The sequence below is a fragment of the Methylobacterium durans genome (genome assembly GCF_003173715.1).
GTDB classification, from domain to species: Bacteria; Pseudomonadota; Alphaproteobacteria; order Rhizobiales; family Beijerinckiaceae; genus Methylobacterium; species Methylobacterium durans.
The window spans coordinates 4,445,237-4,500,442 of sequence record NZ_CP029550.1 but is presented as its reverse complement, the minus strand read 5'-3'; the positions used below and the strand labels follow the sequence as shown (position 1 = coordinate 4,500,442).

Annotated in this window: 52 protein-coding genes and 5 pseudogenes (2 of these 57 only partly in view); 29 read left to right on the top strand and 28 right to left on the bottom strand. The window is 70.4% G+C overall.

Features of this window, described 5'->3' with window-relative positions:
- From mch to DK389_RS20645, 3 genes and pseudogenes are all read right to left on the bottom strand, one after another.
- On the bottom strand, window positions 1-350 hold the start of the coding sequence (gene mch, locus DK389_RS20655) for a methenyltetrahydromethanopterin cyclohydrolase (protein ID WP_109892374.1). The gene continues 625 nt to the left of window position 1, outside the view; the window shows 350 of its 975 coding nt (coding positions 1-350); the start codon lies at window positions 348-350; its stop codon lies beyond the left edge, outside the window.
- Window positions 295-1,487 (bottom strand): annotated as a pseudogene (locus DK389_RS20650) (ATP-grasp domain-containing protein). Before DK389_RS20650 ends, mch begins: the two are co-directional and overlap by 56 nt.
- 23 nt (window positions 1,488-1,510) lie before the next feature.
- Window positions 1,511-2,404 carry an NAD(P)-dependent methylenetetrahydromethanopterin dehydrogenase gene (locus tag DK389_RS20645; protein ID WP_109892372.1) on the bottom strand — a complete coding sequence of 298 codons (894 nt, stop codon included), beginning with the start codon at window positions 2,402-2,404 and terminating at the stop codon, window positions 1,511-1,513.
- Window positions 2,405-2,678: 274 nt separating this feature from the next.
- Here DK389_RS20645 and DK389_RS33480 point away from each other — a divergent pair, with 274 nt between their 5' ends.
- Complete coding sequence (locus DK389_RS33480) at window positions 2,679-2,816, top strand: hypothetical protein (protein ID WP_194075095.1); 138 nt, start codon at window positions 2,679-2,681, stop codon at window positions 2,814-2,816.
- Between the two features lie 191 nt (window positions 2,817-3,007).
- Here DK389_RS33480 and DK389_RS20640 read toward each other — a convergent pair whose 3' ends face one another.
- Complete coding sequence (locus DK389_RS20640) at window positions 3,008-3,970, bottom strand: beta-ribofuranosylaminobenzene 5'-phosphate synthase family protein (RefSeq protein WP_194075247.1); 963 nt, start codon at window positions 3,968-3,970, stop codon at window positions 3,008-3,010.
- Between the two features lie 352 nt (window positions 3,971-4,322).
- Here DK389_RS20640 and DK389_RS20635 point away from each other — a divergent pair, with 352 nt between their 5' ends.
- The 16 genes and pseudogenes from DK389_RS20635 to folK all read left to right on the top strand — a co-directional run bounded on the left by DK389_RS20635 (window position 4,323) and on the right by folK (window position 18,116).
- On the top strand, window positions 4,323-5,396 hold the full coding sequence (locus tag DK389_RS20635) for a molybdopterin-binding domain-containing protein (protein WP_109892368.1): 1,074 nt from the start codon (window positions 4,323-4,325) through the stop codon (window positions 5,394-5,396).
- Window positions 5,396-7,038 (top strand): annotated as a pseudogene (locus DK389_RS20630) (formylmethanofuran dehydrogenase subunit A). The gene DK389_RS20635 and the pseudogene DK389_RS20630 overlap by 1 nt, the downstream one beginning before the upstream one ends.
- Before the next feature lie 63 nt (window positions 7,039-7,101).
- Window positions 7,102-8,040 carry a formylmethanofuran--tetrahydromethanopterin N-formyltransferase gene (gene fhcD, locus DK389_RS20625; protein ID WP_109892366.1) on the top strand — a complete coding sequence of 313 codons (939 nt, stop codon included), beginning with the start codon at window positions 7,102-7,104 and terminating at the stop codon, window positions 8,038-8,040.
- Window positions 8,037-8,830: pseudogene (locus DK389_RS20620) on the top strand (formylmethanofuran dehydrogenase subunit C). Before fhcD ends, DK389_RS20620 begins: the two are co-directional and overlap by 4 nt.
- Before the next feature lie 130 nt (window positions 8,831-8,960).
- The gene (locus tag DK389_RS20615; RefSeq protein WP_109892364.1) at window positions 8,961-9,167 is read left to right on the top strand and encodes a hypothetical protein; all 207 of its coding nucleotides are present in this window, start codon (window positions 8,961-8,963) and stop codon (window positions 9,165-9,167) included.
- A 154-nt stretch (window positions 9,168-9,321) separates the two neighbouring features.
- A complete protein-coding gene (locus DK389_RS20610; RefSeq protein WP_109892362.1) occupies window positions 9,322-10,938 on the top strand; it encodes a sensor histidine kinase in 1,617 nt (538 codons plus the stop codon).
- The gene (locus DK389_RS20605) at window positions 10,935-11,639 is read left to right on the top strand and encodes a response regulator transcription factor (RefSeq protein ID WP_109892360.1); all 705 of its coding nucleotides are present in this window, start codon (window positions 10,935-10,937) and stop codon (window positions 11,637-11,639) included. The genes DK389_RS20610 and DK389_RS20605 overlap by 4 nt, the downstream gene beginning before the upstream one ends.
- Window positions 11,640-11,818: 179 nt before the next feature.
- Entirely contained in the window at window positions 11,819-11,908 is a 90-nt protein-coding gene (pqqA, locus tag DK389_RS20600) for a pyrroloquinoline quinone precursor peptide PqqA (protein ID WP_109896664.1), read from the top strand.
- 45 nt (window positions 11,909-11,953) lie between these two features.
- Entirely contained in the window at window positions 11,954-12,853 is a 900-nt protein-coding gene (pqqB, locus tag DK389_RS20595) for a pyrroloquinoline quinone biosynthesis protein PqqB (RefSeq protein ID WP_109892358.1), read from the top strand.
- Between the two features lie 158 nt (window positions 12,854-13,011).
- The gene (gene pqqC, locus DK389_RS20590) at window positions 13,012-14,094 is read left to right on the top strand and encodes a pyrroloquinoline-quinone synthase PqqC (protein WP_109892356.1); all 1,083 of its coding nucleotides are present in this window, start codon (window positions 13,012-13,014) and stop codon (window positions 14,092-14,094) included.
- Complete coding sequence (gene pqqE, locus DK389_RS20585) at window positions 14,091-15,236, top strand: pyrroloquinoline quinone biosynthesis protein PqqE (RefSeq protein WP_109892354.1); 1,146 nt, start codon at window positions 14,091-14,093, stop codon at window positions 15,234-15,236. Before pqqC ends, pqqE begins: the two co-directional genes overlap by 4 nt.
- Entirely contained in the window at window positions 15,233-15,943 is a 711-nt protein-coding gene (locus DK389_RS20580) for a hypothetical protein (RefSeq protein WP_109892352.1), read from the top strand. Before pqqE ends, DK389_RS20580 begins: the two co-directional genes overlap by 4 nt.
- A complete protein-coding gene (locus tag DK389_RS20575; protein ID WP_109892350.1) occupies window positions 15,924-16,292 on the top strand; it encodes a hypothetical protein in 369 nt (122 codons plus the stop codon). The genes DK389_RS20580 and DK389_RS20575 overlap by 20 nt, the downstream gene beginning before the upstream one ends.
- 203 nt (window positions 16,293-16,495) lie before the next feature.
- The gene (gene folP / locus DK389_RS20570) at window positions 16,496-17,272 is read left to right on the top strand and encodes a dihydropteroate synthase (protein ID WP_194075246.1); all 777 of its coding nucleotides are present in this window, start codon (window positions 16,496-16,498) and stop codon (window positions 17,270-17,272) included.
- The gene (gene folB / locus DK389_RS20565; protein ID WP_109892346.1) at window positions 17,272-17,643 is read left to right on the top strand and encodes a dihydroneopterin aldolase; all 372 of its coding nucleotides are present in this window, start codon (window positions 17,272-17,274) and stop codon (window positions 17,641-17,643) included. Before folP ends, folB begins: the two co-directional genes overlap by 1 nt.
- Window positions 17,640-18,116 carry a 2-amino-4-hydroxy-6-hydroxymethyldihydropteridine diphosphokinase gene (gene folK, locus DK389_RS20560; protein WP_109892344.1) on the top strand — a complete coding sequence of 159 codons (477 nt, stop codon included), beginning with the start codon at window positions 17,640-17,642 and terminating at the stop codon, window positions 18,114-18,116. Before folB ends, folK begins: the two co-directional genes overlap by 4 nt.
- A gap of 51 nt (window positions 18,117-18,167) precedes the next feature.
- Here folK and xoxJ read toward each other — a convergent pair whose 3' ends face one another.
- The 8 genes and pseudogenes from xoxJ to DK389_RS20520 form a co-directional block, all read right to left on the bottom strand.
- Window positions 18,168-19,022, bottom strand: a complete 855-nt coding sequence (gene xoxJ, locus DK389_RS20555; protein ID WP_109892342.1) for a rare earth element methanol dehydrogenase accessory protein XoxJ — start codon at window positions 19,020-19,022, stop codon at window positions 18,168-18,170.
- On the bottom strand, window positions 19,022-19,642 hold the full coding sequence (locus DK389_RS20550; protein WP_109892340.1) for a c-type cytochrome, methanol metabolism-related: 621 nt from the start codon (window positions 19,640-19,642) through the stop codon (window positions 19,022-19,024). The genes xoxJ and DK389_RS20550 overlap by 1 nt, the downstream gene beginning before the upstream one ends.
- A 140-nt stretch (window positions 19,643-19,782) precedes the next feature.
- Window positions 19,783-21,584 (bottom strand): annotated as a pseudogene (gene xoxF1 / locus DK389_RS20545) (lanthanide-dependent methanol dehydrogenase XoxF1).
- Window positions 21,585-22,269: 685 nt separating this feature from the next.
- Entirely contained in the window at window positions 22,270-24,474 is a 2,205-nt protein-coding gene (locus DK389_RS20540; protein ID WP_109892338.1) for a xanthine dehydrogenase family protein molybdopterin-binding subunit, read from the bottom strand.
- Between the two features lie 11 nt (window positions 24,475-24,485).
- Window positions 24,486-24,956: a (2Fe-2S)-binding protein gene (locus DK389_RS20535; protein ID WP_109892336.1), complete on the bottom strand. Its 471-nt coding sequence runs from the start codon at window positions 24,954-24,956 to the stop codon at window positions 24,486-24,488.
- A 172-nt stretch (window positions 24,957-25,128) separates the two neighbouring features.
- Window positions 25,129-25,416: a hypothetical protein gene (locus tag DK389_RS20530; RefSeq protein ID WP_109892334.1), complete on the bottom strand. Its 288-nt coding sequence runs from the start codon at window positions 25,414-25,416 to the stop codon at window positions 25,129-25,131.
- A 123-nt stretch (window positions 25,417-25,539) separates the two neighbouring features.
- Window positions 25,540-26,697, bottom strand: coding sequence for a ribonuclease D (rnd, locus tag DK389_RS20525; protein WP_109892332.1), 1,158 nt, complete (start codon window positions 26,695-26,697; stop codon window positions 25,540-25,542).
- A gap of 75 nt (window positions 26,698-26,772) precedes the next feature.
- A complete protein-coding gene (locus DK389_RS20520; protein ID WP_236960197.1) occupies window positions 26,773-27,198 on the bottom strand; it encodes a hypothetical protein in 426 nt (141 codons plus the stop codon).
- 143 nt (window positions 27,199-27,341) lie between these two features.
- On the opposite strand from DK389_RS20520, the gene aspS reads away from it, so the two are divergent.
- From aspS to DK389_RS20505, 3 genes and pseudogenes are all read left to right on the top strand, one after another.
- Window positions 27,342-29,156, top strand: coding sequence for an aspartate--tRNA ligase (gene aspS / locus DK389_RS20515; protein ID WP_109896660.1), 1,815 nt, complete (start codon window positions 27,342-27,344; stop codon window positions 29,154-29,156).
- 189 nt (window positions 29,157-29,345) lie between these two features.
- Window positions 29,346-30,214 (top strand): annotated as a pseudogene (locus tag DK389_RS20510) (glycosyltransferase family 2 protein).
- On the top strand, window positions 30,211-30,534 hold the full coding sequence (locus DK389_RS20505) for a hypothetical protein (RefSeq protein ID WP_109892330.1): 324 nt from the start codon (window positions 30,211-30,213) through the stop codon (window positions 30,532-30,534). Before DK389_RS20510 ends, DK389_RS20505 begins: the two are co-directional and overlap by 4 nt.
- On the opposite strand, the gene DK389_RS20500 is transcribed toward DK389_RS20505, so the two are convergent.
- Together DK389_RS20500 and DK389_RS20495 are read right to left on the bottom strand one after the other, a co-directional pair.
- The gene (locus DK389_RS20500; protein ID WP_109892328.1) at window positions 30,504-30,755 is read right to left on the bottom strand and encodes a DUF3297 family protein; all 252 of its coding nucleotides are present in this window, start codon (window positions 30,753-30,755) and stop codon (window positions 30,504-30,506) included. The two genes, DK389_RS20505 and DK389_RS20500, sit on opposite strands and share 31 nt — an antisense overlap.
- Window positions 30,756-30,798: 43 nt before the next feature.
- Window positions 30,799-31,407 carry a CatB-related O-acetyltransferase gene (locus DK389_RS20495; protein ID WP_109892326.1) on the bottom strand — a complete coding sequence of 203 codons (609 nt, stop codon included), beginning with the start codon at window positions 31,405-31,407 and terminating at the stop codon, window positions 30,799-30,801.
- A 78-nt stretch (window positions 31,408-31,485) separates the two neighbouring features.
- Between DK389_RS20495 and DK389_RS20490 the strand changes: the two genes are divergently transcribed.
- Window positions 31,486-33,819: an NADP-dependent malic enzyme gene (locus tag DK389_RS20490; protein ID WP_109892324.1), complete on the top strand. Its 2,334-nt coding sequence runs from the start codon at window positions 31,486-31,488 to the stop codon at window positions 33,817-33,819.
- Window positions 33,820-33,905: 86 nt separating this feature from the next.
- Here the strand turns inward: DK389_RS20490 and DK389_RS20485 are convergent, their stop codons facing one another.
- From DK389_RS20485 to DK389_RS20455, 7 genes are all read right to left on the bottom strand, one after another.
- Window positions 33,906-34,787, bottom strand: coding sequence for a PhnA-like protein (locus tag DK389_RS20485; RefSeq protein WP_236960195.1), 882 nt, complete (start codon window positions 34,785-34,787; stop codon window positions 33,906-33,908).
- 63 nt (window positions 34,788-34,850) lie between these two features.
- Window positions 34,851-35,192, bottom strand: coding sequence for a CsbD family protein (locus tag DK389_RS20480; protein ID WP_162560740.1), 342 nt, complete (start codon window positions 35,190-35,192; stop codon window positions 34,851-34,853).
- A 427-nt stretch (window positions 35,193-35,619) separates the two neighbouring features.
- Window positions 35,620-37,137: an exopolyphosphatase gene (ppx, locus tag DK389_RS20475; protein WP_109896658.1), complete on the bottom strand. Its 1,518-nt coding sequence runs from the start codon at window positions 37,135-37,137 to the stop codon at window positions 35,620-35,622.
- Between the two features lie 120 nt (window positions 37,138-37,257).
- The gene (locus tag DK389_RS20470) at window positions 37,258-39,690 is read right to left on the bottom strand and encodes an RNA degradosome polyphosphate kinase (protein WP_109892318.1); all 2,433 of its coding nucleotides are present in this window, start codon (window positions 39,688-39,690) and stop codon (window positions 37,258-37,260) included.
- A gap of 118 nt (window positions 39,691-39,808) precedes the next feature.
- The gene (locus DK389_RS20465; protein ID WP_109892316.1) at window positions 39,809-40,510 is read right to left on the bottom strand and encodes a P-loop NTPase family protein; all 702 of its coding nucleotides are present in this window, start codon (window positions 40,508-40,510) and stop codon (window positions 39,809-39,811) included.
- 7 nt (window positions 40,511-40,517) lie between these two features.
- Complete coding sequence (locus DK389_RS20460; RefSeq protein ID WP_109892314.1) at window positions 40,518-41,645, bottom strand: AI-2E family transporter; 1,128 nt, start codon at window positions 41,643-41,645, stop codon at window positions 40,518-40,520.
- Between the two features lie 56 nt (window positions 41,646-41,701).
- The gene (locus tag DK389_RS20455) at window positions 41,702-42,247 is read right to left on the bottom strand and encodes a CDP-alcohol phosphatidyltransferase family protein (protein ID WP_109892312.1); all 546 of its coding nucleotides are present in this window, start codon (window positions 42,245-42,247) and stop codon (window positions 41,702-41,704) included.
- Between the two features lie 172 nt (window positions 42,248-42,419).
- On the opposite strand from DK389_RS20455, the gene purM reads away from it, so the two are divergent.
- Together purM and purN are read left to right on the top strand one after the other, a co-directional pair.
- Window positions 42,420-43,478, top strand: a complete 1,059-nt coding sequence (purM, locus tag DK389_RS20450; protein ID WP_109892310.1) for a phosphoribosylformylglycinamidine cyclo-ligase — start codon at window positions 42,420-42,422, stop codon at window positions 43,476-43,478.
- Window positions 43,478-44,140, top strand: coding sequence for a phosphoribosylglycinamide formyltransferase (gene purN / locus DK389_RS20445; RefSeq protein WP_109892308.1), 663 nt, complete (start codon window positions 43,478-43,480; stop codon window positions 44,138-44,140). Before purM ends, purN begins: the two co-directional genes overlap by 1 nt.
- A 44-nt stretch (window positions 44,141-44,184) precedes the next feature.
- Here the strand turns inward: purN and DK389_RS20440 are convergent, their stop codons facing one another.
- Window positions 44,185-44,547, bottom strand: coding sequence for a hypothetical protein (locus DK389_RS20440; RefSeq protein ID WP_109892306.1), 363 nt, complete (start codon window positions 44,545-44,547; stop codon window positions 44,185-44,187).
- A gap of 179 nt (window positions 44,548-44,726) precedes the next feature.
- Window positions 44,727-45,149, bottom strand: a complete 423-nt coding sequence (ndk, locus tag DK389_RS20435) for a nucleoside-diphosphate kinase (protein ID WP_109892304.1) — start codon at window positions 45,147-45,149, stop codon at window positions 44,727-44,729.
- A 263-nt stretch (window positions 45,150-45,412) separates the two neighbouring features.
- Between ndk and DK389_RS20430 the strand changes: the two genes are divergently transcribed.
- Window positions 45,413-45,958, top strand: coding sequence for a DUF2147 domain-containing protein (locus DK389_RS20430; protein ID WP_109892302.1), 546 nt, complete (start codon window positions 45,413-45,415; stop codon window positions 45,956-45,958).
- A gap of 97 nt (window positions 45,959-46,055) precedes the next feature.
- Here the strand turns inward: DK389_RS20430 and DK389_RS20425 are convergent, their stop codons facing one another.
- Entirely contained in the window at window positions 46,056-46,691 is a 636-nt protein-coding gene (locus DK389_RS20425) for a glutathione S-transferase N-terminal domain-containing protein (RefSeq protein ID WP_109892300.1), read from the bottom strand.
- A 258-nt stretch (window positions 46,692-46,949) separates the two neighbouring features.
- Here DK389_RS20425 and DK389_RS20420 point away from each other — a divergent pair, with 258 nt between their 5' ends.
- From DK389_RS20420 to DK389_RS20400, 5 genes are all read left to right on the top strand, one after another.
- Window positions 46,950-47,219: a hypothetical protein gene (locus DK389_RS20420; RefSeq protein ID WP_109892298.1), complete on the top strand. Its 270-nt coding sequence runs from the start codon at window positions 46,950-46,952 to the stop codon at window positions 47,217-47,219.
- Window positions 47,220-47,292: 73 nt separating this feature from the next.
- Window positions 47,293-47,709, top strand: coding sequence for a DUF4345 domain-containing protein (locus DK389_RS20415; RefSeq protein ID WP_109892296.1), 417 nt, complete (start codon window positions 47,293-47,295; stop codon window positions 47,707-47,709).
- A gap of 145 nt (window positions 47,710-47,854) precedes the next feature.
- The gene (locus tag DK389_RS20410) at window positions 47,855-49,885 is read left to right on the top strand and encodes an FUSC family protein (RefSeq protein ID WP_109892294.1); all 2,031 of its coding nucleotides are present in this window, start codon (window positions 47,855-47,857) and stop codon (window positions 49,883-49,885) included.
- Between the two features lie 5 nt (window positions 49,886-49,890).
- The gene (locus tag DK389_RS20405) at window positions 49,891-50,088 is read left to right on the top strand and encodes a DUF1656 domain-containing protein (RefSeq protein ID WP_109892292.1); all 198 of its coding nucleotides are present in this window, start codon (window positions 49,891-49,893) and stop codon (window positions 50,086-50,088) included.
- The gene (locus DK389_RS20400) at window positions 50,085-51,122 is read left to right on the top strand and encodes an efflux RND transporter periplasmic adaptor subunit (protein WP_109892290.1); all 1,038 of its coding nucleotides are present in this window, start codon (window positions 50,085-50,087) and stop codon (window positions 51,120-51,122) included. The genes DK389_RS20405 and DK389_RS20400 overlap by 4 nt, the downstream gene beginning before the upstream one ends.
- Window positions 51,123-51,669: 547 nt before the next feature.
- Here DK389_RS20400 and gatB read toward each other — a convergent pair.
- The 4 genes from gatB to gatC form a co-directional block, all read right to left on the bottom strand.
- A complete protein-coding gene (gatB, locus tag DK389_RS20395) occupies window positions 51,670-53,142 on the bottom strand; it encodes an Asp-tRNA(Asn)/Glu-tRNA(Gln) amidotransferase subunit GatB (protein WP_109892288.1) in 1,473 nt (490 codons plus the stop codon).
- A 70-nt stretch (window positions 53,143-53,212) separates the two neighbouring features.
- Window positions 53,213-53,512, bottom strand: coding sequence for a hypothetical protein (locus tag DK389_RS20390; protein ID WP_109896656.1), 300 nt, complete (start codon window positions 53,510-53,512; stop codon window positions 53,213-53,215).
- On the bottom strand, window positions 53,509-54,990 hold the full coding sequence (gene gatA, locus DK389_RS20385) for an Asp-tRNA(Asn)/Glu-tRNA(Gln) amidotransferase subunit GatA (RefSeq protein WP_109892286.1): 1,482 nt from the start codon (window positions 54,988-54,990) through the stop codon (window positions 53,509-53,511). The genes DK389_RS20390 and gatA overlap by 4 nt, the downstream gene beginning before the upstream one ends.
- Before the next feature lie 101 nt (window positions 54,991-55,091).
- A protein-coding gene (gatC, locus tag DK389_RS20380) for an Asp-tRNA(Asn)/Glu-tRNA(Gln) amidotransferase subunit GatC (RefSeq protein ID WP_109892284.1) crosses the window boundary here: on the bottom strand, window positions 55,092-55,206 show its end. It continues 173 nt past the right edge of the window; only the last 115 of its 288 coding nucleotides appear in the window; its start codon lies off the right edge, out of view; it ends in the stop codon at window positions 55,092-55,094.

Below are 55,206 nucleotides of genomic sequence, written 5' to 3'. Positions count from 1 at the left end.
AGGGCGAAGAAGCCGGAATCGCCCGTCTCGTCGGCGAGGCTCCAGCCCGCGTACTGGCTGCCGAGGCAGGCGATGACGGGGTCGTTGGCGTGCACCACCACCGAGTAGGGCCAGGAGGAGACGGGGCCCGAGGGGCTGATCGTCACCGTGCCGAGGCCGCCGAGGCAAATCTCGGCCATGCGGCGGCCGGCCTCGATCGAGCCCCGCACGGAGGCGCCGGCATCCACCATCCGGGCGCCGCCGGGCTCCTGCGTCACCGCGAGCCGCAAGACCTCCGCGTCGGCGACGAGGCGCTCAACCAGCGGCGCCGTCAGCGCGTTGACGCTCGGATACTTCACACTCGTGCTCATCGGTTCCCTCCTGGTCGAGGAGGGCGTGCAGACGTGCCGCCCTCTCCCGCAATGCCGCCCGCGCCGCCGCCCCGTCCCGGCCCGTGGCGAGCAGGGTGCAGAGCGGCGCGTCCCGGGCCACGTCCGTACCGGCGCGGGGCCGGTCTCGGGCGTGATCGGGCCACGCGATCGGCGGCACCGGACGGTAATCCCGCGCCCCGTAACAGATCTCGGCGGCCGCCGCATCCACCGGCGGGGGGCGAGCGGCGGCAGGCGGCCCTCGGCGGCCGACACATGCGCCAGGAGCAGGCTGCCCCTGCGCCGGTCGAGGATGTCGAGGGTGGCGCCGGGGCGCGGGTTGATCTCGGTGAGCCACCAGCGCGCGCCGTCCGACAGGATGTCGGCGCTGGCCAGCCCGCGCAGGCCGGTGGCGGCGGCGAGCCGCGCGACCGCGCCCGTGATCTCTCCGACGAGGGCGGCCGGCAGCGGCAGCGCCTCCGCGGCGGCGCGCAGCACCGCCCCGCCGTATCGGTGAGGCCGCAGGAGCGTAAGCGCGCTCCACTGCTCGGTGAGCCCCACCACGGCGATATCGCGCCCGTCCGCGAGCACGGAGAGGCCGAAGGCCCGGCCCGGCACGCGGGCCTGGAAATAGGTGCCGGCCGGGGCGCGACCCCGCGTCGCCGGGCGGATGTGGCCGCCCCCCGAGCCGCCCGCCCGCTTCAGGAGCCAGCCGGCCGGATCGTCGAGGGCGTCCCGCGTCACCGCCGGGTGCGGGATGGAGAGCCGCCGGCAGAGGGCGGCGAAGCCGAGCGGTTCCTTGAGGGCCGCCACGGTCTCCGGGCCTGCCCCGATCAGCCGGTGGCGCCGGGCGATCTCCGCCATCAGGTCCGGCGCGCCCTCGAGGCCCGAGCCGAGCACCAATCCGAGGCAGCGCGGCCCGGCGCGCTCCGCCAGGGCGTCGAGGGCGCCGAGCAGCGCACCGCCGCCGAGGCGCCCGGTGCCGAAGCGGCCGGGGAGCGGCCGGTAATCCTCCGCGCGCTCGAGAGTGTCGGCATCACCGAACAGGTCGGCGACGAAGGGGCGAAGGCCCGCCCGCCGCGCGCTCTCGGCGAGCGCCCGCCCCGACTGGGCGGCGACGAGGATCGCCTCCCCGGCCACCGACGTGCCAGCCCGCTCCCGCGTCAGCCCGCGATCTCGACGGCGAGCGTGTAGGCGTCGCGGAAATCGAGGCAGAGGGGCTCGGAGGAATCGAGCATCCGGCGGAACAGCCGGCACTGGGTCTGGTACTTCACGTTGCCGACGGCCAGCGCCCCGATGCCGAGCCCCTTGCCGGTCGGCAGGGCGACATCGACGGCGTTGACGTCGATGCCGGCGATGCCCGCGGGCGGCACGGCATTGACGTCCGAGGCGACCAAGAGCTTCGGGGCGGATTCGAGATCCTCCGCCGACAGGATCGGGATGCCGGCGGGGCCGGCCGAGAGGATCACCTCGGCGTCATGGATCGCGGCACGGCGCGCCTCGACCGTCGAGCCGTCGACGGCGCCGACCTCGATGCCGAAGCGCCATTTCATCGTGAAGGCGATCTTCGAGACGCGCTCTTCGCCGTCGTGGCCCACGAGCACGGCCCTGGCGCCTTCGAGCGCGCCGATCACCGCCGCCACGTAGGCGACGACGCCGGCGCCCCCGAAGATCACGATGCGCTTGCCCTTGAGGTCGGTGCCGAACTTCGAGCGCAGCGCCCGGGCGACCTCGGCCACCATGGCGGCGCCGGTGGTGAAGGATCCGGCCGGGTCCGCGAAGACGTGGTTGGCGAAGGGCGGCACGAACGCCTTCTTCGCCCGGTCCACCATGTCGAGGGCGTCCTCGGCGTTCTTGCCGCCGATGAAGATGCCGGTCCGGGTGCCGTCCTGCGGTGCGCGGGAGAAGATCGAGTCCTGCGTCAGGGACACGACGTCGGCAAGGTCGACGCCGGTGTAGGTGACGATGGTCTCGAAGCCGGCATCGACGGCCATGTTCACGTCGAAGGGACTCATGTGCTTGAGGGGCGTGAGCATGTGCAGGATCGAGCGCGCCATGTTCGGTCTTCTCCTCCGCGATCGGCCGCCGCCTGACGCGCCGTGCCTCGCGACAGGTCAAAAGCCCTCCGGCAGGGCCGGGTCAAGCGCCTTGGCCCCGGAAATCGTGCGCGGAGGGCCGGCACCGGTCGATCGGCGGGCCGGGATGTTCCGGCAAGTGCCCTTTTGAAATATTCAAATTCCGTCGACTGATTTTCATGGGCGTTGCAAGAATGCACTATCTGGATGACGTCGTCTCGATAGGTTTGCCCACGGTCCAATTCTGGAGACGACCGTGACGACCTTTGCTCCCACCACGAAGCAGATCATCCTCGGCGCCATCGCCGCCGCCCTGGCGCTGGCCGCGACGGCCTGCGCGCCGAAGCCGCCGCCCGCCCCGGTCGAGCCCGCCCCGATCATCAAGAAGGGCTGACCGGCCCGGATCCACCTGTCCCGTCCGGGAAAGGTCGAGTCCGCGGGACGCGGACCGTGTGGGGCGTGCGGCCTTTCCGGAAGTCTCGCACCCCTCACCCCGACCCTCTCCCGAACGGGAGAGGGAGCCCGGTGCCGCTCTCAGGCCGCGTCCACGCTCAGGCCGCGTCCACGCTCAGGCCGCGTCCACGCTCAGGCCGCGTCCACGCTCGCGCCCGTGTTGCGGCCGCGCGCGATCACGAAGCGCAGGGGCCCCGGCCGCTCCAGGGACGCGACCAGGGCACGGGCCTCCGCCTCGGACGGCAGCAGCGCGAAGCCGGTCGGCCCCCAGGAACTCTGCCCGAAGCCCGCCACGCCCCGATCCGCGATGGAGGCGAGGGCCTCGGCGACGGCCGGGCTGGCGTAGCGCCCGCCCTGGTGGGGCGCGAAATGATCGCCGATCCGGCGCTGGATCGCGGTGATGCCCGCCCCGAAGGCGTCCGCATCCGCCACCACGGCGGCGGGCATGACCTGCATCAGAACGATGCGGCAGATCTCGGCGGCCTCGGCCTCGGGGAAGCGCGGCAGGTCGCGGAACGCCTCGATCTCGCGCTTGCCGTGCACGCCCGTCATGCCCGCGTCGAGGATCAGCACGACGCGCCACGCCTCCGGATAGGGCAGCCGCGCGATCACCGGCGGCGGGCTGCCGCCCGCGTCGCGCCCGCCGTCCACGATGAGGCCGCCCTCGGTGAAGGCGGCGAGACCGACGCCCGAGCGGTTGCCGCGGTCGAGGGCGTCGGCGAAATCCTGCGGGGCGAAGGGACGGCCGTGGAGCCGGGCGAGCGCGGCCGCCACGGCGAGGGCGAGCTGCGTGCCCGAGCCGAAGCCCGCATGGGCCGGGATCGCTTCCGTGACACGGAAGGCGCCGGCCTCCGGCACGCCGAGATGCCCGGCCGCGGCGCGGGCATAGGCGAGCAGGCGCTCCGCCTCCGGCCCCTCCGCCGTCAGGCCCTCGGCCGCCGCCGCGACGAGCTCCACCGCGGGCGCGTCGACGGCGAGGCCGATACTGCCGAAGCGCCGGCCGAGGCCGCCGTGGAGATCCAGGAAGCCGAAATGCAGGCGGGCCGGGGCGCGCACGCGCACCGACGCAGCCTCGGCCGGGCCGCTGTCGCCGATCTCGTCCTGCCTTGCATCAAGCGGCCGGTCCGGGGGTGCCGTCACCTCAGATCCTCTCCCGTCCGGGCGCCGCCCCGCCGCATCGTCCCAAATTCGCCCGGACTTTCTAGCGGAGCGCCCGTGCGGGGCAACCTCCGATCCCCAGGGTCCGATCCGCGACGCTCGATCCACACGGTGCGTCCCGCAGGCCCGCGGAAATCCGGCGGCGGCTCTTGCTTGCCGGCTTTGACCGATGCAAACGTGCGGCCCCGTGCATCGGCCGACGAGGACCCCGGGTCCCGACCGGTCGCGCGAGGCCGCTCAGGCCTCAGCCGACCCCGCGGTGCTCCAATTCGAATGCGAGGGAGGTCGGATGGCTGCCTGGGTGAAGGGGAGCGCGACGGATGCGGGGAGCGCCATCGGGGCCGCCGCCGCGCTTCTCGCCGCGTCACGTGCTCCGGTCGTGGCCGGCCTGTCGGCGGACCTCGCGGCGATCCGAGCGGCCTATCATCTGGCCGCCGCCGCCGGCGCCTCGGTCGACACGGCGGGCGCCGCTGGCACCTATGCCGAACTCGGCTCGCTCAGCCGCACGGGCGCCATGACGACGACGCCGGCCGAGGCCGTGGGCCGGGCCGACGTCGTCCTCGTCGTCGGCGAGGCGCCCTGGCAGAGCCCGGTCCTGAAGGCGATCGCCGCCGCCGGCCCGAGCCGCGGCCGGACGGCTGGTGCCGAGCGCAGCCTCCTCGCCCTCGGCGGCCGGGGGAACGCGGCGACGCGGACCTACGCGGCGGAGGCCGGCGGCCTCGCGGTCTCGATCGCCGAGCTGCGCGCCTTCGCCAAGGGCCATCTGGCCGGCGAGGCGCCCTATACCGATCTCGCCAAGCGTCTCTACGCGGCGCAGTTCGGCGTCGCCCTCTACGACCCGGCCGAAATCGGCGAGATGGGCGTCGAGATGCTCCAGGGCCTCGTCAAGGAGATCAACGAATCGACGCGCTTCTTCGCGCTCGCCCTGTCGGACGCGCCGGGCCAGGACCGGGCCGTCGTGCAGCTCTCGGCCTGGACGACGGGGCAGGCGCCCCGCGTCGGCTTCGGGCGGGGTCAGCCCGAGCACGATCCCTGGCGCTTCGACGCCGCCCGCCAGGTCGCCTCGGGCGAGGCCGACGCCGCCCTCTGGCTCGGCGCCCTGCCCGCGCCGCTCCCGGACTGGCTCGGCAGCCTGCCCGCGATCGCCCTCGTCGGCGAGGGCAGCCCCGAGGCCGCGGCGGGCACGGCCGAGATCGTCATCGCGGTCGGCGTGCCCGGCGAGAGCGCGGACGGCGTGCTCTGGAACGAGGACCGCGCCGCCCTGACGTACTTTGCGGCCAAGGATGCCGCCGCGGGCGCGCCGAGCGCCGCCGACGTGCTCGGCCGCATCCGCGACCGCCTCACCGAACAGAAGGGCGCCTGATGCTGATCCGGATCACAGGTGGACGGGTCGTCGATCCGACGGCCGGCCGCGACGCCGTCGGCGACGTCTGGATCGAGGACGGCCGCGTCGTGGCCCCGTCCGAGCGCGCGCCCGACCGCACGTTCGACGCGGCGGGCTGCGTCGTGATGGCGGGCGGCGTCGAGGTCCATTCGCACATCGCGGGCGGCAACGTCGTGCTCTCGCGCCTCCTCATGCCCGATCTCTACGTGAGCGAGGCGGCCCCCGAGGGCCATCCCTTCGCGCATGCGGGCGGCTCGGCCGCCTGGATCGGCGCGAACTACGCGCGAATGGGCTACACCACCGCCGTCGAGCCGGCGATGCCGCCGGTCAACGCGCTGGCGACCCAGCTCGAACTCGCCGACATCCCGCTCCTCGACCGGGGCGCGCTCTGCGTGATGGGCAACGACGACCACCTGCTCCAGCTCCTGCGCGACCGCGAGGGGAAGGCGGCCGTGCGCGACCTCGTGGCGCTCAACACCGCGACCTCGCGGGCGCTCGGGGTGAAGTGCATCAACGCGGGCGGCGCCTCCGCCTTCAAGGACGGGGCGCTCAAGCTCAGCCTCGACGACGAGATCCCGACCTACGGGCTCTCGACCCGCAAGATCATGAGTTCGCTCCTCGACGCGGTCGAGGAAATCGGCGTGCCGCACCCCCTGCACGTCCATTGCAACAATCTCGGGCTTCCCTGCGCCGACGACTCCTTCGTGGCGACGCTGGAGGCGGCAGAGGGGCGGCGCATCCACTTCGCCCACGCCCAGTTCTACGCCTACGGCGTGGTCGACCCCGAGAACCCGATGACGGGCGGCTTCCGCTCGGCGGCCGAGCGCCTGACGCGGGCGATGGAGGCCCACCCGAACGCGACCTTCGACGTCGGCCAGGTGGTGTTCGGGCAGACCGTGACGATCTCCCTCGACATCCTGCGCCAGTTCGCCGGCCGCAAGGGCGCCAACCCGAAGAAGTGGATCCTCAACGCGGGCGACGCGGAGGGCGGCGGCGTGGTGCCCTTCCTCTACCGGCCGCGGGGCCCGACAAGCTCGCTCCAATGGGCGATCGGCCTGGAGCTGATGCTGCTCTCGGGGATCCGGAGCGCACCATCCTGACCACCGATCACCCGAATGGCGGCCCCTTCACCGAGTACCCGCGCATCATCCATCTCCTGATGGACAAGGAGGAGCGGGACCGCGAGATCGCGACCCTGCCGAAGGTGGTGGGCGAGCGTTCCTCGCTGCCCGGGATCGAGCGCGAGTACACGCTCTCCGAGATCGCGCAGCTCACCCGCTCCGGGCCCGCCAAGCTGCTGGGCCTCGCCGACCGCGGGCACCTGCGCGAGGGCGCGCGCGCCGACGTCGCGATCTACCGCGACGACCGCGACCGCACGGCGATGTTCGCGCGGGCGAAGCTCGTGCTCAAGGACGGCGTGCCGATCGTCGAGGACGGCGAGATCGTCGATTGGCGCGCCGGGCGCACCCTCGAACTCACGGTCGAGTCCGACAAGGCGATGGAGCGGCGCACTGACGCCTACCTGCAGGACCGCTACGGCCAGGGGCTCGACAGCTTCGCCGTGCCGGACGCGGCCTTCCCCGTCGCGGACGTCTTCGAGGAGGTGGCATGCCGCGCCTGACATCCACCCCTGCCCGCCCCGCCCGCGCGGTCGCACCCCGCATGACCGGATCGAAGTCTGACGATGGCTGACCTCTCCCTCAACGGCATCCCGGTGGAGGACACCTTCGCCGAGGCGTTCGACGTGGCCGGCACCGCGATCGTCGTCACCAACGACACGCCCAAATGGGCGATGATCGCCGCCACCGTGATGACGGGCTTCGCCACCTCGGTGATCGGCTGCGGCGCCGAGGCCGGCATCGACGCCGAGCTCTCCCCCGAGGAGACCCCGGACGGGCGCCCGGGCGTGCGCATCCTGCTGTTCGGCTTCGAACCGAACGGGCTCAAGGAGCAGCTCCTCAAGCGCGTCGGCCAGTGCATCCTCACCTGCCCCGGAACCGCCTGCTACGCGGGGGTCGAGGGGCCGACCAAGATCAAGCTCGGCGGCGCGATCCGCTATTTCGGCGACGGCTTCGCGGTGGCCAAGCGCCTCACCGACGCGCAGGGCAAGGTGCGCCGGTTCTGGCGCATCCCCGTCATGGACGGCGAGTTCCTGTGCGAGGATTCGACCCGCGCGGTCGACGGCGCGGTCGGCGGCGGCAACCTCCTGTTCCTCGGCCGCAAGCACGCGGACACGCTGAAGGTCGCCGAGATCGCGGTGGAGGCGGCCAGGTCCGTGCCGGGCGCGATCCTGCCCTTCCCCGGCGGTGTCGTGCGCTCCGGCTCGAAGGTCGGCGGCCGCACCAAGGGCATGATGGCCTCGACCAACGACGCCTACTGCCCGACGCTGAAAGGTCGGGCCGGCTCGGCGCTGCCGCCCGAATGCGGCGTGGTGCTGGAGATCGTGATCGACGCCCTCACCTCGCAGGGGGTCGCCGAGTCGATGCGGGCGGCGCTCCACGCGGCGACCGAGGTGGGCGCGAGCCACGGGCTCGTGGCGGTCACGGCCGGCAATTACGGCGGCAATCTCGGGCGCCACCATTACCACCTCCGGGACCTCCTCACGAAACCGGGTGCAGCATGAGCGTCCTGACCTTGCGCGAGGCCCCGCCCGAGCGCCTCGACTTCCGCAATATCACCCCGCTCGCCCTCGCGAAGCTGTCCGAGATCGAGGTGGCCAAGCTGCCCGTCGGCACCAGCCGCCGGGGTCTCAGCCTCGGCGACTGCTTCTCGGTGACGCTCGACGGCTCCGACACGCTCACGATCGAGGGCGGCTCGGAGCGGCTCGACCGGGTCGGCGCCGCCCTCTCCGCGGGCACGATCCGGGTCGCGGGCGATGTCGGCCAGCGCCTCGGCGAGGGCATGGCGGGCGGGAGCCTCCTCGTCTCGGGCAATGCCGGCCCCTTCGCGGGCAGCGGCGCCACGGGCGGCACGATCACGATCGAGGGCGATGCCGGCGACCACGCAGGCGGCGCGGTCTACGCGGCCAAGGCCGGCCTCGACGGGGCGACCCTGGTCATCAAGGGCCGGGCCGGCGACGGTCTCGGCGACCGGATGCGGCGCGGCCTCCTCGTCGCGGGCGAGGCGGGGGCGCATGCCGGCGCGCGCATGATCGCGGGCACGATCGCGGCGCTCGCCGTCGGCGATCATCCGGGCTTCGGCATGCGCCGCGGCACGCTGCTGGTCGGAAGCCACGGCGCGATGAGCCCGACCTTCGTCGAGACGGGCAGCCACGACCTCGTCTTCCTGCGCCTCCTCGCGCGCTCCCTGCGGGGGTGAGCCCGGCCCATGCCGACCTCGCGGCCGGCACGCTGAAGCGCTACTCGGGCGACCTCGCGACGCTCGGCAAGGGCGAGATCTGGGCGGCTTCGTAGGCGCTGTCGCCATGCCGCTGGGGCTGGCCGGCACGCCCGGCCGCCTCATGTATGGGCGGCAGAACCTGAGCCGGCTTCGCGGGAAGTGCGGGACCATCGGGTTCCCTCTGCCCACGACGAGGCCCGGCCCATGATGATCCTGCTCTCGATCTGTCTGCTGGCGCAGCCGACCACCTGCCGCGAGGACAAGATCGACCTGTCCTACGAGGCGTCGAACCCGTTCATCTGCCTGCGCAACTCGCAGAGCGCCCTGGCGACCTGGCAGGCGGCCCACCCGGAGTGGCACGTCGAGCGCTGGCGCTGCGCGGCCCGCGGCAGCCAGCCGAAGGATCTGTGAGACGTTCTCGAATCCAGCGCATGTCGTCGCGCGAGCATCGCTCGCCGCCTCCTTCTCCACCCTCATGTACCACCCCCTTGGCCTCGCACGGCGTCGGTGACACTCTCCGGCCGCGCCGCCGGCCACGAGGCCCGGGCGGCGGGGTACGGGGTCGATGCGCTCGCTCAAGGTCCGTTTCGCGCTGCTGCTCGGCAGCTCCGCGCTGCTCGTCGTCCTCGCGGCGGCCGGGGCGCTCTGGTCGATCGCCGCTACCGAGAGCACACTCGACCGGACGCTCGCCGCCCAGCACCGGCTCGAACTCCTCGCGGAGCTGTCCGGCCGGCTGACCCAGTTCGGCCTCGCCGCCCTTGAGACGGTGGGCGGCTCCGAGGCGCAGCCGGAAGCCTTCTCGATCGCCCGCACCAACGTCGACAGGGCCCTGACCGCCGTCGACGAGGCGCTCGCCGCCACGATCGTCGCCACCAGCGACCCGCTCGACCGGACGCAATACGCGGCCCGCACCCGGCCGATGTCGCAGATCCGCGCCGCCCGCGTCATCCTCGACCGGCAGGTCTCCCAGATCGAGCGGCAGCTCGATCCGGAGGCGCGCAAGAACGGCATCAAGGGCGCCCTCAACGGCTTCGGCGCCATGACGGGCCAGCCCCTCTCCTTCCTGATCGAGGCCGAGCGGCGCACCATGGTGCTCGGCTCCGAGCAGGCCCGCGCGCTGTCGCAGCGCCTGCGCCTCGCCGCCGGGGCGGCCGTGCTCGTCGCCTTCGGAATCGTGTTCGTGCTCTACCGCTCGGTCACGCGTCCGACGCTCGCGCGCATCGCCGCGATCCGGAAGGCCGCCGGCGCTGTGGGCGGGGGCGAGCTCGACACCCGGCTCTCCGTGGCGACCCGCGACGAGCTCGGCCTGCTGGTCGCCAACTTCAACCGCATGGCCGCCCGCCTGTCCCGCCGCGAGGGGCGCCTCGCGGCCGACCGGGCGGCGCTCGAGGACACGGTCGAGGCCCGCACCGCGGACCTGCGCGCCGCGAACGCGCGGCTGGAGGCGGTCGACCGGTCCCGCCGCCGCTTCTTCGCCGATGTCAGCCACGAGTTGCGCACGCCGCTCACCGTGATCCTCGGCGAGTGCGACCTCGCCGCCCGGCAGGCGGGGCGCAGCGTCGATTTCGGGCCGGTCTTCGCCACCATCCGCAAGCGGGCCCAGCGCCTGAAGCTGCGGGTGGAGGATCTGCTGCGGGTTGCCCGCTCCGAATCGGGCCAGATCGAGCTGGATCGCCGGGCCGTCAGCGCCGTCTCGATCCTCGCCGAGGCCGTGGACAACGCGACCTCCGAGGCCGCCCGCCGCCGCGTCGCTCTCGATCTGGAGCCCGGCGCGCGGGACTGCGAGGTGCTGGCCGACCGCGAATGGCTGCGGCAGGTGGTCGAGAGCCTGATCGACAACGCCCTGCGTCACGCCGCCGGCGCGACCCGGGTCGCGGTCGCCCTGCGCGCCGAGGTGGCCGCGCCCGGCGCAGCCACCATCACGATCAGCGACGACGGGCCGGGCTTCGGCGCGTCGGAGGCCGAGCTGTTCGAGCGCTTCCGGCGGGGCGACCGTCCGGCCGAGACGGGCTTCGGCATCGGCTTGGCACTGGCGCGCTGGGTGATTGAGCACCATGATGGGACGATCCGCCTCGGGCGGGGCGAGGGTGGACGGGGCGCGCGGGTGACGCTGACCCTGCCTTCCCTCGACCTCGCCGATCTCGAGAATCAGGGGCGGGACACACGGGAGAGCGCCGCATGACGCGGGTACTGATCGTCGAGGATGACAGCGACATCCGCGCCATGCTGGCCCGCGGCCTGGAGGCCGAGGGTTTCTCCGTCGGAATGGCAGGATGTGTCGGCGACGCCCTGACCGCCGCCCGGGACGACGCGCCGGAGGCGGTCGTCCTCGACATCACCCTGCCGGACGGCTCCGGCCACGACGTCTGCCGTTCCCTGCGCGAGGGCGGATATCCGGGCCCGATCCTGTTCCTCAGCGCCCGGGACGAGGTGCGCGACCGCGCCGAGGGGCTGGCGCTCGGTGCCGATGACTACATCGTGAAGCCGTTCGTCTTCGACGAGCTGGTGGCGCGGCTGCGCACCCACCTCCTGCGCCGCAAGGAATCGGATGAGCCGCGCACCATCGTCACGGCCGGCAAGCTCACCCTGGATCTCAACACGAGGCAGATGAATTTCGGGGATGCGTCAGCACGCCTCACGCCGCGCGAGGCGGAGCTTCTCGCCATGCTGATGGACCAGGCGAACAAGCCGGTCTCGCGCGGCGACATCTTCGACAAGCTCTGGGCGAGCCAGGGCGGGCTCTCGCTGAATGTCGTCGATGTCTACGTGGGTTACCTCCGCTCGAAGATGGCCGATTTCGTGCGGTTCGGCGGCCCGATCCTCGTCACCGTGCGGGGCCGCGGCTTCATGCTCGACCTCCGCGGGCAAGACTACCGACATTGAGCCTCGCGGCCTCGCGGCAGCGCATTTCTGGGAGCATCTGGCAATTTAGCGCTTGAAGAGTCGGCCGGAATTGCCGATATAGCTCGCGCAGCAGAAATCACTGCGCCGTCAGTATCTTAGGATCCTCTTAAGGAGGTTTGCCGATGCGACTGGCGATCGAGAAAATCTGGAGAAACACCATGAAGTGGGCAGCCCCCGTCGTTTCCGAGATCTGCGTCGGCATGGAAGTCACGAGCTACGAGTCGGCCGAGATCGACACCTTCCACTAAGGTGGTTCGCCGGACCGAGGGTCGCAGGCTGCGTGAGAGCTTTCCATGCGTGTCGTGATCCTCGGTTCGGCTGCCGGTGGCGGGCTTCCGCAGTGGAATTGCCGCTGCCCGATCTGCACGCTCGCGCGAAGCGAGCCGGAGCGCGTCAGGCCGCGCACCCAGTCGAGCATCGCGGTCTCTCCGGACGGCGATAACTGGCTCCTGGTGAACGCCTCGCCGGACATCCGGCAGCAACTCTTTGACAATCCCGTGCTGCACCCGCGCGAGGGCCTGCGCCACTCGCCGATCCGCGCCGTCCTGCTTACGAACGGCGACGTCGATCACGTGGCCGGCCTGCTGACCCTGCGCGAGGGCCAGCCTTTCACCCTCTATGGCACGCAGGGCATCCTCGGCTCGGTCAACGACAACCGCGTCTTCGACGTGATGGCGGCCGAAACCGTCGCGCGCAGGGCGATCTCCCTCGACGAGACCTTCGAGCCCGTGCCGGGCCTCTCCGTCACCCTCTTCGCCGTGCCCGGCAAGGTGCCGCTCTGGCTGGAGGACGAGAGCCTTCAGATCGGGGCCGAGACCGAGACCACGGTCGGCGCCATGATCGAGGCGGGGGGCCGGCGCCTCGCCTACATCCCGGGTTGCGCCCGCGTCACCGAGGCGCTGAAGGCGCGCATCTCGGGCGTCGACGCGCTCCTGTTCGACGGCACCGTGCTGCACGACGACGACATGATCCGGGCCGGCGTCGGCACCAAGACGGGCTGGCGGATGGGCCACGTGCCGATGCGGGGCGAGAACGGCTCGGTCGAGGCGCTCGCCGACGTGAGCATCGGCCGGCGCCTGTTCGTGCACATCAACAACACCAACCCGGTCCTGGTCGAGGGCTCGCCCGAGCGCGCAGACGTCGAATCCGCCGGCTGGACGGTGGGCCATGACGGGCTGTCCCTGACGCTCTGACCGCCTCCGGCCCGGGGCCGGATTGGAAGTTTAGTGCATCGGGTTTATATTGGACGCGATATAATCGCGCGGATGAGGCGGTGGCTCATCGGCTCGCCCCGCCCCATCTAAAAACCGTTCCAGGAAACGCGACTCGAAGACGGACGCTTGGACACGCCATGACCGCAGCCTTCCCGACCCCCGCTGCCGACGAGACCCAGCGGCTGCTCAGCCCCGAGGAGCTGGAGGCGGCGCTCCGCGACATCGGTGCCCGGCGCTACCACAACCTGCACCCGTTCCATCGCCTTCTTCACGATGGCAAGTTGAACAAGGATCAGGTCCGGGCCTGGGCGCTGAACCGCTACTATTACCAGGCGATGATCCCGGTGAAGGACGCGGCCGTCCTCGCCCGCATGACCGACGCGTCGCTGCGCCGGGTCTGGCGCCAGCGCATCGTCGATCACGACGGTGACCATCCGGGCGACGGCGGCATCGAGCGCTGGCTGAAGCTCGCCGAGGGCGTCGGCTTCGGGCGCGAATACGTGCTCTCCACCAAGGGCATCCTCTCGGCGACCCGCTTCTCGGTCGATGCCTACGTGCATTTCGTCTCCGAGCGCTCGCTCCTCGAGGCGATCGCCTCCTCGCTCACCGAGATGTTCTCGCCGACGATCATCTCCGAGCGCGTCGCCGGCATGCTGAAGAACTACGACTTCATCACGAAGGACACGCTCGCCTATTTCGACAAGCGCCTCACCCAGGCCCCGCGCGACGCCGACTTCGCCCTCGACTACGTGAAGCAGCACGCCACCACCCCGGCCCTGCAGCGGCAGGCGATGGCGGCGCTGACCTTCAAGTGCAACGTCCTCTGGACGCAGCTCGACGCCCTCTACTTCGCCTACGTGGCGCCCGGCATGGTGCCGCCGGATGCGTGGCGCCCCGGCGAGGGGCTGGTGGCCGAGCTGGCCGTGACGCGGGCCGCCGGCACCGGCAAGGTCGAGGCCGGCGACGTTCCGCGCCTGCCCCGTGGCGTACGTCTGCGCTTCGACGAGACGCGCCAGAAGCACGTCCTGCTCGCGCCCGAGCGGACCTTCGATCTCGACGACAACGCGGTCGCCGTCCTCAGCCTCGTCGACGGCAGCCGCACGGTCACCGACATCGCGGTCAAGCTCGGCGAGACCTACGCCGCCGACCCGAAGCTGATCGAGGCCGACATTCTGGTGATGCTCAACGACCTCGCGACCAAGAGGGTGCTGGAGCGATGAACGCGATCACGCCGAGCCGCCAAGCGGTCCCTGCCCCGGTCGGGCTCTTGGCCGAGCTGACCCACCGCTGTCCCCTGCGCTGCCCCTACTGCTCGAACCCTCTGGAACTCGATCGCCGCTCGCGCGAGCTTGATACCGAGACCTGGCAGCGGGTGCTGACGGAGGCGGCCGCGCTCGGCGTGCTCCATGTCCACCTCTCCGGCGGCGAGCCGACGGCCCGCAACGACATCGTCGAGATCACCGAGACCTGCGCGAAGCTCGGCCTCTACTCGAACCTGATCACCTCGGGCGTCGGCGGGGCGCTCGACAAGCTGCAGGCCCTCTACGACGTCGGGCTCGATCACGTGCAGCTCTCGGTCCAGGGCGTCGACGCGCAGAACGCCGAGAAGATCGGCGGCCTCAAGAACGCGCAGCCGCAGAAGATGCTCTTTGCCGAGAAGGTGACCGCGCTCGGCCTGCCGCTGACCCTGAACTCGGTCATCCACCGCGGCAACATCCACGAGGTCGAGGGCTTCATCGACCTCGCGGTGAAGCTCGGCGCCAAGCGGCTCGAAGTGGCCCACACCCAGTATTACGGCTGGGCCTACGTGAACCGCGCCTCCCTGATGCCGAACAAGGCCGACGTCGACGCCTCGATCCGCATCGTCGAGGCGGCGCGCGAGCGGCTGAAGGGCCAGCTCGTGATCGACCTCGTGGTGCCGGATTACTACGCGAAATACCCCAAGGCCTGCGCCGGCGGCTGGGGGCGCAAGCTGATGAACGTCACGCCGCAGGGGAAAGTGCTGCCCTGCCACGCGGCCGAGACGATTTCGCAGCTTGAGTTCTGGTACGTGACGGAGCATTCGCTGGGCGACATCTGGGCGAACTCCCCCGCCTTCACCGCCTATCGCGGCACCAAGTGGATGCAGGAGCCCTGCCGCTCCTGCGATCGCCGGGAGAAGGATTGGGGTGGCTGCCGCTGCCAGGCGCTCGCGCTGGCGGGCGACGCGGCGGCCACCGACCCGGCCTGCTCGCTCTCGCCGCTGCACGCCAAGGTGCGGGCACTGGCGGCGGAGGAGGCGGCGGAGAACCCGCCGGACTACGTCTATCGGACGATCGGCAGCAACGTCCGGTCGCCGCTGAAGGAGGAAGCGAAGCTGTGAGGATTCTGACGATTGCGGCCTGTCTCGTCCTGCTCGCCGCGCCGGTGCTCGCGCAGACCGCGCCGTCCGAGGCGCCCGCTGCCGGGACGGTCAAGGCGGGAGGCCCCCCGGCCGCCGCCGACCTGCTCTTCGAGCAGCCGCAGATGCGGAACACCACGCCCGGCACGACGCTCACCTACGATTACCTCCGTCGCTCCGGCATCGCGAAGGGTCCGTTCGGGCCGCCGCTCAACGACACGATCAAGCTGAAGCTCGAGCCGGGCAAGGGCGCCGACGACCGCACCATCCGCGTCGAGATGTTCTCGGGCCAGAACCGCTTTCCGGCCGGTCCCTTCGAGGACATGCCGGGCAATCCCGTGATGACGCTCTTCCTGGAGCACCACCTGATGGCGCTCGCCAAGGTGCTGGAGGCGAACCCGCGCTACCTCAAGAACGCGATCCGCAAGGGCCTGCGCGACGGCGCGACGGTCACCCCGACGAAGGTCACCTATCAGGGCAAGGACGTCGACGCTTGGCGCGTCGAGACCAAGCCCTTCGAGGGCGACAAGCTCGCCGAACGGATGCGCGGCATGGCCAACATGACCTACACCTTCGTCACCTCGCCCGCCGTGCCGGGCGAGCTGGTCTCGATCGAGGCCCAGTCCAAGAACGCCGAGGGCGGCGAACTCCTCGAGGAACGGTTGAGCTATGATCAGAAGGCTGGCTGAGCGCGGCGCGCTCGCGGGGCTCGTGCTCGCGTCCCTCGTCGGGCCCGGGCTCGCGGCGCCGGACCTCGAGAACGACTATCCGACCGAGGCGCGCGTCGATTACGTGTTCGGGTGCATGGCGGCGAACGGGCAGACCCGAGAGGCGCTGCAGCGCTGCTCCTGCTCCCTCGACGCCCTCGCCTCGATTCTGCCCTACGACAAGTACGTGCAGGCGAGCACGATCCTCTCCATGCGCCAGGGCATCGGCCAGCGCTCGAACGAGTTCCGCTCGACCAAGATGTTCGACGACAAGGTCGCGGATCTTCGCCGCGCCCAGGCCGAGGCGGAGATCCGCTGCTTCCGCGGCTGAGCCGGGCGATATCCTCCTCCGCCTCGGGGGTGGGCAGCCTCCACCGGCGCCTGCCCCCGTTGCCTCCCCGCCCGCTTTCGTCCAAACCCGGGCCCTTCCGGGGCCGCGACGCCCCGCCCGCAGGGCCTTGCGCGTTTTCCGTGAGCGACACACCCTCCACCCTCGCCCGCCTGCTGCCCGGCCTCGGCCGGCAGACGCTCGTGATGGGCATCCTCAACGTCACCCCGGACTCGTTCTCGGATGGCGGCCTCTTCCTCGGTGAGGCCGCGGCGCGTGCGCAGGCCGAAACCCTGGTCGCGGACGGGGCCGCCCTCGTCGACATCGGCGGCGAATCGACCCGGCCGGGCCACTCGCCCGTCCCGGCCGAGGAGGAGCAGGGTCGCGTCCTGCCCGTGATCCGGGCGCTCGCCGCCCGCCTCCCGGTCCCGATCTCGATCGACACCTACAAGGCCTCAACCGCCGAGGTCGCGCTGCGGGCCGGCGCCCGGATCGTCAACGACGTCTGGGGCCTTCAGCGGGAACCCGACATCGCCCGCGTCGCGGCCACGCACGGCGCGCCCGTCATCGCCATGCACAACCGCGAGACGATCGACCCCGGCCTCGACATCGTCGACGACATGCGCCGCTTCTTCGAGCGCTCCCTCGACATCGCCCGCCGCGCCGGCATCCCGGACGCCGACATCGTGCTCGATCCGGGCATCGGCTTCGGCAAGAGCTGGGAGCAGCATCTCGAAGCCCTGCGGCGCCTGCCCGAGATCCGGGCGCTCGGCTTCCCGCTTCTCGTCGGCGTCTCGCGCAAATCGCTCCTCGGGCGGCTGCACGACCGCGAGACGCGACCGGTCGACCGGCTGCACGGCTCGATCGCGGCGCATGTCCTCGCCGGCACCCTCGGGGCCGACATCGTCCGGGTGCACGACGTGGCAGCCCATATCGACGCGATGCGGGTGGTCGACGCGGTGATGCGGCCGGACCGGACCTGATGGCGGACCGCATCCTCGTCCACCGCATCGCGGTCTACGCCTATCACGGCCTGCTGGAGGAGGAGGCGCGGCTCGGGCAGCGCTTCTACATCTCCCTTGATGCCGGCCTCGAACTCGGTGCCGCCGGCCGCTCGGACGCGGTCGACCAGACCGTCAGCTACGCGGACCTCACCGAGATCGCGGTCGGGATCGCGACGGGACGGCGCTTCGCCCTGATCGAGGCGCTGGCCGAGGCGATCGCCGAGGCGTGCCTCGGCCGCTTCTCGCGTCTCCAGTCGATCACGGTGCGGGTCGACAAGCCGAGCGCGCCGGTGCCCGCGGTGATCGACGGCGTCAGCATCGAGATCACCCGCGCAAGGGCGGTTCCATGAACCATCAGGCCTATCTCGGGCTCGGTAGCAATATCGGTGACAAGGCGGAAAACCTCGCCGCCGCCGTCGAGGGCCTGCGCGCGCGGCCCGGCATCCGGATCACGGCGCGCTCCGGGGATTACCGCACGCCGCCCTGGGGCGACACCGACCAGGACTGGTTCCTCAATGCTGCGATCGGCATCGAGACCGACCTGAGCCCGCACGACCTGCTGGAGGCCTGCCTCGCCACCGAGGCCACGCTCGGGCGGGTGCGCGAACGCCGCTGGGGGCCGCGCGTCATCGACATCGACGTCCTGTCCTACGCGGGCGCCGAGGTCTCGGACGAGCGCCTCGTCCTGCCGCATCGCTACGTCCGCGAGCGCGCCTTCGTGCTCGTGCCGCTCGCCGAGATCGCACCCGACCTCGTCATCGGCGGGGAGACGGTGGCCGAGGCGCTGGCGAAGCTCGACGCGACCGGAATCGATCGGGTCTGACCGGAGCCGGATGTGCGAAGGGCCGGAACACGGTTCCGGCCCTCCCGTCCTTCAGTTCTTCTCCGGCTGGAGGAGCTTGTTCTCCTCCTCCTGCAGGAGGGGCACGTGATAGTCGCGCAGCACCTGCTCGATGTCGGCCCGGCGCTTGCGCAGGATGGTGTTGAGGCTCCGCTTCCAGTCGTTCTCCTCGTGCCGCACCCCCATCGAGATGCGGAAGATGAGCGCCGGACGGTCGGGCTCCTGCAGCAGCGGCACCACGTCCATCTCGACGCCGCTCTGCTTGGCGAGCCATCCGGCCGCCGGACCCCACAGGACGGCGGCGTCGAGCTTCTTCTCGGCGAGGTCCGCGATGATCTCGGCCGCGACCGTCTGGTTCTTGCGCCCGGGATCGAGCTGGTAGGGCGCGTAGGCCTTCATCGCGCTGACGAGGCCGAGCTCCCCCATCCGGCTCACCGGCGGCGTGCCGGCGATCACGCCGATCGACTTGCCCTTGAGCTGCGGGTCGTCGAGGCGCGTCACGCCCGTGAGGTCGCCCTTGCGCGAGACCAGCGTGTAGGCCGAGCGGTAATAGGGGTTGGTGTTCTGCACGAGCTCGGCGCCGGAGGCGGAGCCGATGATGAGGTCGCACAGGCCGGTGCCGAGGGTGTTCCGGACGAAGCCCGGCCCCTGCGTCAGCCAGTAATAGCGGACCTTCACCTTGAGTTCGTCCGCGACGATCGCGGCGATCTTGTTCTCGAATCCGTCCTCCTTGCGCTGGGAGAACGGCATGTTGCCCGGGTCGCCGCAGACGCGCAGCACATCCGTCGTGACGAGGTCGGGCAGGTGCTGCGCGGTGGCGTGCCGCGCTCCTGCCGGGATCAGCAGGAGCGCGAACGTCGCAGCGAGAAGCGTGCGTGAGCGGGACATCAGCCGCCCAGGCACTCCTTCTCGGTCGTCTTGACGGCCTCGGGCTTCTCTTCCTTCTCGCCCGGACGGGCGCGGCCCCAGGCGCCCGCGGCGCGGGCCTTCAGGTAGACGTAGAGGTCGTCGGCGTAGCACATCACGTTCTTGTTATCGCCGAAGGCCGGCATGACCTTCTCCTGGCCCGCCTCGGTGTCGCGCTTGCCGCCGGCGAGGATGCCGATGAACTCCTCGTAGGAGAGGCGCTTCAGTGAGTCCTTGAGGGCGGGCGCGTAGGTCGAGCCCATGGCGTCCGGGCCGTGGCAGACGTGGCACTCCGCGTGATAGCGGCGGTATCCGGAATACAGGTACCAGTCGACTTTCTTGCCCTCGTTGGTGACCCGGAAGGTCGGGTGGCCCATGCTGTCGAGGTACTTGCCGTCGTCCACCTTCACGGCGGCGTCGCGGGCCAGCAGCTTCTCGTCCTTCTCCTTGTCGTTTGGATTCAGGGAGTTGGCGAGGGCAGGATCGGCAGGAGCGTTGGCGGCGGGCTTGGCATCCTCAGCATGTACGGCGACCACGGCGACGGTCACTAGGGCGAGGGCAGCCACGGCGGGCCGCAGGATGGTATTGCTGAGGTAATGCAAGAGACGTTTCTCCCTGAGACACCCGGCCGGACCGGTTGGATGCCCGGCCGCTCTTCCTTCTTACAAGACATCTAAATCATAAGGATGCCGGCGCGGAAACCCGCGCCGGCACCCCTTTCGTGCGGTTCCTCTGCGACCGATTAGTTCGGCAGCGTGAAGACGGTCAGCTGACCGCCGAGGTTGGTGTAGTTCGACAGGGCGGCGTAGCCGCCGACCGCGCCGAGACCGGCATTCGGGTCGGTCAGGCCGGCCGCGAGGCCGATGCCGGCCCAGCCGCCGACGCCCGACAGGACGCCGATGTACTGCTTGCCCTTGTGCTGGTAGGTCATCACGTTGCCGATGATGCCCGACGGGGTCTTGAACTTGTACAGTTCCTTGCCCGACTTCGAGTCGACCGCCTTCAGGTAGCCTTCCAGCGTGCCGTAGAAGACCACGTCACCGGCGGTGGCGAGCGCGCCCGACCACACCGAGAACTGCTCGGGGTTCGACCACTTGATCTTACCCGCCACGCCGTCCCAGGCGATGAAGTTACCCATGCCGCCGTGCGAGTTCGGGGCGGGGTACATCGACAGGGTCGCGCCGACATAGGGCTGGCCCGGGTGTAGGACACCTTGAAGGGCTCGTAATCCATGCAGACGTGGTTGGTGGGAACGTAGAAGAGCTGCGTCTTCGGCGAGTAGGCAGCGGGCTGCTGATCCTTCGAGCCGAGGGCGGCCGGGCAGATGCCCTTCGAGTTCACGTCCTCGCCGTTCTGCTCGGTCGAGTACTTCGACACGACCAGCGGACGGCCGTAGGTCTTCGAACCCTTCTCCATGTCGACCTTGGTGGCCCAGTTCACCACCGGATCGTACTTCTCGGCGACGAGAAGCTCGCCGGTCGCGCGATCGAGGGTGTAGCCGAAGCCGTTGCGGTCGAAGTGGGTCAGCAGCGGACGCTCTTTGTCGCCGACCTTCTGGTCGGAGAGGATCATCTCGTTGATGCCGTCGTAGTCCCACTCGTCGTGCGGGGTCATCTGGTAGACCCACTTGACCATGCCGGTATCCGGGTTACGCGCCCAGATGGTCATGGACCACTTGTTGTCGCCCGGACGCTGCTTCGGGTTCCAGGTCGAGGGGTTGCCCGAGCCGTAATACATCAGGTCGAGCTTCGGGTCGTAGGAGAACCAGCCCCAGGTGCAGCCGCCGCCGGTCTTCCACTGATCGCCTTCCCAGGTCTTCAGCGAGGAATCCTTGCCGACCGGCTTGCCGAGCGAGGTGGTCTTCTCGGGATCCATGATCATGTCGGCGTCCGGGCCCTGGGAGTGGCCGCGCCACACCTTCTTGCCGGACTTGAGATCGTAGGCGGTGACGTGGCAGTTCACGCCGAACTCGCCGCCCGAGATGCCGACGATGACCTTGTCCTTGACCGGCAGAACGGTCGCGGTGTTGGTCTCGCCCTTCTTCGGGTCGCCGTTGACGACCGACCAGTTGACCTTTCCGGTCTTGGCGTCGAGCGACACCAGCGTCGTGTCGGCCTGGTGCAGCAGGATGGCGCCGTCGGCGTAGGCCAGGCCGCGGTTGACCGTGTCACAGCACATGACCGGGATCACGGACGGGTCCTGCTTGGGCTCGTACTTCCAGGCGATCTTGGCGTCGTGGTCGAGGTCGAGGGCGTAGACGATGTTCGGGAACGGGGTGTGCACGTACATCATGTTGCCGACGACGAGCGGGGAGCCCTCGTGGCCGCGCAGCACGCCGGTCGAGAAGGTCCAGGCGACCTGGAGGTTCTTGACGTTGCCGGCGTTGACCTGGTCGAGCTTCGAATAACGGGTGTTGGCGTAGTCAACCGTCTGAAGCACCTGCTGGGCAGGATTGTTGATTTCTTTGATCAGGTTTTCGTTGGCGATGGCAGGCGCCGCAGCCGCCATGCCAGCACCGAGTGCGAGAAGATGGACCGCTCTCATGGATTCCTCCGACAGATCTTAGAGTCCTCATGCGCAATCGTTCTGATTACGTAAGAAGACCTGACCTGTTGTTTGCGACAGGGATCGAAGCTCCGGTAGCGGGCGGGTTATCGTGTGCCGGACGGGCACCGAGCCAGAAGCCGCCATCCCTTTGGCGTCCTCCTCGAAACCGAAGCTTGAACGAACTCTAAGAAAAATTTGGCCGCCGTCAACTCGCTTGCGAGCCTCAAAAACGTGTCCCGTTCAAGTCCTGGTGAGGCCCTCGAACGGGATCGACCGTCTATCGCTGTGCAGTGCGCCATGTTGCAACGCAAAACGAAAGTGTTGCCGTTCAAAGTTACTTTTCAGTTTGAAGTCGGCTTTGCATGCGTTCGATGCATGTTTCAGACGGCTGGCGGCGCGCGGCATGCGAAAAGGTCGAGCCTCATGCAGTCGGATTGGGCAACGTGTCCGTTCGGGAGCATTCGGCAATAGATGCATTGCAAAATGGCCAAGCTCGCCCCCTCGGTGCGAAGGGACGCCAGCCCGCGCGATCCGAGCGGCCCCTGCGCAATCCTGTCGCGTCTGCGGCGAGACGGCGCAGCCGCGGTGCCGCGCGAAGCTTGTGAATTTCTCCCGCTGCCGTTGACGGGCGTCACCGGGCCGCGCCCGCTTCGTCGGGCGCGCGGCGCGACTCGGTGGGCCGTCAGGTGCGCTGCAGGCCCGCCTTCACCTTTTCCGGCGTGAAGGGCACCGAGCGCAGGCGCGCGCCGGTGGCGTCGAAGACGGCGTTCGAGATCGCCGAGGGGACGATCGCGGCGGAGGGCTCGCCCGCGCCCCAGGGCTTGTCGCGGGGTCGGTCGATCAGGTCGATCAGGATCTCCGGCACCTCGGGGAAGGTGAGGATCGGGTAGCTCTCCCAGTCGAGGCTCGTCACGCGGGAGCGGTCGAAGGTGACCTCCTCCTTGAGCGTGCGGCTCATGGTCTGGATGACGTTACCCTCGATCTGGTTGCGCACCCCGTCCGGATTGATGATCTGCCCGCAATCCTGAGCCACGCAGAAGCGGGTGACCCGGATGGCGCCCGTGGCGCGCTCGACCTCGACCTCGGCGACCGCCGCGACGTAGGTCCGGTAGAGCTCGTACTTCACGTAGGACAGGCCGCGGCCGCGCAGGGTGTCGCCCTGCTGCCGGTGGGGCGAGGGCCGGCTGTCCCACCCCGCGAGGGCGGCGGCGCGCTTCAGGACGGTCACGCCGCGCTCGTCGCCGAGGCTGCGCAGCCGGAAGTCCAGCGGGTCGATCCCGGCGGCGGCCGCCAGCTCGTCGAGGAAGGCCTCGTTGGCGAAGGTGTTCTGCATCCGCCCCGGCGTGCGGATCCAGGACGGTCGCAGAGGCGTCTCGGCGAGCCGGTGGCAGACCGTGCGGACGTTCGGGAAGGCGTAGGGGATCCCCGAATTGTGGATGATGTTGCCCGGCGCGTTGTTCGTCTCGTGCGGGAGGTTCGCGAGGCTCGCCGCCACCAGCGGCACGTTGCCGGCCGCGCCGTCGGGGATGAAGAACTCCGAGGCCCAGGCCGCGACGTTGCCCTCGCCGTCGAGGCGGGCCGAGAGATCGATCAGGGTCGGCGGACCTTTCGGGTCCCAGCCGTGCTCGTCGGCTCGCGACCATTGCACCCGCACCGGATGGCCGACCGCACGGGCGAGCAGCGCCGCGTCGCCCGCCGCGTCCTCGTGCCCGTTGCGGCCGTAGCAGCCCGAGCCCTCAATGTAGATGCAGCGCACGTCGTCGAGGGGCAGCGCCATCATCGCGGAGAGCTGCTTCCTCAGGGCGTGCGTCATCTGGGACGCCGTCCAGACGCTGAGCTTGCCCTCGCTCAGCATCGCCACCGCGCAGGAGGGCCCGATCGAGCCGTGGGTGTGGATGGCGAAGTCGTAGGTGGCCTTGAGGACCTTGCCCTCGCCCTGCAGCGCGCCCGCGGCGTCGCCGACATTCATGGTGACGTCGTCCTTGGTCACGCGGGTGGCGCGGACATGGTCCCAGAGGCGGTCCTGCTCGGGCAGGTCCGCGGCCTCCGACCAATGCGCCTGGATCTGGCGCGCGGCCTTGATCGCCGCCCACTCGGTACGGGCGACGACGCCGAGGAAATTACCCTCGCGCACGATGCGGATGAGGCCCGGCACGTCGCGCACGGAGGCCTCGTCGACGCTCTGGAGCTGCGCGCCGATCGCCGGCGGGCGGACCACGCGGCCGTGCAGCATGCCGGGCAGCCTGAAATCCTGCATATAGGCGAAGCGGCCCGCGATCTTCTCCGGGATGTCGAGGCGCTGCACGGACTGGCCGACGAGCGTGTAGCTGCCGGGATCCTTCGGCGCGACGTCCTTGTCGACCTTCAGGGAGAAGCGGCCGTCCTTGAGGAGCTCGCCGTAGGCGATGCCCTCCCCGCCCGCCTTCGGGCGCACGAGGCCGGCCTCCGTCACCAGATCCTCGCGCCGGCGGCCGAGGCGCTCGGCAGCGAGCGACAGGATCTGGCGCCGCGCGGTCGCGCAGGCGAGGCGGATCTGCATGCCGCCGTTCTGGATCGACAGGCTGCCGTAGGTCGGGCCCTGATCGGGCGTCAGCGCGGTGTCGCCCTGAACGAGCCCGACATGGTCGAGGGGCAGGTCGAGTTCCTCGGCCGCCATCTGGATCAGCGCCGTGCGCACGCCCGTGCCGAGATCGACCTTGCCGGAATAGATGGTGGCGAAGCCGTCGCGGCTCAGCGCCAGGAAGGCGTCGACCTCCTCGGGCGAGACCGGCTTCGAGGGGGCGGTCGGCGAGGCGGCGAGCGCTGCGACCGGGCTGCTCAGGGCGAAGCCGACGACGAGCGCGCTGCCCTTCAGGAGAGCGCGGCGGGAGAGGTTGGTCTCGGTCATCGTCCCCTCCCCTAGAGGCTCGCCGAGGCGCGCTCGACCGCGCGCACGATCCGGAGATGCGTGCCGCAGCGGCAGAGGTTGCCCGCCAGCGCCTGCAGGATCTCGGCCCGGCTCGGCTTCGGGTTCTGCGCCAGCAGCGCCGCCGATTGCATGATCATGCCGTTGATGCAGTAGCCGCACTGGGCCGCCTGCTCCTCCACGAAGGCCGCCTGCAGCGGGTGCGGCGTGCCGTTCGCGCCGAGCCCTTCGAGGGTCACCACTTTCTGGCCCGGCTGCAGTGCCGAGAGCGGGGTCGTGCAGGAGCGGATGGCCTGCCCGTCCACGTGCACCATGCAGGCGCCGCACTGGCCGAGGCCGCAGCCGAAGCGCGGCCCGCGCAGCTCCATCTCGTTGCGCAGCACGTAGAGGAGCGGGGTGTCGGGGTCGTCGGGAGAGACGGTGACGGCGCGGCCGTTCACGGAGAGGGATACGGGCTTGCCCATCGCGGCTCCTCGCGCCGTCCCCGGCGCGCCTGTCGGGTTTAGATTGAATACAATCTTCCGATCCGAGGTAGAGACCCGATCGCGGGTGGAGGTCAAGATTCTCCGGTGTCCCGGCTTTCAGGATCGACCCGCCTGTCGCGTCCCCTCGAAGCGCCGCGTCCCCTCCGCTCGGTCAGAACCCCGTCAGCAGTCCGGTGCTCTCGAATTCGGCGACGTCGCCGACGAGATCGGTCACCGAGATCTCGATGCGGCGGCCGTTCTTCAGGCGCAGGACGGAATCGGGTTCGAGCCAGATCGGGCGCAGGCCCACCGCGCTGCCGACGAGCGTGCCGTAGGCGACGAGGCTGCCCTGGCGGCGCTCGATCACGATCCTGTAGCGCACCCGCACCGACTCGCAGCCCGCGGCGGAGACGTGGCCGCGCCCCGTCAGCGTCTGGAGGACTTCGTTGGGTTCATACATCGGGCCGGGATACGCGGGAGGGGTGCGGGATGTTCCGGCAATCAACTTGCCGATTAATCCCGATCCCGCAACCGCTGACCGGCTGCCGAAGGGTGATTGATCCTCAGGAATGAGGAGCCGGGATCATTCCACCTCGCGCACGACCACCCGGCCGCGCTCGATCGAGAGGGCGAGGCGGCCGCTCTTGAGCGCGAGGGCCTTCTCGCCGAACAGACCGCGGCGCCAGCCGTGCAGCACGGGCACGTCGGCCTCGTCGTCGTCGGCGATCGCTTCCAGATCGTCGACCGTGGCGATGATCTTGGGCGCCACGCCCTCCGCCTCGCAGACGGCCTTGAGGAGCACCTTGAGAAGCTCGACGAGGGCGCCGTTGCCTCCCCCGCCCCGGCCGCGGCTGCGCTCCGGCATCGCGATCTCGGCGGTGTCGCGGCCAAATCCCCGCTCCACGGCGGCGAGGATGTCGGCGCCGGTGCGGGAGCGCTCGAAGCCGGCGGGAATCGAGCGCAGGCGACCGAGCGCCTCGACGCTGCGGGGCGCCGAGGTGGCGACGTCGATCACCGCCTCGTCCTTGAGGATGCGCCCGCGCGGCACGTTGCGGGTCTGCGCCTCGCGCTCGCGCCAGGCGGCGACCTCCATCAGGACGGCGATCTCGCGGGGCTTGCGCATCCGCCCGGACAGGCGACGCCAAGCCTGGGCCGGGTCCGCCCGGTAGGTCTCGGGCGAGGTCAGCACGCCCATCTCCTCGTCGAGCCAGGCGCCCCGGTCCGTCTCGACGAGCTGGCCCGCCAGAACCTCGTAGATCGTCACGAGGTGGGTCACGTCGGACAGGGCATAGGCGAGCTGCGCGTCGGAGAGCGGGCGCCGCGACCAGTCCGTGAAGCGGGAGGACTTGTCGATCTTGGCTTTGGCTACGTCGTTGACGAGCTGCTCGTAGGAGACCGAGTCGCCGTATCCGCAGACCATGGCGGCGACCTGCGTGTCGAAGAACGGGTGCGGCAGGAGTTCGCCCAGCATCCAGATGATCTCGAGATCCTGGCGGGCGGAGTGGAACACCTTCACCACGCCCTCGTCGGCCATCAGGTCGACAAACGGCTTCAGGTCGATCTTCGCTGCCAGCGGGTCGACCAGCACCGCGCTCCCGTCCGGCCCCGCCATCTGGATCAGACAGAGCTTCGGGTAATAGGTGGTCTCGCGCATGAACTCCGTGTCAACAGTGACGAAGGGCTGCGCGGCCAGACAGGTGCAGGCGTCGGCGAGGGCCGACGTGGTCGTGATCAGGTCCATGGCCCGCCTATACCGAAGGTTCGTCGGGAAAGGGAGGCGCGGCGCGCGCGAAGTCCCCGCAAATCCGGGCGTTCCTCAGGCCGCCCGGCGCGGATCCGGGCGGCCGCGCGTCCGCAGCCGGCGCGCTCGCGCCGCCCGCTCGCGCCGCTGCACCTCGGCCCGGGCGAGCAGTAGGTCGAGGATGCCGGCCTCGACGCGCTGGCCGGTCGCCCCGTCGGTGAGGCGCCGGATCCGGTCGACCCGGAATCCGCGATAGCCGCCGCGCCCGCGGTCGATGCCGCCGATCAGCGTCCGGCCGGGACCGAGCTTCAGCTCGCGCGCCTCCAGCCGGCGCGCGCTCCAGGCACCGTTCCCATCTTCGTAGACGAGCTCGAAGCTCCCTTCGAGCGGCAGGACGCGCCAAGCGCCCTCCTGCCGCTCGGACGCGGGCGCCTCCTGTACGGCCCCGCCGGCCGGCCCGCCCGGAGCCGCCTCGGAGGCGAAAAAAGCGTGCATGTTCATAGGGCTTATATGGGGTCGCAGGCCGCGTACCGGAAGGGTCCGGCCGTACGGATCGCGCCTGTCGGCCGCCTTCGCGGAGCCTTGTGCTTGACTTCGCTCCCCCCGCGTGAATGGTGCCGGCCTCCCACCCGAAGAAGTCCGCCATGCACCGTTATCGTACCCATACCTGTGGGCAGCTCCGCCCGTCCGACGTCGGCGGAACCGTTCGCCTGTCCGGCTGGTGCCACCGCATCCGCGACCATGGTGGCGTCCTCTTCATCGACCTGCGCGACCATTATGGTCTGACGCAGTGCGTGGTGGATTCCGATTCCCAGGCGTTCAAGGCCGCCGAGAGCGCGCGCTCCGAGTGGGTGATCCGCATCGACGGCCGTGTGCGGACGCGGCCCGCCGGCACCGAGAACGCCGAACTGCCGACCGGGGCCGTCGAGGTCTACATCGACGATCTGGAGGTGCTGGGTGCCGCCGCCGAGTTGCCGCTCCCCGTTTTCGGCGACCAGGAATACCCGGAGGAGACGCGCCTCAAGTACCGCTTCCTCGACCTGCGGCGCGACAAGCTCCACGCCAACATCATGAAGCGCGGCGCGATCGTCGACGCGCTCCGCCGGCGCATGCGCGAGGGCGGCTTCTTCGAGTTCCAGACGCCCATCCTGACCGCGTCGTCGCCGGAGGGCGCCCGCGACTACCTCGTGCCGTCCCGCGTGCATCCGGGCAAATTCTACGCGCTGCCGCAGGCGCCGCAGCAGTTCAAGCAGCTCACGATGATCGCGGGCTTCGACCGCTACTTCCAGATCGCGCCCTGCTTCCGCGACGAGGACGCCCGCGCCGACCGCTCGCCGGGCGAGTTCTACCAGCTCGACATCGAGATGAGCTTCGTCACGCAGGAGGACGTTTTCCAGGCGGTCGAGCCCGTGCTGCGCGGCGTGTTCGAGGAATTCGCGGACGGTAAGCGCGTCACGCCGGACTTCCCGCGCATCACCTACGCCGACGCGATGCTGAGATACGGCGTCGACAAGCCGGACCTGCGCAATCCCCTGATCATCGCCGACGTCACCGACGAGTTCGGCGAGGACGCGGTCGAGTTCAAGGCGTTCAAGGGCGTCATCAAGGCGGGCGGCGTGGTGCGGGCGATTCCCGCCACGGGTGCCGCGGGCCAGCCCCGTTCCTTCTTCGACAAGCTGAACGACTGGGCCCGCTCGGAGGGCGCGCCGGGCCTCGGCTACATCGTGTTCGAGGACGAGGGCGGCCAGCTCTCCGGCAAGGGCCCGATCGCCAAGTTCATCCCCGCCGAGATCCAGGCGCGCATCGCCGCGAAGGCCGGCGCGAAGGCCGGCGACGCGGTGTTCTTCTCCGCCGGGCCCGAGGCGAAGGCGGCGGCGCTCGCCGGGAAGGCGCGCATCCGCATCGGCGACGAGCTGAACCTCTCGGACAAGGACCAGTATGCCTTCTGCTGGATCACCGATTTCCCGATGTACGAGTGGAACGAGGAGGAGAAGCGGATCGACTTCTCCCACAACCCGTTCTCGATGCCGAACTTCGACCACGACGCCTTCCTGAAGCTCGGGACGGAGGACGAGGCGACGATCCTCGGGATCAAGGCGTTCCAGTACGACATCGTCTGCAACGGCATCGAGCTGTCCTCGGGCGCGATCCGGAACCACAAGCCCGAGATCATGGAGAAGGCGTTCGGGCTGGCGGGCTACGGTCGCGACGTGCTGGAGGCCAAGTTCGGAGGCATGCTGAATGCGCTGCGCCTCGGCGCCCCGCCCCACGGCGGCATCGCGCCCGGCGTCGACCGCATCGTCATGCTTCTGTGCAACGAGCCGAACATCCGCGAGGTGGTGCTCTTCCCAATGAACCAGCGGGCCGAGGACCTGATGATGGGCGCCCCCTCGGAGGCGACGCCGAAGCAGCTGCGCGAGCTGCATATCCGGCTGAACCTGCCGGAGAAGAAGGGCTGAGCCCCTGCCCGCAGCGGGAGCGGCGGCTATCTCGGAGGCGGCCGGGCGACCGGGTCCGGCCTCCCCCGGGATGCCGGCGCGCCGCGATGCCGCGACGCTGATCGACCGACACGTCGCAGCTCAACCTGCGCTCGAATTCAGGCGGATGGGACTGCCCCGGATCGTCGTTCCGGGAGCCCGGGAGTGACCGTGCCGAGCCTCGTCGCGATCGTCGTCGCCCACGACAGCGCCCACGCCCTGCCGGATTGTCTCGCCGCGCTCGCGGCCGAGCACGTCCCGGCGATCGTCGTCGACAATGCGAGCCGGGACCGCTCGGTGGAGATCGCGGAGGCCGCGGGCGCCGCGGTGATCCGCAACCCCCGCAACGAGGGTTTCGGCCGCGCGAACAACATCGGCGCGCGCGCCGCCGAGCAGGCGGCGCGCATCCTCATCCTCAATCCCGACCTGGTCCTGCGCCCCGGCGCCGCCGACGCGCTGCTGCGGGCGGCGGACGCCTATCCGGATGCCGGGCTCCTCGCCCCCCGCCTGATGGAGCCGGACGGCCGCGTCTTCTTCCAGCCCCGCTCGCTCCTCTCGCCCTATCTGCCGAACCCGAAGGGGCGGCTTGCCCTGCCGGACGGCGACGTCTGCGCGCCCTTCCTCTCGGGGCCTGCCTGATGGCGGAGCGCGAGCTTTTCCTCCGGCTCGGCGGTTTCGACGAGAACATCTTCCTGTTCTACGAGGACGACGACCTCTGCCGCCGGGTGGCGGATGCGGGCCACGCCCTCGTCCACGTCGACGCGGCCGTGGCGACCCACGGGCGCGGCCGCTCCTCGGCACCGGAGCCCGGCCGGGTGTTCCGCACCCGCTGGCACCAATCCTGGTCGCGGGCCTATGTGAGCCGCAAGTACGGCCTGCCCGACCCCAGCCCGCGCACCCTCACGCTCAACGGCGCGAAGCTCGCCCTCTCGCGCCTCGCGTTCCGGCGGGGAGCCTACGAGCGCTACGCGGGCTCGGCCGCCGGCGCGCTCGCGGCATTGCGGGGCGAGAGCGCGTTGGCGAGAGAAGGATTGGCGTGACCGCCCTGCCCCCCGCCGCCGCGCGGGCGCTCGCGGTTCGCCTCCTCGGCCGGCACGGCTTCCTGCCGCAGGCCGGGAACGCGCGCGGCGACACGCTCTATCTCGCCCTGCCGGCCGAGACCTGGCTGCTGCGAGTGTCGAACCACGCGCGCACCGCCCGGCAGCGGTCGCGCCGCCGGGACATCCTGGCGAGCCTGATCATCCGCGATCCGAGGACGCCCGTTCAGGTCGAGGCCCTGGTCGACGCGGCCCTGCGCGACTTCGCGGCGGAGCGCCGTCGCCGGACGGCTCAGGCCTCGGCCGGGGCGTCCCTGAAATAGGGCTCGACCGGCCCTTTCAGCTTCACCGTCATCGGGTTGCCGGCGCGGTCGAGGGTCTTGCCGGCGCTCAGCCGCACCCAGCCCTCGCTGACGCAATATTCCTCGACATTGGTCTTCTCGACGCCCTTGAAGCGGACGCCGACGCCGCGCTCCAGAGCCTTCTCGTCGTAGAAGGGACTGTTCGGGTTCACGGCGAGGCGGTCGGGAGGCGTGTCGGACATCGGGTCTGGTCTCGTCTGCGTCGGCCCTGAGCGCCTACGGGATTCAGGGCTGCCCCGCAACGGCGCGGGCGGCCGCGATCAACTCGTCCGTGCGACCGGACTGGAGCAGCGGCACGAGGGCCGCCACGCGCGCGTGCGGCAGGTCCCACCACGCGCAGTCGAGGAGGCCCGCGACCGTCTCCGGGTCGAAGCGGTGGCGCACGATCCGCGCAGGATTGCCGACGACGATGGCGTAGGGCGGCACGTCGCGGGCGATTACCGCGCGCGCCCCGATCACCGCCCCGTGCCCGATCGTGACGCCCGACAGGATCAGGCAGCCGGAGCCGAGCCAGACGTCGTGGCCGATCACCACGTCGCCCTTCGAGGCGTGGTAATCCTGCGGGGCGTCGACCCCCGGCCAGAGGCCGTCCATGGCCGCGAACGGATAGGTCGAGACCCAGTCCGTGCGATGCCCGCCGCCCAGCATGATCACGACGTTGTCAGCGATAGAACAATAGCGGCCGATCGTCAGGCGTCGGCCGGACTCGGCGAAACGGACGCGGGGCCGTCCGTAGGAGTAGGCGCCGATGGAGAATCCGCGTTTCCGGACGAGCCGGCTGAGGTGAATCCGCGTCTCGTTGTGCGGGTTGCGCCCACTCCGCAAGCGGTGCAACAGAGCCTTCAAGCGGCGCGTCCCGTCACGGCGGGAGCGGGGGCCGCACCATAACGCGGCGAGCAGGGAGAGAGGGCCATGGCCGACAACATGTCCGAGGATCTCAAGTCCGGGGCGCTCGTCTATCACCGCCTGCCCCGTCCCGGAAAGCTGGAGATCCAGGCCACCAAGCCGCTCGGCAACCAGCGCGACCTCGCCCTCGCCTACTCCCCCGGCGTCGCCGCAGCCTGCATGGCGATCCACGACGACCCGCAGGAGGCCGCCACCCTCACGATCCGCCAGAACCTCGTCGCCGTTCTCTCGAACGGCACCGCCGTGCTCGGCCTCGGCGATATCGGCCCCCTCGCCTCGAAGCCCGTGATGGAGGGCAAGGCGGTCCTGTTCAAGAAGTTCGCCGGCATCGACGTGTTTGACATCGAGGTCGACGAGCACGACGTCGACCGGCTCGTCGACGTGGTCTGCGCGCTGGAGCCGACCTTCGGCGGCATCAACCTCGAGGACATCAAGGCGCCCGAGTGCTTCGAGGTCGAGGAGCGCTGCCGGGCCAAGATGAACATCCCGGTCTTCCACGACGACCAGCACGGCACCGCGATCATCGTGGCGGCGGCCGTGCTCAACGGGCTGGAACTCGCCGGCAAGCCGCTGGCTGATGCCCGCATCGTGACCTCCGGTGCGGGTGCGGCGGCGATCGCCTGCCTGAACCTCCTCGTCTCGCTCGGCGCCAAGCGCGAGAACATCGTCGTCACCGACATCAAGGGCGTGGTCTACAAGGGCCGCACTGAGCTGATGGACCGCTGGAAGGAGGTCTACGCGCAGGAGACCGAGGCCCGCACGCTCGCCGACGTGATCGCGGGGACGGACGTGTTCATCGGCCTCTCGGCCGGCGGCGTGCTCAAGCCCGAGTACCTGGAATCGATGGCGGAGAACCCGCTCATCATGGCGCTCGCCAACCCCTACCCCGAGATCATGCCGGATCTCGCCCAGGAGAAGCGCCCCGACGCGATGATCTGCACCGGGCGGTCCGACTTCCCGAACCAAGTCAACAACGTCCTCTGCTTTCCCTACATCTTCCGCGGCGCGCTCGACGTCGGGGCCACCTCGATCAACGAGGAGATGAAGAAGGCGGCCGTGAAGGCGATCGCCGCGCTTGCCCGCGAGACGCCCTCCGACGTGGTCGCCCGCGCCTATGGCGGCGAGGCGCGGCCGTTCGGGCCCCGCTCCCTGATCCCGAGCCCGTTCGATCCCCGCCTGATCCTGCGCATCGCGCCGGCCGTCGCCAAGGCCGCGATGGATTCCGGCGTCGCCGGGCGGCCGGTGGCCAACATCCAGGCCTACGCCGAATCCCTCGACCGGTTCGTGCACCGCTCCGGCTTCGTCATGAAGCCGCTCTTCTCGAAGGCGAAGGAGGACCCGAAGCGGGTCATCTACGCCGAGGGCGAGGACGAGCGGGTGCTGCGCGCCGTCCAGGCCATCGTCGAGGACGGCGTCGCCAAACCCATCCTCGTCGGCCGCCCGCGGGTGATCGAGACCCGCCTCAAGCGCTTCGGCCTGTCGCTCCGCCTCGGCGAGGATTTCGAGCTGATCGATCCCGAGGACGATCCGCGCTACCGCAAGTACGTTCAGACCTATCTCGACGTGGCGGGCCGCCGCGGCATCACGCCCGACGCCGCCCGCACGGTGGTGCGCACCAACACGACGGTGATCGGTGCGATCGCGGTCCATCGCGGCGAGGCGGATGCGCTGATCTGCGGCCTGGAGGGCCGGTTCGAGACGCGGCTGCGGGCGATCCGCGACATCATCGGCCTCAATCCCGGCGTCACCGAATGCGCCGCGATGAGCCTGATCGTCACGAAGAAGGGCGCCTACTTCCTCGCCGACACCCATGTCCGGCACGATCCGACCGCGGAGGAGATCTGCGAGGTGGCGATCGCCTGCGCGAACCACGTGACGCGGTTCGGGCTGACCCCGAAGATCGCGCTCCTCAGCCATTCCGATTTCGGTCAGTCGGACTCGGCCTCAGCCAGGAAGATGCGGCACGCCCTGGGGCTGATCGACAAGCGCGCGCCGAACCTTCAGGTCGACGGCGAGATGCAGGCGGATTCGGCGATGTCGGAACTCGTCCGCGACCGGGTGCTGCCGGGCTCCCGGCTCAAGGGCTCGGCGAACGTCCTGATCTTCCCCAACCTCGACGCCGCCAACATCGCCTTCCAGTTCGCCAAGGTGCTGGCCGACGCGCTGCCCGTGGGCCCGCTCCTGATCGGGCCTTCGAAACCCGCCCACATCCTCACGCCCTCCGTGACGGCCCGCGGCATCGTCAACATCACCGCCGCGGCGGTGGTCGAGGCCCAGGCCAGCGGCCCCGTCCGCGTCGAGGAGGGCGGCGAGGCGGGCGCCGGGATGATCTCGGAATAGGGAGCCCGCTTCGAGCGGCCAGAGCCCCGGGCGTCCGCCCGGGGCTCTTCGTCTCAGGAAATCCTGGTTACAGGAGTTCTGCCGGATCAGAGGCGATAGCCCTCCGGCTTCACCGCGCCGAGGCGGCCGCCGAGGAAGCCGGCGAGCGCCCCGAGGACGAGGGCCAGCGCCGCGTAGAGCGCGCCCTGCGCTGCCGCGCTGCGGGTCGCCTCGGCGGCCGCCTGCGCCTTCTGCTTGGCCTCGGCTGCGGCCTGCTCGTACTGCTTCTGGTAGGTCTGGACCTGTGTCCGCGCCTCGTCGACGGGAATGTTCCGCGCCTTGGCCAGGGCCTCGGCGGCCCGGTCCTCGGCCTTCGCCTTCTCACCGGCATCGCCCGACAGATACGCGCTGATCGCGCCGACGGCCGCGTCGCGCAGGGCCGCCGGGTCCTGCCCGCCCGCGGATTGCCTCACCTGCTGCTCGATCCCCTCGAGGGGGTTTGAGATTCGGTTCAGGTTCGGCGCCGCGACCTGGGCCGCCGTCTGCGCCGTGCTGCCGATCGCCTGGCCCGCCCCGCCGATCGCGCTCGACACCGTGCCGAAGGTGCCGCCGATCAGGCCGCCCACCGTCGAGGTCAGGAGATAGAGCACGACGAGGGTCGTCACCGCCCAGGAGACGAGGCCGTGATAGGCCGCGGTCGATCCCGAAGGCCGTCCCGAGAGACGCCCGGCGAGGTAGCCGCCGATCAGCGAGGCGACGATGCCGGAGGCGACCCACCACAGGCCGGCCGTGAGGGAGGCGGTGCCGGCGCTCGGGTTGCCCGCACCCGTGGTGCTGAGCGCCGACAGGCCGATCCCGAGGCCGATCATGTTGAGGATGATCTGCGCGACGAGGGCGGCGACGGCGCCGGCGAGGATGGCGCCCCAGGACACCTGATGCAGCAGGACGGCGCGGGACTCGCCCGGCACGACGGAAGGCGAAATGGCCAAGATTGAACTCCTTGGTTCGAGAGGGTGGCGCGTGGAGGGGGAGACGACGCGTGGCTCGACGGCTCAGCGGCGCGCGTGCAGCAGCAGGCCGAGCCCGTAACCGGCGAGGCCCGCGACGAGGAGCGCGGCGAGGGGACGGCCGCGGACCTCCCCGGCAACGGTAGCGCTGCCCGACCGAACCGAGCGGATGCCGCGCTGATAGGCGTCCTCCGAATGATCCGCGGCCTCGCTGGCGGCGTGGCCGATCGCCTCGCGGGCGCCCGCGAGCAGCCGTTCGCCGCGGGCCTCGGCCGAGCGCAGGCGGCCCCCGATCTGGGCCCCGCGATCTCCGATCGCGTCGCCGAGCGCGGTCTCGGCATCGCCCGCGATCTCCTTGGTGGTGCCGCTGATGGAGTGCATGGTCATGTAGCTGTCTCCGGACACGGATCGGCGCTCGCGTCCGGCATCGCCGGCCGCCTCGCGCGATCCCGATGGCGTGTTCTGGTCTCGAACGGTAGTGGTGTGGCTGAGGGTCTCGGCACCGCCGAACACGTGCCTGCACCCTCGTGACGCCGCCGTTCCCGCCTTCGCCTGTGGCCCCGTGCAAGGGCTGGCGGGCTGGACTGCGATGACGGCGCACTGGATGCCCCCGTCACGCTCCCGATCGATACGCCGCCTTAGACGCGGCAGGTGAACGCGAGACGGAGCGTATTCGCACCAGGGTGATGATGCGGTTTGATCAATTCAGGGCGGCTGACACGATCAAAAAATCGTGTCTCTACTTTTAATTGCAATTATTGCTTGAAAGGTTGTGAGTCGACGGTGGCGCGCGCCCTCAGGAGCGCCCTGCCCTTCAGCCGATCTCGATCCTCCCGTCGAGGCCGAGGATGCGCCCGAGGCCGCGGACCCGGTTGAGCAGGCGGTCGCCGGCGAGCGCCTCCCAGGCCGGTGGCAGGCGCAGCACCACCTTGCCGTCCTCCACCATTAGGCGCATCCGCTCCAGCGTTCCGCCCATGCCGGCCGAGATCGGGAAGGCGACCCGCAGCAGGCCACCGACGAGGCGGGCCCGCTCGAACAGGCGCGGGCCAGCGAGGCTGCGCAGCATCGGGCTCGCCTTCTCGGGTGCGACGCCCTCGTGACGGAAGTAGACGGCGAGCGCCAGATAGGCCCGGCCCGGATGGTCGACGCCGACGAAGGCGGCATTGGTGATGATGTTGATGCTCTGCTCGCCCCGGTAATCCGGGTGGGCCCGCCAACCGATATCGGAGAGCAGGCAGGCCGCGTGGCGCAGCCGCCGCTCGTCCGCCGTCTCCGGCCCGTCGAGGGTCTCGACGAAGCGGTCGGTCCAGGCGAGAAGCTCCTCGCCATGCGCGGGCGAGCGGGCCCTCAGGGTGTTGAGCTCGGAGGCCGCCGCGATCAGTGGGTCAATCAGGCGAGTCTCCCGGTCGAGCTGCTCGAAGAGCAGGCCCTCGCGGACGCCCGAGGCCGAGATCGCGACCTCGCGCGGGCGCCCGGCCCGGATGATCTCCTCCAGCACCACCGCGCCGTAGGCGAGGAGCGGTCGGCGTGCCTCGGAGATCGATTCGACGTCCTGCAACTGCGCCGCGTCGACCTGCTCGACCATCTCGAGGAAGTTCAGTTCGTCCGTCGGCTCGACGCTGTAGCCGTGCATGACGTGGACGGGATAGCCGCGGGCTGCCTGATGCAGGCGCGCCAGCGCCCGCCACGTGCCGCCGACCGCGTAGAAGCTGCGGCCTCTCAGGGTCTCGAGCTGGGGCGCGGCCTTCTTCAGGTGCTCGCGCACGAGCTTGGCCGCCTTCTTGAGCGAGCCGCCGGAGAGATCCTGGAGCGCGAGGCCGCCGAGCGGCATCGTCACCCCCTGGCCCACCACGGAGCCGCGCACGTCGACGAGTTCGAGGGAGCCGCCGCCGAGATCGCCCACCACGCCGTCCGGCGCGTGAAAGCCCGAGATGACGCCGAGCGCCGACAGTTCCGCCTCGCGCCGGCCGGAGAGGAGTTCGATCTTCTGCCCGCAGGCGGCCTCCGCAGCCTCCAGGAAGGCCGGGCCGTTCTCGGCGTCGCGCGCGGCCGCGGTGGCGAGCACGAAGAGGCGCGAGACCCGCATCGTCGTGCACAGGACGCGGAAGCGGGCGAGCGCGGAAAGGGCACGGCGCGTCGCGTCCTCATTGAGCCGGCCCGTTGTCAGCACGTTCCGGCCGAGGCCGCAGAGCACCTTCTCGTTGTAGAGCGGGGTCGGCGCGCGGCTCAGTCCGTCATAGGCGACGAGGCGAACCGAATTCGATCCGATGTCGATGATGGCGACAGGGGCGAAGCGCTCGCCCGCGTCGGAAGAGTCGGAATGGACGAGCATCAGGTTGCTGCGCTGGAGCCCCAAGGCGGGTGTCCCTCGTTACGGGCCCGCGGACGGCCGCCGCGGGCTCGGCTTCGCTCAGTCGCCGCGCCGGATCCCGTCCCGGCCCGGCGCCCGGGCTCAGGTCCGCTGCGCTCGGCGGCTGAGCGCGCGGGGGCTCGATTTCTTCGACGACTTGCCGCGCCCGGACAGGCTCGGGTTCGTCATGAAATACTTGTGCGCGTTGAACGGCTCCTCGCCGTCCGCGGGCTTGAGGCGCTCGCTCGCCCCGGACGCCAGTACACGCCAGCTCTGCCGGTTGTCGAGGAGGTTCGCCAGCATGATCTGGTCCAGGACCTGCTGATGCACAGTCGGGTTGAGGATCGGCAGGAGGGATTCCACGCGCCGGTCGAGGTTCCTTTGCATCAGGTCGGCCGAGGAGATGTAGACGATCGCCTTCGGGTGCGGCAGCCCGACGCCGTTGCCGAAGGCGTAGATGCGCCCGTGCTCAAGGAATCGCCCGACGATCGACTTCACCCGGATCGTCTCGGAGAGCCCCGGGATGCCCGGCCGCAGGCAGCAGATGCCGCGCACGATGCAATCGATCTGAACGCCGGAGCAGGAAGCGTCGTAGAGCGCGTCGATGATCTGCGGGTCGACCAGGGAGTTGCACTTGATCCAGATCGCGGCCGGGCGGCCCGCCTTGGCGTGCTCCACCTCGGCCTCGATGTGCTCCAAGAGCCGCGTCTTCAAAGTCAGCGGCGAGACCGCCATCCGCTCGAGCTCGGCCGGCTCCGCGTAGCCGGTGATGAAGTTGAACAGGCGCGAGACGTCGCGGGCGATCGCCGGGTCGGCCGTGAAGAAGGACAGGTCCGTGTAGATCCGCGCGGTGATCGGGTGGTAGTTGCCGGTCCCGACGTGGCAGTAGGTGACGAGCCGGTCGCCCTCGCGCCGGACCACCATCGACAGCTTGGCGTGGGTCTTCAGCTCGACGAAGCCGAACACGACTTGCGCACCGGCCTTCTCGAGGTTGCGCGCCCAGCGGATGTTGGCCTCCTCGTCGAAGCGGGCCTTCAGCTCGACCAGGGCGGTCACCGACTTGCCGGCCTCGGCCGCCTCGGCGAGCGCCGCGACGATCGGCGAGTTCGAGGAGGTCCGGTAGAGGGTCTGCTTGATCGCCACGACGTTCGGGTCGCGGGCGGCCTGAGCCAGGAACTGCACCACCGAATCGAAGGACTCGTAAGGGTGGTGGACGATGAAATCCTTCTGGCGGATCGCCGCGAAGACGTCGCCGCCCGACTCGCGGATGCGCTCGGGGAAGCGTGGGTTGTAAGGCTTGAACTTGAGATCCGGCCGGTCGATCCCGACGATCTGCGACAATTCGTTGAGCGCGAGCATGCCCTCCACGAGGAACACGGCCTCGCTCGCGATCTCAAGCTCGTCCGTCACAAAAGCCCGGAGATCCTCCGGCATCCCGCCCTCGATCTCGAGGCGGATGACGACGCCGCGGCGGCGCTGCTTGAGCGCGGTCTCGAAATGCAGGACGAGATCCTCGGCCTCCTCCTCGATCTCAAGGTCCGAGTCGCGGATCACCCGGAAGGCGCCCTGTCCGCGGACGAGGTAGCCGGGGAAGAGCCGTCCGGTGAACATCACGATCACCTGCTCGATCGCGATGAAGCGGGCGACCGGATCGCCGGCGAGGTCCGGCAGGCGCACGAACCGGTCGAGCACCGCCGGCAGGCGGATCAGCGCCCGCAGCACCCGCCCGTCACGAGGGCGCACCAGCATCAGCGCGATGGTCGAGCCGAGATTCGGGATGAAGGGGAACGGGTGGGCCGGGTCGATCGCGAGCGGCGTCAGGACCGGGAAGACGTGATTCAGGAAGTACTCCTCCAGCCAGCGCCCGTGCTCGGCCGAGAGTTCGCCCGGATCGACGAGATCGATCTCGGCGCCGTGCAACGCGACCCGCAATTCGCGCCAGCGCGCCTGCTGGTCCTCCGCGAGCCGCGAGACCTCGTGGCCGATCCGCAGGAGCTGCTCGGAGGGCGTCAGCCCGTCCTGCGAGGGCACGACGAGGCCGGCGCGGACCTGATCGTGCAGGCCGGCCACGCGCACCATGAAGAACTCGTCGAGGTTGTTGGCCGAGATCGAGAGGAAGCGCAGCTGCTCCAAGAGCGGGTGATTGCCGTTCGAGGCCTCCTCCAGCACGCGCCGGTTGAACTGAAGCCAGGACAATTCCCGGTTGACGAAGCGCTCCGGCGAGTGCCGCAGGTGGCGGCCAGCCTCGAGAACGGGTTCGCGGGCGGTGCTGCCGGCGAGATCCGCGGCCGGTTCGGGCCGCGCCTCGGCGGTCTCCGCCGTCGCCGGCCAGTCGTCGGCGTCCTCGCCGGGACGCGGCCCGGCCGTGGCGGACGCCTTGGGCGCGGCATCGCGCGGCGCGGGGCTGCGGCGCAAGGCGGCCGTGCGGGCCGCGGCCGCCCGCGCGGGAACGCGCCGACGGGACGGCTCGGCGGAATCGCGGTTCTCGACCGTCTCCGGGCCCTCGTTCTCCCGCGCGTCCGTGCTCGGCTCCATCTCCGACACCCTTCATCCTCCGCTTGCCGCTTTCCGGGGGCACTACCACGCGGGCCCCGCATTCATTTGACAGTTTCGTGACGACCCGCGCCGATTTCGCAGACGCGGAGCGTCCGGATCAATCCGGCTCCTCCTGCATCCCGAGGCGCTCCAGCACGGCGAGCGCCAGCGGCCGGGTGATGCGGCGGCCCCGGCCGAGGGCATCCCGGTCGAGCTCACTCACGACCTCGCGGGCGCGGGCGAGCGACCGGTCGATGCGCAGCGCCAGTGCGTCGACGACGCTCAGATCCACCACGAGCTGCCGGTCGACGAAGAGCTTCACGATCACAGCCCTGAGCAGGGCGTCGTCCGGCGGCAGGATGCCGGCGCCGGGGGCAAGCCGCAGGCGCGAGCGCAGGTCCGGCGTCCGGATCCCGAGGGCATCGACCGCTTGCGCGCTCGTGATCAGCACCGGGCAGCGCCGCTCGCGGGCGAGGTTGAGCAGGTGGAACAGGGCAGCCTCGTCGAGGCCGTCCGCCCGGTCGATATCCTCGACGACGAGGGCGCCGTTCGAGACGAGATGCGTGACCGAGGCCGCGCCGATCTCGGCCGCCGCAACGGTCCAGGCATGGGCCCGCGTCGCCCAGATCGAGGCGAGGTGGCTCTTGCCGCTGCCCGCGGGTCCGGTGAGGATGAGCACCGTGTCGGGCCAGTCGGGCCACGCCTCGATCAGGGCGTAGGCCGCCTCGTTGGCGGGGCTCACCAGGAAATCCTCGCGGCCGTAGCGCGGGTCGAGGGGCAGGTCGAAGGTGAGCTGTCGGGGCGGTGCGTTCTCGCGCATGCGGGCTCTAGTCTCGCCGCGGCACCGACCCCGTCAAGGGCGGCATGCTATCCCGGTGCGGCAGAAGGGACGGCTCGTCCGCGTGGTAGAGCCGGCTCTGCAGGTAGCGCTCGATGGCGAAGCGCACGATCACACCGATCGAGGCCGCGATCGGCACGGCGAGCAGCAATCCGACGAAGCCGAACAGGGAGCCGAAGGCGAGGAGCGCGAACATCAGCCAGACTGGGTGCAGGCCGACCGAGTCGCCGACGAGCTTCGGCGAGATGATGTTGCCTTCCAGGAACTGGCCGACGAGGAACACGCCGACGGTCAGCCCGATATGCAGCCAGTCCGAGTTCGGCCAGAACTGCACCAGGGCGACGCCGACCGACAGCAGGAACCCGGTGAGCGTGCCGACATAGGGTATGAAGGTCAGGAAACCGGCGATCAGCCCGATCAGCACGCCGAAATTCAGCCCGACGAGCCAGAGGCCCACCGCGTAGAACGTTCCGAGGATGAGGCAGACGAGGGTCTGTCCGCGCACGAAACCGGTGATCGCGCCGTCGATCTCGCGGCCGAGGCGGCGCACCACCGGGCGGTGGCGTGGCGGCACCCAGGAATCGAGCTTGGCAATCATCCGGTCCCAGTCGACCAGGATGTAGAAGGCGACGACCGGCGTGACGACGAGGAGCGAGGCGATCGAGATCAGCGCCTGGCTGCCCGACCAGAGCGACTTCAGGAAGGCGAGGAGCCACGCTCCGCCCTGCGTGGCGAGCGTGCCGACCGACGATTGCAGCTCGGAGAGCACGTCCGTGCCGCCAATCCGCTGCAGGAGCGGCCCGACCCGCTCGGCCAGGATTCCCTGCAGGCGCGAGACGGTGCCGGGCAGCGTCGCGATCAGCGCGGCGATCTGGTTCGCGGCGAGCGGCACCACGATCAGCAGCGTGATCACGAGGACGACGACGAAGAGCGCGAGGATGAGCAGGCTCGCCGCGAGGCGCCCGAGGCCGAGCCGCTCCAGCCTATCGGCCAGCGGGTCGAGCAGATAGGCCAGCGCGATGCCGGCGACGAAGGGCAGCAGAACGTCGCGCAGCAGATAGAGGAGGATCAGCAGGACGAGCGCCGCGCCGAGCCCGATCAACGTCCTGCCGCGCATCCGCCCGTCCCTGCACTTTCGACCGGCGCCGAGAGTGGGAACGAAGCCGCGCCCGATCAAGGGCGCGGGTGGGGCGCGGCCGCGCTATCCCGCCAGATCCGCGCGTAGGCGGCGAGCGAGAGCAGGCTCGTTCCGGCGACGAGCCAGCAGACGAGCGCTACAAGGCCGTCGAGCGACCATCCGCCCGCATGGGCCACGAGCACGAGGGTGGCGAGGCCGATCTGCGCCGCCGTGTTGAGCTTGCCGACGAGGAGCGGTTTGATCGCGAAGCGTCGCCCGCTGACCCAGGCGAGGCCGACCGCCGCGACAATCAAGAGATCGCGCGCGATCACTACGGCGACGAGCCAGACCGGCAGCGCGCCGACGGTGGCGAGCGATACGAAGACGGAGACGAGGAGCGCCTTGTCGGCGAGCGGGTCGAGGAGCGCGCCCAGCGCGCTCTCCATCCCGAAGCGCTTGGCGAGGAAGCCGTCGAGCGCGTCCGAGGCCCCCGCCACGACGAAGACGGCGAGCGCCGCGCCCCAGGCCCCCTGCCCGATCAGCACGAGGATGACCGGAACGAGGACGAGGCGGCCGAGGGTGATGAGGTTCGGGAGGGTCATGGGGACCGGGTCGGGCTCGCGCAGCCCGCTTCAGCTGCCGGCGCTTCTGCCCTGCTAGCATCCGGCGGACGCGATGCAGAAGCCCGATCGGCCCGCGACATGCGAGGCCGACTCGCCCTTCCCGCCGCAACCCGGTAGAGGAACCGCGAGATCGCGGCTGGGACGAGCGAGCATGACGGACAAGGGGCTGACCTACGCGCAGGCGGGCGTCGACATCGACGCCGGCAACGCCATGGTCGAGACGATCAAGCCGCTGGTGCGGACGACGCGCCGGCCCGGGGCGGATGCCGAGATCGGCGGTTTCGGTGGCCTGTTCGACCTGAGGGCCGCGGGCTTCAAGGACCCGATCCTGGTGGCGGCGAACGACGGCGTCGGCACCAAGGTCAAGATCGCGATCGAGACCGGGCGCCACACGACGATCGGCATCGATCTCGTGGCGATGTGCGTCAACGACATCATCGTCCAGGGCGCCGAGCCGCTCTTCTTCCTCGATTACTACGCCACCGGAAAGCTCGTGCCCGGAATCGGCGCCGACATCGTACGGGGCATCGCCGAGGGCTGCCGGCAGGCCGGATGCGCGCTGATCGGCGGCGAGACCGCCGAGATGCCGGGCCTCTACGCGGGCGGGGATTACGACCTCGCGGGCTTCGCCGTAGGCGCGGCCGAGCGCGGCACATTGCTGCCGCGCGACGGCATCGTCCCGGGCGACGTCGTGCTCGGCCTGCGTTCCTCCGGCGTGCACTCGAACGGCTTCTCGCTGGTGCGCCGGATCGTGGCGAAGACCGGCCTGTCCTGGGACGCGCCCGCGCCCTTCGCGCAGGGGCTCAGCCTCGGCGAGGCGCTCCTCGAGCCGACCCGGATCTACGTGAAGCCGCTGCTGGCCGCCCTCGCGGCGACCGACGGGATCAAGGCGCTCGCCCACATCACGGGCGGCGGCTTCCCGGACAACCTGCCCCGCGTTCTCCCGGATGGGATCGGCATCGAGATCGACCTCTCCGCGGTCGCGCCCCCGCCGGTCTTCGGCTGGCTCGCCCGCGAGGGTGGCGTGTCCGAGCCCGAGATGCTGCGCACCTTCAATTGCGGCATCGGCATGGTCGTCGTGGCCGAGGCCGGCCGGGCGGACGCTGCGGTGGAGGCCCTGGGATCGGCCGGCGAAGCGCCGGTGCGCCTCGGCCGGATCACCGAACGGGGCCCGGAGCCCGTCACCTTCATCGGCGCCCTCGCATTCTGATGGAGACCGTCCGGAAGACCCGCGTCGCGATCCTGATCTCGGGACGCGGCTCGAACATGGTCTCGCTGATCGAGGCCGCTGAGGCGCCCGACTTTCCGGCCGAGATCGTGCTCGTCCTGGCGAACCGGCCCGAGGCCGCGGGCCTCGCCCGCGCCTCAGCGGCCGGCATCCCGGCCCGCGCGATCGACCACCGGGCCTATCCCGACCGGGCGAGCTTCGACGCCGCGCTTCAGGCGGAGCTCGCGGCGGAGAACATCGAGCTCGTCTGCTTAGCGGGCTTCATGCGGATCTTCACGCCGGGCTTCGTCGAGGCGTGGTCGGGCCGGATGCTCAACATCCACCCGTCACTCCTGCCCCTGTTCCGGGGCACGCACACGCACGAGCAGGCGCTCGCGGCCGGTGTGCGGCTGCACGGCTGCACCGTGCATTACGTGGTGCCGGAGCTCGATGCGGGGCCGATCGTGGCGCAGGCGGCCGTTCCGGTGCACCCGGGCGACGATGCCGACAGCCTCGCCGCGCGCGTGATCGTCGAGGAGCACCGGCTCTACCCGGCGGCGCTGGCCCTGGTGGCGGGCGGACGGGCCCGCCTGGACGAGGGGCGGGTCGCGTTCGACGAGGCCGTGCCACGGGCGCAGGGCGCCCTGCTCAGCCTCGCGGTGTAGAGGCGAGGATGCCTCCTCCCGTCGCGGGGAGGAGGCGCCGAGCGTCAGACCGGGCGCTGCAGCTTGCAGGAATCGAGCGCGGAGAGGGCCTTCGCACGGGCCGAATCGTTGAAGTAGCCGGTGGTGCGGTAGGCCTCGATCTCGGATTCGTCGAGGGTGCGCAGTGTCTGCTTGGCGTAGCAGCCGCAGGGGCGCTCCAGCGAGGCTTCCGTCGCGCTCGTCATGCGGGCCTGGATCACCGCGCAGGCGTGGCGCACCCGGCTCTCGAGATTGGCCTTCGGGGCCGTGCGGAGCGCCGGGTCGGGCTGGTACTGCTCGAAGGGAGCCGAAGAGCCGCCGGCGAGAGCGGCAGTCGCGCCGAGCGCGAGCAGGCTGGCGGCGATCAGCATGGAGAAGCGGCGCGTCATGGTGGGATGAGTCCGTTGGCAGGCGCGTGGAACCTTCGCCGTTGGACTCCCCGCCGCCCCGCCCCGTCAAGGGCGCTCTGGCCACACCGGATCCCCATCGTGAGATCCGGCGAAACTGCGTCGCCGAAGGCGCCGGGGTGTGGCCCGGCGGTCACCGAGGACCGCCGGCCGGTGCGGCATCAGCCGGCGATGTCGCTGTCCTGGAAGAACTGCGCGATCTCGATTTGCGCGTTCTCGGCGCTGTCCGAGCCGTGCACCGTGTTCTCGCCGACGGATTGGGCGAACTTCTTGCGGATCGTACCCTCGGCGGCCTGGGCCGGGTTCGTCGCGCCCATCACCTCGCGGTACTTCGCCACCGCGTTATCGCCTTCGAGGACCTGCACGACGACCGGGCCCGAGGTCATGAACTCGACGAGCTCGCCGAAGAAGGGGCGCTCCTTGTGCACCTCGTAGAACTTTTCCGCCTGCGCCCGGCTCATCTGGATGCGGCGCTGGCCCACGATGCGCAGGCCCGCTTCCTCGATCACGGCGTTCACGGCGCCGGTGAGGTTCCGCTTCGTCGCGTCGGGCTTGAGGATGGAGAAGGTGCGCTCGGTGGCCATGATCCGTCCGGGTTTCAGTCTCGGGAAATGTGCAGGCGCGGGAAAACCGCTTCGGCGCCGGGCTTATAGCGGTGGCGGTGCGCGCTCTCAACCCGAGCCCGCGCCGAGCCCGTGCGGGAGGCGCCCGCACATTCGGGCAATCGGGAATATGGCGCTGCCGCAACACTGCCGAAAAATCGCCAGAAAGCCACAGTTGATTGCGTCTCCGACCTCTCCCCCTCCCGCCCAGCCTGCGCGCAGGCGCCAGCCCAGGAGACCAGGACATGCGCATCGCCCTCTCGTCCGCCCTCATTCTCGCCGGTATCGCGGGGGCACAGGCCGACACGGCCAAGGACCCTTCGGGCACCTGGCTGACGGAGGACGGCCGGGCGAAGATCCGCCTCGACCGCTGCGGACCGGCTCAGACGAATGTCTGCGGCAAGGTGGTCTGGCTCAAGGTGCCGAACACGGATGCGGGCGCGCCCCGCACGGACCTGAAGAACCCCGACCCCAAGAAGCGCTCGCGCCCGATCATCGGCCTGCAGCTCATCGACGGGCTGAAGCCCGACGAGGCCAAGTTCTCAGGCGAGATCTACAACGCCGACGAGGGCAAGACCTATCAGGTCAGCCTGGAGCGCGAGAGCGGGAACGAGCTCAGCGTCACGGGCTGCCTGCTCAAGGTGCTCTGCGGCTCGCAGACCTGGACCAAGGTGCCGGACGTGAACCAGCAGGCCGCGGTGGTGACGCCGGAGGCGGCCGCCAAGCCGGCGCCGAAGCCCGCCGCGAAGCCGGCCGCGCCCGCCGCCAAGGTCGACAAGTCCGCCGAGTAAGACGATGGTGCCCTCCCCCGTTCGGGGAGGGCGCAGGGCTGGGCGGAGGGCAGATCTCGGGCGAGGCCTTGGGATCTGCGGCGCGGCGAGGGGTCTCTCAGACCGCCGCCAGTCCCCGCTGCACCGCGGGCCGCGCCAGCACGCGGTCGAGCCAAGCCTTCACGTTCGGTCGTGCGACGACGTCGATGCCCTGCTTCGCGTGGAACTTCGCCCAGGTGACCGTGGCCATGTCGGCGATGGAATAGTCGCCGGCCAGATACTCTCGCCCCGCCAGCCGCCGGTCGAGCACGCCGTAGAGACGGTCCGCTTCCGCCGTGAAGCGCTCGATCGCGTAGGGGATCTTCTCCTGCGCGTAGATCCGGAAATGGTGCGCCTGGCCGAGCATCGGGCCGAAGCCGCCCACCTGCCAGAACAGCCATTCGTCAACGGCCACGCGCGCCCGCTCGTCCGCCGGGTAGAACAGGCCGGTCTTGCGGCCGAGATACTGCAGGATCGCGCCCGATTCGAAGATCGTGATCGGCTCGGCCCCCGGCCCGTCCGGGTCGACGATCGCCGGTATCTTGTTGTTCGGCGAGATTCGCAGGAAGTCGGGCGCCATCTGCTCGCCCTTACCGATGTTCACGGGCACCACCCGGTAGGGAAGCCCGCATTCCTCCAGCATGATCGGGATCTTCCAGCCGTTCGGCGTGCTCCAGGTGTGGACGTCGATGGATGTGCCCGTGACGGCGGCCATGTCGCCTGCTCCTGCCGGATTCCCGCGCCCCGCGTCGCAGGGATCGTGCCCCGCGCGGGCGCTCGCAGCTAGCCCGGAATCGGGCCCTGTCTCAAGGGTCGCGCCGATCCTCGTCACGATCGCGAGATCGTCGGCCCCGCGCGGTGGAGAGGCGCCGTATCGCTCGCGGACCCACTTGCCCCGTGCCTGCAATGCCGCTGAGATGGCACCGCGCACGGCCACGCTCGCGGCCGGCGCCGAAAGGCCGGGGATCCCACTATGCTCTCACGTCTCGCCGTCGCGGTGCTCGCCGCGCCGCTCTGCCTCGCTCAGCCCGCCCTCGCCCGGGAAGCGCCCGCGGCGAAGCCGTCCGCGGCCGAGCCCGCGGCCAAGGAGATCACGCCCGGCCAGAGCGCGGCCCGCGAGCGCCAGAAGAAGTGTGGCGCCGAGTGGCGCGGCCTGTCGGCGACCGAGAAGGCTGCGCAGGGGCCGAAATGGCCGCAATATTTCAGCAAGTGCGTGAAGCGCCTGAAGCAGCAGAAGGCCTGAGCGGGACGGCGCGCGAACCACGGGCGTTCCCGCGGGTTCTCCGCCCGCACGGGAATCGAGGAGCCTGCGGCGGATGATGGACGAGCGGCGGGCCCTTCAACGCGTGGTGGCGGTGGCGGCCCTGATCCCCGTCACGGCGGGGCTCTACGGGGTGCTGTTCGGGGTGAACGGCATCGCGGGCGGGGTCGAGAACGTCTCGGCCGACAGCCATTTCCGCTACCTGTCGGGGCTGCTCACCGGCATCGGCCTCCTGTTCTGGTCCTGCGTGCCAGACATCGCGGGCAAGACCCGGCTGTTCCGCTTCCTCACCCTGGTCGTGGTGCTCGGCGGCCTCGCGCGGCTGCTCGGCCTCTATTTGACCGGCCTGCCCTCCCTCACCATGCTCGCCGCCCTCGGCGTCGAGCTGGTTCTGACCCCGCTCCTCTGCCTCTGGCAGGCGCGGGTGGCGGGGCTTGCCGAGGACGCTCCGCTCGACCCGAGGGACGTGTGACCGTGCGGGAATGGGTGCCGGCGATGACGTCTCACGCCAGCGCATCGATGTCAGCGCCCTGCCCCCACGCCCGCCTGGGCAAGGGGCGGAGCGGTGATCCGTCGTGTGGCCCTCCATCCGGGTGCCGGCCTTCCGGGATCGTCGGATGAGCGCGGCCGTCGCACCCATCCCCACCCGCTTCGACCGCTGGCTCGACCGGATCGAGGCCGTGGTGCCGGCCCCCTCGGCCTGGGCCTTCGCCCTGCGGATCTGGCTCGCCATGATGCTGGCGCTCTACGCGGCCTTCTGGCTACAGCTCGAGAGCGCGTCGTCGGCCGCCGTCTGCGTGGCGATCCTCGCCCAGCCGAAGCGCGGGCAGGCCCTGTCGAAAGCGCTCTACCGCTTCCTCGGCACCCTCGTGGGCGCCGCCCTGGCGATCCTGCTCGTCGCCGCCTTCGGACAGGACCGCGTGCTGCTCCTCGTCAGCTTCGCGCTTTGGCTCTCGCTCTGCGTCTTCGTGGCGAACTTCCTCCAGGATACCCGCGCCTACGGGGCGATGCTGTCGGGCTACACGGTCGCGATCATCGCGGTCGCCAACATCGACACCCCGCAGAACGTGTTCGACTCGGCGATCTCCCGGGTGGCCGCGATCACAGTCGGCATCGTCGCCATCACCTTCATCAACGACGCCCTCGCTTCGCCCACGACGTGGCGCTCCCTGCGGGCGAGCCTGTCGGACGTCCGTGATCGCACCACGGCCTTCGCGCATGCCTGCCTGACGCGGGGCGATCCGGGACCGGAGGTGGCGCTTGCCCAGATCAGCGCCATCGCCCCCCTGCGGGCCGACGCGGGCGCGATCGCGGGCGAGCTCGACGACGGGCCGCAGCGGGCCGCGGGGGCCCGAAGCGCCATCGCGGCGCTCTACGCGGTCGCCGCGCGTGCCCGCACCTTCGCCACCGCGATCCGATGGATGGGCACGCCGACGCCGGCAGTCGAGGAGGCCCGCGCGATCTGCGCGGACCTGACGGGGGGCGAGGGCCGCCCCGGCGCTGAGGCCCTAGCGGAGGCCCGCGCCCGTCTCTGCAGCCTCCTGGTGGCCGCTGTGGCGCAGGACGAGCCCGACGTCGACGAGGTGGTCGCCCTCCAGCGCGCCCTCGACCTCGCCCGCGCTCTCGACTTCGCCCGCGACGGGCTCGGCTCCTTGAGCGAGGGGTATCGGCCGCTGCGCGACGTGAGCCTGCCGACGCATCGCGACTTCGCCGTGGCTCTGCGCGCCGCCGCCCGCATCGCCCTCACCTTCGGTCTCACCTGCCTGCTCTTCGTCTTCGCCGGCTGGCCCGCCACCTCCTTCGCCCTGGTCCAAGTCGCGGCGACGGGCGCCCTCTCCGCCCTCAATCCCGACCCGAAGAAGTTCGCCAACGGCGTCCTCATCGGCATGAGCCTCGCCTCGGCCTTCGCCGGGATCGTGCTCTTCCTCGTGCTGGCGGGCGGCCAGGGCTTTCCACTGCTTGCCATTGCGATGGCGCCGGTGATCTTCCTCGCCTGCTTCCTCAGCCTGCGGCCGGCGACCTTCGGCGTCGGCTTCATCCTGCTCGTGTTCTTCCCCGTCCTCGTGGCGCCGGCCAATCCCCAGGTCTACGACCTGCAGGTCTTCCTGCAGAACGCGCTCCTCGTGATCCTCTCCGCGGGCATCCTCTGGCTGACCGTGCGCCTCGTCCTGCCGGTCTCGCCGGAGCGGGCACGCCGCTACGCCTTCGAAGCGGGCCGGTGGGACCTGCGCGACGCCCTCGTCGGCGAGGGCGGCGACGCCACCACCCGCACCAGCCTCAACAGCGACAGGCTTTTCCAGTACGCGCAGGTGAACACCGGCCCCGAGCCGGTACGCAGGCGCCGCCTGGAGCTCGCCTTCGCCATCGCGCATCTCGAAGCCTCCGCCGCCCGCGCCCACGCGCAGCTGCGCGCGCTCTGGCCGGATCCGGCGCTGCGCCCGGTCACGATCCGGGCCCGGCTGCTCCTCGACGAGGGGCCCGCGGCCGAGATCCCGGACGCCGCCCGGGATCTGCTGCGCGCGGCCGGCGGGCGCGGGACCGAGGCCGTCCTCGCCGCCGCGCGCGCGACGAGCGATCTCGTCGCGGCCGCGCGCATCATCGAGCGCCATCGGCGCTTCCTGCGGCGCCTCGGCCTGCCGGGACTCTGACCGCCATGCACCGCGATCTCGACCTCGGCGGCATCCTGATCTCGCCCTTCGTGGCCTATACCGCCGCGTCGCTCGTCATCCTGGTGGCCCTGCGCGCCCTCTTCGCACGGATCCGCCTCGCCCGGTACGTCGCAAACCCACCCCTCGTCGAGGCCGGGCTCTACATCTGCATCGTCGCCCTGATGGTCGCCCTGTTCCGATGACCGATCCCGATCCGAAACCCGGCCGCGCGGCGGATTCGCTCGCCGCCGTCGACCCACCCGCCTCCGACGCGCCGATGCTGCCGGCCCGTCGTCGGGTTCGGCTCGGCCGCGTCCTGCGGCTCGCCGCCACCGGCCTCGTCCTCGCCTTCGCGGCGGCGGCGGCGGCCTTCGTCTGGTCCTACTACGTCACCGCACCCTGGACCCGCGACGGGCAGGTGCGCGTTCAGGTGGCGAGCGTCGCGCCGCAGGTCTCTGGCCAGATCGTGGAACTCCGCGTCACCGACAATCAGACCGTGCGCCAGGGCGACGTCCTTTATCGGATCGACCCGTTCGACTACGAGGTCGCGATCGCTTCGGCCGAGGCGGAGCTGAAGAACCGGGAGGCCGACCTTCAGGTCAAGCGCACGCAGGCGCAGCGTCGCGAGCAACTGACCACCCTCTCGACCTCGATCGAGGAGAAGCAGCAATACGAGGGCACGGCCAAGATCGCGGAGGCGGCCCTCGACAGCGCGAAGGCGCAGCTCTCACAGGCGAAGATCAACCTCGCGCGCACGCAGGTCCGCTCGCCGGTCAACGGCCGCGTCACCAACCTCCTCCTGCGCGACGGCGACTACGCCACCAAGGGAAGCGTCAACATCGCCGTGATCGACACCGATTCGTTCTGGATCGACGGCTATTTCGAGGAGACGAAGATGGCCCATGTCCAGGTCGGCGACCGGGCGGAAGCCGTCCTGATGGGCTTCAGCGAGAGCCTGCGCGGGACGGTCGAAAGCATCACGCTCGGCATCAGCACCGCGAACGCGGCCCCGAGCACGCAGGGCCTGCCCTCGGTCAACCCGGTCTACACCTGGGTGCGCCTCGCGCAGCGGGTGCCGGTGCGCATCCGCATCGACCACGTGCCGCAAGGGATCACGCTCGTCGCCGGCATGACCTGCACCGTCTCGCTCGGCGACGCGGGTGCGCGCGGCCGCGAATGGCTCGTCGCGACCTGGAACCGGCTCCGCGATCCCGGCCGGGGCAGCGCGGCTCGCTGACGCTCAGATGCCCGAGCTTCGCAGTGCAGCGCGAAATCGGCGCAAGTTTTTGCAAGATCGAGGTGCGGCGCGAAATGAGAAAACGCGCCGCAAAACTTGAAGCGTCGCTGCATTTTTCGACTTGACGGAGCGGAAATAGGCTCGCAGGCTACGCATGTGCTTCGCGAAAGGAAGCACTGGCCGCTCAGGGAGCGGGTCGTCCGCAGGGCGGGCGATCCCGATGCGACTGAACCGGGGCGGACCGTGAGATCAAGCTGACGGAGAAGGGCATGACGCCACCTCAGCAGAGTGCCGCAGGGACGGTTTCGGAAACGGTTTGGCCCGAAGCCTAGTGGCGACCACACAGACAACCGGACGGAGACGGCTCTAGGGGCGCAGAAGCGGCCGGAACGGCGCGACTTCGAACACGCACCAGCCCCACCTGAAGCCGTCCCCGCCGCGGTTCCCGCGGGCAAGCCCGACGATACCGATGACCGCGCAGCCCCCGCCTCTCGGCGGCTGGGACGTTTTCGCGTGCCTAAGCGTTCACGCGCCTCCTGCCACGGGCCTACTCGATCCCGAGCTTGGCCTTGAGCAGCGCGTTCACCGCGGCCGGGTTCGCCTTGCCGCCGGTGGCCTTCATGGTCTGGCCGACGAACCAGCCGAGCAGGGTCGGCTTCTCCTTCGCCTGGGCCACCTTGTCCGGATTCTGCGCGATGATCGCGTCGACCGCCGCCTCGATGGCGCCGGTGTCGGTGACCTGCTTCATGCCCCGCGACTCGACGATCCGGCGCGGGTCGCCGCCCTCCGACCAGACGATCTCGAACAGGTCCTTGGCGATCTTGCCGGAGATCACGCCCTCGCCAATCAGGTCGATGATCGCACCGAGCTGGTCGGCCGAGACCGGCGTCTCCTCGATGCCCCGGCCCTCCTTGTTGAGGCGACCGAACAGCTCGTTGATCACCCAGTTCGCCGCGGCCTTGCCGTCCCGCCCTTTCGCGACGGCTTCGTAATAATCGGCGGAGGCCCGCTCGGCGACGAGCACGCCCGCGTCGTAGGCGGAGAGGCCGAATTCCGAGACGAATCGCGCCTTCTTGGCGTCGGGCAGCTCCGGCAGACCCTCGGCCAGATCGTCCACGTAGGCCTGCTCGAACTCGAGCGGCAGCAGGTCGGGATCGGGGAAGTAGCGGTAATCATGCGCCTCTTCCTTCGAGCGCATCGAGCGAGTCTCGCCCTTGCCGGGGTCGAACAGGCGGGTCTCCTGGTCGATTCTGCCGCCGTCCTCCAGGATCGCGATCTGGCGGCGCGCTTCGGTCTCGATGGCCTGGCCGATGAAGCGGATCGAGTTGACGTTCTTGATCTCGCAGCGGGTGCCGAGCGGGTCGCCGGGGCGGCGCACCGAGACGTTGACGTCGGCGCGCAGATTTCCCTTCTCCATGTCGCCGTCACAGGTGCCGAGATAGCGCAGGATGGTGCGCAGCTTCGTCACGTAGGCCCGCGCCTCCTCGGAGGAACGGAGATCCGGCCGCGAGACGATCTCCATCAGCGCGACGCCGGACCGGTTCAGGTCGACGAAGCTCTGGTTCGGGCTCTGGTCGTGCAGGGACTTGCCGGCATCCTGCTCGAGATGCAGGCGCTCGATGCCCACCGTGATCGACTCGCCGTCGGCTAGGTCGACCAGAACCTCGCCCTCACCGACGATCGGATCCTTGTACTGCGAGATCTGGTAGCCCTGCGGCAGATCCGGATAGAAGTAGTTCTTGCGGTCGAACACCGAGCGCAGGTTGATCCTGGCCTTGAGGCCGAGCCCGGTGCGGATGGCCTGCGCCACGCATTCCTCGTTGATCACGGGGAGCATGCCGGGCATCGCGGCGTCGACCAGCGAGACGTGGGCGTTCGGCTCCGCCCCGAAGGCGGTCGCGGCGCCCGAGAACAGCTTCGAGCGGCTCGTGACCTGGGCGTGGATCTCCATGCCGATCACGACCTCCCAGTCGTGCAGGCCGCCCTTGATCAGCTTCTTCGGATTCACGGGTGCGTTCATGGTCGTCCGGGCCGGATGTGAAGGGTCGGGGCCGCTCAAGCGGTCAGTTACGGGCCGCCGACACGGAGGGTCAAGCGTGCGGCCGGATCGCCCGGCGGGCGACGAAACCCGCGCTCGCCCAGACGAGGGCGCCGATCGTCCGCACGGGGAAGAAGGTCGGCCCGTCGTGGCTAACCGGCGCCGGCCACGGGATCCCGACCGCCGAGATCGCCCAGGAGGCCAGCACCGAGACCGCGAGCGCGATGATCGCCGCGATGAAGACCTTGCCGAACTGACTCGCCGTCCAGCCGAGGTAGAGGGCGAGGCCGACGAGGACGGGATCGAGCGCGGCCCAGATCCAGACGGTCCAGGGATAATAGGGGACGCTCACGCCCACCATGCCTTCGGCAGGCTCATGCGTCCGGCCGCGTCCTCGACCGCCTGCGCGGTCGCGAACAGCGTCTCCTCGTCGAAGGGCCGGCCGATCAGCTGCAAGCCGAGCGGCAGGCCCTGCGCGTCGATGCCGGCCGGGACCGCGATGCCGGGAAGCCCCGCCATGTTCACGGTCACCGTGAAGACGTCGTTGAGGTACATCTCGACCGGATCGGCCGAGGCCTTCTCGCCGACGCCGAAGGCGGCGGACGGCGTCGCCGGGGTCAGGATCGCGTCCACCCCCGCTTCGTAGGCCGCCTCGAAGTCGCGCTTGATCAGGGTGCGGATCTTCTGGGCGCGCACGTAATAGGCGTCGTAATAGCCGGCCGACAGCACGTAGGTGCCGATCATGATGCGCCGCTTGACCTCGCGGCCGAAGCCGGCGGCGCGGGTGTTCTCGTACATCCCGACGATATCCTTGCCCGGCACGCGCAGGCCGTAGCGGACGCCGTCGTAGCGGGCGAGGTTCGAGGAGGCCTCGGCCGGCGCCACGATGTAATAGGCCGGCAGCGCGTATTGCGTGTGCGGCAGCGAGATCTCCCGGATCTCGGCGCCCGCCGCGCGCAGCCATTCCGCGCCCTGGTCCCAGAGACGCTGGATCTCGGCGGGCATGCCGTCGACCCGGTACTCCTTCGGGATGCCGATGGTGAGGCCCTTCACGCCGCGCGAGACGGCGGCCTCGAAGTCGGGCACCGGCAGGTCGACGCAGGTCGTGTCGCGGCTATCCGGGCCGGACATCGAGCCGAGCAGGACCGCGCAGTCGCGGACCGTGCGGGCGATCGGGCCGGCCTGATCGAGGGAGGAGGCGAAGGCCACCGTGCCCCAGCGCGAGCAGCGCCCGTAGGTCGGCTTGATGCCGACCGTGCCCGTGAAGGCCGCGGGCTGGCGGATCGAGCCGCCGGTGTCGGTCGCCGTCGCGCCGAGGCAGAGATGGGCCGCCACCGCCGCGGCCGAGCCGCCCGAGGAGCCGCCCGGCACGATCGGCGCGTCGGAGCCGTTCCGCCGCCAGGGCGAGATCACGTTGCCGTAGGCGCTGGTCTCGTTCGAGGAGCCCATCGCGAACTCGTCGAGATTGAGCTTGCCGAGCATCACGGCGCCGTCGCGCCAGAGATTGTGGGTGACGGCGGATTCGTAGTGCGGCTCGAAGCCTTCGAGGATCTTCGAGCCTGCGGTCGTGTGGACGCCGTGGGTGCAGAACAGGTCCTTGATGCCGAGCGGCAGCCCCTCGAGGGGGCGCCCCTCGCCCGCCGCGATCTTGGCGTCCGAGACATCGGCCATCGCGAGGGCGCGCTCGGGCGTCTCCAGAAGATAGGCGTTGAGCACGCGCGCCTTCTCGAGGGCCTCGATATGGGCCTGCGTCAGCTCGCGCGCAGAGAAATCCTTGGCCTTCAGGCCGTCGCGCGCCTCGGCGAGGGTGAGTTCGTTGAGTTGCGTCACGATTGTCCGTCCTCAGAGGCCCGCCTGCGTCTGCGGCCGGCCTGCCCGCCGGGCGGCGGGCGCATCGCAAGTGGCGGGCCTGAAGGCCCGGGCCTTCGGTCCTACTCGACCACCTTGGGCACGATGAAATAATGGTCCTCGGTCTCGGGCGCGTTGGCGACGACCTCCTGCGCCCGGCCGCCGTCCGTGACGACGTCCGCCCGCTTCTTCATCGCC

What these genes read in the sequence shown, in the direction of transcription:
- DK389_RS20645 (WP_109892372.1), bottom strand. Translation starts at nt 2,404, where the DNA reads ATGGCGCGCTCGATCCTGCACATGCTCACGCCCCTCAAGCACATGAGT.
- DK389_RS20635 (WP_109892368.1), top strand. Translation starts at nt 4,323, where the DNA reads ATGGCTGCCTGGGTGAAGGGGAGCGCGACGGATGCGGGGAGCGCCATC.
- fhcD (WP_109892366.1), top strand. Translation starts at nt 7,102, where the DNA reads ATGGCTGACCTCTCCCTCAACGGCATCCCGGTGGAGGACACCTTCGCC.
- DK389_RS20615 (WP_109892364.1), top strand. Translation starts at nt 8,961, where the DNA reads ATGATGATCCTGCTCTCGATCTGTCTGCTGGCGCAGCCGACCACCTGC.
- DK389_RS20610 (WP_109892362.1), top strand. Translation starts at nt 9,322, where the DNA reads ATGCGCTCGCTCAAGGTCCGTTTCGCGCTGCTGCTCGGCAGCTCCGCG.
- DK389_RS20605 (WP_109892360.1), top strand. Translation starts at nt 10,935, where the DNA reads ATGACGCGGGTACTGATCGTCGAGGATGACAGCGACATCCGCGCCATG.
- pqqA (WP_109896664.1), top strand. Translation starts at nt 11,819, where the DNA reads ATGAAGTGGGCAGCCCCCGTCGTTTCCGAGATCTGCGTCGGCATGGAA.
- pqqB (WP_109892358.1), top strand. Translation starts at nt 11,954, where the DNA reads ATGCGTGTCGTGATCCTCGGTTCGGCTGCCGGTGGCGGGCTTCCGCAG.
- pqqC (WP_109892356.1), top strand. Translation starts at nt 13,012, where the DNA reads ATGACCGCAGCCTTCCCGACCCCCGCTGCCGACGAGACCCAGCGGCTG.
- pqqE (WP_109892354.1), top strand. Translation starts at nt 14,091, where the DNA reads ATGAACGCGATCACGCCGAGCCGCCAAGCGGTCCCTGCCCCGGTCGGG.
- DK389_RS20575 (WP_109892350.1), top strand. Translation starts at nt 15,924, where the DNA reads ATGATCAGAAGGCTGGCTGAGCGCGGCGCGCTCGCGGGGCTCGTGCTC.
- folP (WP_194075246.1), top strand. Translation starts at nt 16,496, where the DNA reads ATGGGCATCCTCAACGTCACCCCGGACTCGTTCTCGGATGGCGGCCTC.
- folB (WP_109892346.1), top strand. Translation starts at nt 17,272, where the DNA reads ATGGCGGACCGCATCCTCGTCCACCGCATCGCGGTCTACGCCTATCAC.
- folK (WP_109892344.1), top strand. Translation starts at nt 17,640, where the DNA reads ATGAACCATCAGGCCTATCTCGGGCTCGGTAGCAATATCGGTGACAAG.
- xoxJ (WP_109892342.1), bottom strand. Translation starts at nt 19,022, where the DNA reads ATGTCCCGCTCACGCACGCTTCTCGCTGCGACGTTCGCGCTCCTGCTG.
- DK389_RS20540 (WP_109892338.1), bottom strand. Translation starts at nt 24,474, where the DNA reads ATGACCGAGACCAACCTCTCCCGCCGCGCTCTCCTGAAGGGCAGCGCG.
- DK389_RS20535 (WP_109892336.1), bottom strand. Translation starts at nt 24,956, where the DNA reads ATGGGCAAGCCCGTATCCCTCTCCGTGAACGGCCGCGCCGTCACCGTC.
- DK389_RS20530 (WP_109892334.1), bottom strand. Translation starts at nt 25,416, where the DNA reads ATGTATGAACCCAACGAAGTCCTCCAGACGCTGACGGGGCGCGGCCAC.
- rnd (WP_109892332.1), bottom strand. Translation starts at nt 26,697, where the DNA reads ATGGACCTGATCACGACCACGTCGGCCCTCGCCGACGCCTGCACCTGT.
- DK389_RS20520 (WP_236960197.1), bottom strand. Translation starts at nt 27,198, where the DNA reads ATGAACATGCACGCTTTTTTCGCCTCCGAGGCGGCTCCGGGCGGGCCG.
- aspS (WP_109896660.1), top strand. Translation starts at nt 27,342, where the DNA reads ATGCACCGTTATCGTACCCATACCTGTGGGCAGCTCCGCCCGTCCGAC.
- DK389_RS20500 (WP_109892328.1), bottom strand. Translation starts at nt 30,755, where the DNA reads ATGTCCGACACGCCTCCCGACCGCCTCGCCGTGAACCCGAACAGTCCC.
- DK389_RS20490 (WP_109892324.1), top strand. Translation starts at nt 31,486, where the DNA reads ATGGCCGACAACATGTCCGAGGATCTCAAGTCCGGGGCGCTCGTCTAT.
- DK389_RS20480 (WP_162560740.1), bottom strand. Translation starts at nt 35,192, where the DNA reads ATGACCATGCACTCCATCAGCGGCACCACCAAGGAGATCGCGGGCGAT.
- ppx (WP_109896658.1), bottom strand. Translation starts at nt 37,137, where the DNA reads ATGCTCGTCCATTCCGACTCTTCCGACGCGGGCGAGCGCTTCGCCCCT.
- DK389_RS20470 (WP_109892318.1), bottom strand. Translation starts at nt 39,690, where the DNA reads ATGGAGCCGAGCACGGACGCGCGGGAGAACGAGGGCCCGGAGACGGTC.
- DK389_RS20465 (WP_109892316.1), bottom strand. Translation starts at nt 40,510, where the DNA reads ATGCGCGAGAACGCACCGCCCCGACAGCTCACCTTCGACCTGCCCCTC.
- DK389_RS20460 (WP_109892314.1), bottom strand. Translation starts at nt 41,645, where the DNA reads ATGCGCGGCAGGACGTTGATCGGGCTCGGCGCGGCGCTCGTCCTGCTG.
- DK389_RS20455 (WP_109892312.1), bottom strand. Translation starts at nt 42,247, where the DNA reads ATGACCCTCCCGAACCTCATCACCCTCGGCCGCCTCGTCCTCGTTCCG.
- purM (WP_109892310.1), top strand. Translation starts at nt 42,420, where the DNA reads ATGACGGACAAGGGGCTGACCTACGCGCAGGCGGGCGTCGACATCGAC.
- purN (WP_109892308.1), top strand. Translation starts at nt 43,478, where the DNA reads ATGGAGACCGTCCGGAAGACCCGCGTCGCGATCCTGATCTCGGGACGC.
- DK389_RS20440 (WP_109892306.1), bottom strand. Translation starts at nt 44,547, where the DNA reads ATGACGCGCCGCTTCTCCATGCTGATCGCCGCCAGCCTGCTCGCGCTC.
- ndk (WP_109892304.1), bottom strand. Translation starts at nt 45,149, where the DNA reads ATGGCCACCGAGCGCACCTTCTCCATCCTCAAGCCCGACGCGACGAAG.
- DK389_RS20430 (WP_109892302.1), top strand. Translation starts at nt 45,413, where the DNA reads ATGCGCATCGCCCTCTCGTCCGCCCTCATTCTCGCCGGTATCGCGGGG.
- DK389_RS20425 (WP_109892300.1), bottom strand. Translation starts at nt 46,691, where the DNA reads ATGGCCGCCGTCACGGGCACATCCATCGACGTCCACACCTGGAGCACG.
- DK389_RS20420 (WP_109892298.1), top strand. Translation starts at nt 46,950, where the DNA reads ATGCTCTCACGTCTCGCCGTCGCGGTGCTCGCCGCGCCGCTCTGCCTC.
- DK389_RS20415 (WP_109892296.1), top strand. Translation starts at nt 47,293, where the DNA reads ATGATGGACGAGCGGCGGGCCCTTCAACGCGTGGTGGCGGTGGCGGCC.
- DK389_RS20410 (WP_109892294.1), top strand. Translation starts at nt 47,855, where the DNA reads ATGAGCGCGGCCGTCGCACCCATCCCCACCCGCTTCGACCGCTGGCTC.
- DK389_RS20405 (WP_109892292.1), top strand. Translation starts at nt 49,891, where the DNA reads ATGCACCGCGATCTCGACCTCGGCGGCATCCTGATCTCGCCCTTCGTG.
- DK389_RS20400 (WP_109892290.1), top strand. Translation starts at nt 50,085, where the DNA reads ATGACCGATCCCGATCCGAAACCCGGCCGCGCGGCGGATTCGCTCGCC.
- gatB (WP_109892288.1), bottom strand. Translation starts at nt 53,142, where the DNA reads ATGAACGCACCCGTGAATCCGAAGAAGCTGATCAAGGGCGGCCTGCAC.